The organism is Flavobacterium soyangense, from assembly GCF_015277675.1.
GTDB classification, from domain to species: domain Bacteria; phylum Bacteroidota; class Bacteroidia; order Flavobacteriales; family Flavobacteriaceae; genus Flavobacterium; species Flavobacterium soyangense.
Map to the genome: position 1 here is coordinate 1 of NZ_JADHEC010000005.1, position 57,671 is coordinate 57,671.

50 protein-coding genes, 1 tRNA gene and 1 pseudogene (1 of these 52 running past the window's edge) are annotated in these 57,671 nt (G+C 34.4%); 28 read left to right on the forward strand and 24 right to left on the reverse strand.

Features of this window, described 5'->3' with window-relative positions:
- The first annotated feature begins 5 nt into the window (after positions 1-5).
- The 5 genes from IR213_RS16610 to IR213_RS03525 all read left to right on the forward strand — a co-directional run bounded on the left by IR213_RS16610 (position 6) and on the right by IR213_RS03525 (position 3,766).
- The gene (locus IR213_RS16610; protein WP_394354901.1) at positions 6-95 is read left to right on the forward strand and encodes a DUF5777 family beta-barrel protein; all 90 of its coding nucleotides are present in this window, start codon (positions 6-8) and stop codon (positions 93-95) included.
- A 328-nt stretch (positions 96-423) separates the two neighbouring features.
- On the forward strand, positions 424-1,359 hold the full coding sequence (locus IR213_RS16545) for a 4Fe-4S dicluster domain-containing protein (RefSeq protein ID WP_194310926.1): 936 nt from the start codon (positions 424-426) through the stop codon (positions 1,357-1,359).
- An 18-nt stretch (positions 1,360-1,377) separates the two neighbouring features.
- Complete coding sequence (nrfD, locus tag IR213_RS03515) at positions 1,378-2,754, forward strand: NrfD/PsrC family molybdoenzyme membrane anchor subunit (protein ID WP_194310927.1); 1,377 nt, start codon at positions 1,378-1,380, stop codon at positions 2,752-2,754.
- A gap of 7 nt (positions 2,755-2,761) precedes the next feature.
- A complete protein-coding gene (locus IR213_RS03520) occupies positions 2,762-3,313 on the forward strand; it encodes a hypothetical protein (RefSeq protein ID WP_194310928.1) in 552 nt (183 codons plus the stop codon).
- Between the two features lie 48 nt (positions 3,314-3,361).
- Positions 3,362-3,766 carry a c-type cytochrome gene (locus IR213_RS03525; protein WP_194310929.1) on the forward strand — a complete coding sequence of 135 codons (405 nt, stop codon included), beginning with the start codon at positions 3,362-3,364 and terminating at the stop codon, positions 3,764-3,766.
- Between the two features lie 140 nt (positions 3,767-3,906).
- On the opposite strand, the gene IR213_RS03530 is transcribed toward IR213_RS03525, so the two are convergent.
- The 4 genes from IR213_RS03530 to IR213_RS03545 all read right to left on the reverse strand — a co-directional run bounded on the left by IR213_RS03530 (position 3,907) and on the right by IR213_RS03545 (position 6,793).
- Positions 3,907-4,749 (reverse strand): DUF2911 domain-containing protein, encoded by an 843-nt coding sequence (locus IR213_RS03530; RefSeq protein ID WP_194310930.1) that lies wholly within the window; start codon positions 4,747-4,749, stop codon positions 3,907-3,909.
- Positions 4,750-4,822: 73 nt separating this feature from the next.
- Complete coding sequence (locus IR213_RS03535) at positions 4,823-5,476, reverse strand: HAD family hydrolase (RefSeq protein WP_194310931.1); 654 nt, start codon at positions 5,474-5,476, stop codon at positions 4,823-4,825.
- 44 nt (positions 5,477-5,520) lie between these two features.
- Positions 5,521-6,048, reverse strand: coding sequence for a KdsC family phosphatase (locus IR213_RS03540; protein WP_194310932.1), 528 nt, complete (start codon positions 6,046-6,048; stop codon positions 5,521-5,523).
- Positions 6,032-6,793, reverse strand: a complete 762-nt coding sequence (locus IR213_RS03545; RefSeq protein ID WP_194310933.1) for a Rossmann-like and DUF2520 domain-containing protein — start codon at positions 6,791-6,793, stop codon at positions 6,032-6,034. The genes IR213_RS03540 and IR213_RS03545 overlap by 17 nt, the downstream gene beginning before the upstream one ends.
- 188 nt (positions 6,794-6,981) lie before the next feature.
- Here IR213_RS03545 and ccsA point away from each other — a divergent pair, with 188 nt between their 5' ends.
- A complete protein-coding gene (ccsA, locus tag IR213_RS03550; RefSeq protein ID WP_194310934.1) occupies positions 6,982-10,116 on the forward strand; it encodes a cytochrome c biogenesis protein in 3,135 nt (1,044 codons plus the stop codon).
- Positions 10,117-10,312: 196 nt separating this feature from the next.
- On the opposite strand, the gene IR213_RS16550 is transcribed toward ccsA, so the two are convergent.
- On the reverse strand, positions 10,313-11,152 hold the full coding sequence (locus IR213_RS16550; RefSeq protein WP_194310935.1) for a response regulator transcription factor: 840 nt from the start codon (positions 11,150-11,152) through the stop codon (positions 10,313-10,315).
- A gap of 270 nt (positions 11,153-11,422) precedes the next feature.
- On the opposite strand from IR213_RS16550, the gene IR213_RS03560 reads away from it, so the two are divergent.
- Together IR213_RS03560 and IR213_RS03565 are read left to right on the forward strand one after the other, a co-directional pair.
- Positions 11,423-12,043: an RNA polymerase sigma factor gene (locus IR213_RS03560; RefSeq protein ID WP_194310936.1), complete on the forward strand. Its 621-nt coding sequence runs from the start codon at positions 11,423-11,425 to the stop codon at positions 12,041-12,043.
- A 77-nt stretch (positions 12,044-12,120) separates the two neighbouring features.
- The gene (locus IR213_RS03565) at positions 12,121-12,363 is read left to right on the forward strand and encodes a hypothetical protein (protein ID WP_194310937.1); all 243 of its coding nucleotides are present in this window, start codon (positions 12,121-12,123) and stop codon (positions 12,361-12,363) included.
- A 55-nt stretch (positions 12,364-12,418) separates the two neighbouring features.
- Here the strand turns inward: IR213_RS03565 and IR213_RS03570 are convergent, their stop codons facing one another.
- A complete protein-coding gene (locus tag IR213_RS03570; RefSeq protein WP_194310938.1) occupies positions 12,419-13,207 on the reverse strand; it encodes an anti-sigma factor in 789 nt (262 codons plus the stop codon).
- Entirely contained in the window at positions 13,207-13,737 is a 531-nt protein-coding gene (locus tag IR213_RS03575) for an RNA polymerase sigma factor (protein WP_194310939.1), read from the reverse strand. Before IR213_RS03575 ends, IR213_RS03570 begins: the two co-directional genes overlap by 1 nt.
- A gap of 242 nt (positions 13,738-13,979) precedes the next feature.
- Between IR213_RS03575 and IR213_RS03580 the strand changes: the two genes are divergently transcribed.
- The 6 genes from IR213_RS03580 to IR213_RS03605 all read left to right on the forward strand — a co-directional run bounded on the left by IR213_RS03580 (position 13,980) and on the right by IR213_RS03605 (position 20,183).
- Positions 13,980-14,630: a DUF4331 family protein gene (locus IR213_RS03580; RefSeq protein WP_194310940.1), complete on the forward strand. Its 651-nt coding sequence runs from the start codon at positions 13,980-13,982 to the stop codon at positions 14,628-14,630.
- A gap of 23 nt (positions 14,631-14,653) precedes the next feature.
- Positions 14,654-15,229: a DUF4331 family protein gene (locus IR213_RS03585; protein WP_194310941.1), complete on the forward strand. Its 576-nt coding sequence runs from the start codon at positions 14,654-14,656 to the stop codon at positions 15,227-15,229.
- Between the two features lie 95 nt (positions 15,230-15,324).
- Positions 15,325-15,843 (forward strand): DUF4331 family protein, encoded by a 519-nt coding sequence (locus IR213_RS03590; RefSeq protein ID WP_228479077.1) that lies wholly within the window; start codon positions 15,325-15,327, stop codon positions 15,841-15,843.
- Between the two features lie 56 nt (positions 15,844-15,899).
- Positions 15,900-17,195 carry a tetratricopeptide repeat protein gene (locus IR213_RS03595; RefSeq protein WP_194310943.1) on the forward strand — a complete coding sequence of 432 codons (1,296 nt, stop codon included), beginning with the start codon at positions 15,900-15,902 and terminating at the stop codon, positions 17,193-17,195.
- Positions 17,195-19,426, forward strand: coding sequence for a TonB-dependent receptor (locus IR213_RS03600; RefSeq protein WP_194310944.1), 2,232 nt, complete (start codon positions 17,195-17,197; stop codon positions 19,424-19,426). Before IR213_RS03595 ends, IR213_RS03600 begins: the two co-directional genes overlap by 1 nt.
- A 184-nt stretch (positions 19,427-19,610) precedes the next feature.
- Positions 19,611-20,183, forward strand: a complete 573-nt coding sequence (locus IR213_RS03605) for a glutathione peroxidase (RefSeq protein ID WP_194310945.1) — start codon at positions 19,611-19,613, stop codon at positions 20,181-20,183.
- 49 nt (positions 20,184-20,232) lie between these two features.
- Here the strand turns inward: IR213_RS03605 and IR213_RS03610 are convergent, their stop codons facing one another.
- Both IR213_RS03610 and IR213_RS03615 read right to left on the reverse strand, forming a co-directional pair.
- Positions 20,233-21,180, reverse strand: a complete 948-nt coding sequence (locus IR213_RS03610; protein ID WP_194310946.1) for a tRNA dihydrouridine synthase — start codon at positions 21,178-21,180, stop codon at positions 20,233-20,235.
- Between the two features lie 84 nt (positions 21,181-21,264).
- Positions 21,265-21,762, reverse strand: coding sequence for a GNAT family N-acetyltransferase (locus IR213_RS03615; RefSeq protein ID WP_194310947.1), 498 nt, complete (start codon positions 21,760-21,762; stop codon positions 21,265-21,267).
- Positions 21,763-21,903: 141 nt separating this feature from the next.
- Here IR213_RS03615 and menD point away from each other — a divergent pair, with 141 nt between their 5' ends.
- The 10 genes from menD to IR213_RS03665 all read left to right on the forward strand — a co-directional run bounded on the left by menD (position 21,904) and on the right by IR213_RS03665 (position 33,186).
- Entirely contained in the window at positions 21,904-23,565 is a 1,662-nt protein-coding gene (gene menD / locus IR213_RS03620) for a 2-succinyl-5-enolpyruvyl-6-hydroxy-3-cyclohexene-1-carboxylic-acid synthase (RefSeq protein ID WP_194310948.1), read from the forward strand.
- 95 nt (positions 23,566-23,660) lie between these two features.
- A complete protein-coding gene (locus IR213_RS03625; protein WP_194310949.1) occupies positions 23,661-25,013 on the forward strand; it encodes a cytochrome ubiquinol oxidase subunit I in 1,353 nt (450 codons plus the stop codon).
- A 9-nt stretch (positions 25,014-25,022) separates the two neighbouring features.
- Positions 25,023-26,060, forward strand: coding sequence for a cytochrome d ubiquinol oxidase subunit II (cydB, locus tag IR213_RS03630; protein ID WP_194310950.1), 1,038 nt, complete (start codon positions 25,023-25,025; stop codon positions 26,058-26,060).
- A gap of 299 nt (positions 26,061-26,359) precedes the next feature.
- Positions 26,360-27,211: a CvfB family protein gene (locus IR213_RS03635; RefSeq protein ID WP_194310951.1), complete on the forward strand. Its 852-nt coding sequence runs from the start codon at positions 26,360-26,362 to the stop codon at positions 27,209-27,211.
- Between the two features lie 14 nt (positions 27,212-27,225).
- Positions 27,226-28,056, forward strand: coding sequence for a 1,4-dihydroxy-2-naphthoyl-CoA synthase (locus tag IR213_RS03640; protein ID WP_194311026.1), 831 nt, complete (start codon positions 27,226-27,228; stop codon positions 28,054-28,056).
- A 75-nt stretch (positions 28,057-28,131) separates the two neighbouring features.
- Complete coding sequence (gene menA, locus IR213_RS03645; protein WP_194310952.1) at positions 28,132-29,082, forward strand: 1,4-dihydroxy-2-naphthoate octaprenyltransferase; 951 nt, start codon at positions 28,132-28,134, stop codon at positions 29,080-29,082.
- A gap of 23 nt (positions 29,083-29,105) precedes the next feature.
- Complete coding sequence (locus tag IR213_RS03650) at positions 29,106-29,783, forward strand: metal-dependent hydrolase (protein WP_194310953.1); 678 nt, start codon at positions 29,106-29,108, stop codon at positions 29,781-29,783.
- 118 nt (positions 29,784-29,901) lie between these two features.
- Positions 29,902-31,110 (forward strand): tetratricopeptide repeat protein, encoded by a 1,209-nt coding sequence (locus tag IR213_RS03655; RefSeq protein WP_194310954.1) that lies wholly within the window; start codon positions 29,902-29,904, stop codon positions 31,108-31,110.
- 26 nt (positions 31,111-31,136) lie between these two features.
- A complete protein-coding gene (locus tag IR213_RS03660) occupies positions 31,137-32,183 on the forward strand; it encodes an o-succinylbenzoate synthase (protein ID WP_194310955.1) in 1,047 nt (348 codons plus the stop codon).
- A gap of 100 nt (positions 32,184-32,283) precedes the next feature.
- Positions 32,284-33,186 carry a S66 peptidase family protein gene (locus tag IR213_RS03665; RefSeq protein ID WP_194310956.1) on the forward strand — a complete coding sequence of 301 codons (903 nt, stop codon included), beginning with the start codon at positions 32,284-32,286 and terminating at the stop codon, positions 33,184-33,186.
- A gap of 38 nt (positions 33,187-33,224) precedes the next feature.
- Here the strand turns inward: IR213_RS03665 and IR213_RS03670 are convergent, their stop codons facing one another.
- From IR213_RS03670 to IR213_RS03715, 10 genes are all read right to left on the reverse strand, one after another.
- The gene (locus tag IR213_RS03670; RefSeq protein ID WP_194310957.1) at positions 33,225-34,289 is read right to left on the reverse strand and encodes an AI-2E family transporter; all 1,065 of its coding nucleotides are present in this window, start codon (positions 34,287-34,289) and stop codon (positions 33,225-33,227) included.
- Positions 34,290-34,421: 132 nt separating this feature from the next.
- Positions 34,422-39,320: a PAS domain S-box protein gene (locus IR213_RS03675; protein ID WP_194310958.1), complete on the reverse strand. Its 4,899-nt coding sequence runs from the start codon at positions 39,318-39,320 to the stop codon at positions 34,422-34,424.
- 48 nt (positions 39,321-39,368) lie between these two features.
- The gene (locus IR213_RS03680; protein WP_194310959.1) at positions 39,369-42,365 is read right to left on the reverse strand and encodes a chemotaxis protein CheB; all 2,997 of its coding nucleotides are present in this window, start codon (positions 42,363-42,365) and stop codon (positions 39,369-39,371) included.
- Positions 42,366-42,598: 233 nt separating this feature from the next.
- Positions 42,599-43,069 carry a nuclear transport factor 2 family protein gene (locus IR213_RS03685; protein ID WP_194310960.1) on the reverse strand — a complete coding sequence of 157 codons (471 nt, stop codon included), beginning with the start codon at positions 43,067-43,069 and terminating at the stop codon, positions 42,599-42,601.
- Positions 43,070-43,311: 242 nt separating this feature from the next.
- Positions 43,312-44,373 carry a class I fructose-bisphosphate aldolase gene (locus IR213_RS03690; RefSeq protein WP_194310961.1) on the reverse strand — a complete coding sequence of 354 codons (1,062 nt, stop codon included), beginning with the start codon at positions 44,371-44,373 and terminating at the stop codon, positions 43,312-43,314.
- Between the two features lie 64 nt (positions 44,374-44,437).
- Positions 44,438-45,112, reverse strand: coding sequence for a peptidoglycan DD-metalloendopeptidase family protein (locus IR213_RS03695; protein ID WP_194310962.1), 675 nt, complete (start codon positions 45,110-45,112; stop codon positions 44,438-44,440).
- Positions 45,113-45,136: 24 nt separating this feature from the next.
- Entirely contained in the window at positions 45,137-46,921 is a 1,785-nt protein-coding gene (locus IR213_RS03700; protein ID WP_194310963.1) for a chloride channel protein, read from the reverse strand.
- Between the two features lie 43 nt (positions 46,922-46,964).
- Positions 46,965-47,633, reverse strand: a complete 669-nt coding sequence (locus IR213_RS03705) for a DNA alkylation repair protein (protein ID WP_194310964.1) — start codon at positions 47,631-47,633, stop codon at positions 46,965-46,967.
- 19 nt (positions 47,634-47,652) lie between these two features.
- Positions 47,653-49,335, reverse strand: a complete 1,683-nt coding sequence (gene ggt, locus IR213_RS03710; protein WP_194310965.1) for a gamma-glutamyltransferase — start codon at positions 49,333-49,335, stop codon at positions 47,653-47,655.
- Positions 49,332-49,916, reverse strand: coding sequence for an acyl carrier protein phosphodiesterase (locus IR213_RS03715; RefSeq protein WP_194310966.1), 585 nt, complete (start codon positions 49,914-49,916; stop codon positions 49,332-49,334). Before IR213_RS03715 ends, ggt begins: the two co-directional genes overlap by 4 nt.
- A gap of 106 nt (positions 49,917-50,022) precedes the next feature.
- Here IR213_RS03715 and glmM point away from each other — a divergent pair, with 106 nt between their 5' ends.
- A complete protein-coding gene (glmM, locus tag IR213_RS03720; RefSeq protein WP_194310967.1) occupies positions 50,023-51,411 on the forward strand; it encodes a phosphoglucosamine mutase in 1,389 nt (462 codons plus the stop codon).
- A 64-nt stretch (positions 51,412-51,475) separates the two neighbouring features.
- On the opposite strand, the gene IR213_RS03725 is transcribed toward glmM, so the two are convergent.
- Positions 51,476-52,225 (reverse strand): COG4705 family protein, encoded by a 750-nt coding sequence (locus tag IR213_RS03725; RefSeq protein WP_228479079.1) that lies wholly within the window; start codon positions 52,223-52,225, stop codon positions 51,476-51,478.
- Positions 52,226-52,525, reverse strand: coding sequence for a hypothetical protein (locus tag IR213_RS03730; protein ID WP_194310968.1), 300 nt, complete (start codon positions 52,523-52,525; stop codon positions 52,226-52,228).
- Between the two features lie 138 nt (positions 52,526-52,663).
- Here IR213_RS03730 and IR213_RS03735 point away from each other — a divergent pair, with 138 nt between their 5' ends.
- On the forward strand, positions 52,664-54,151 hold the full coding sequence (locus IR213_RS03735) for an aminotransferase class V-fold PLP-dependent enzyme (RefSeq protein ID WP_194310969.1): 1,488 nt from the start codon (positions 52,664-52,666) through the stop codon (positions 54,149-54,151).
- A 53-nt stretch (positions 54,152-54,204) separates the two neighbouring features.
- Here IR213_RS03735 and IR213_RS03740 read toward each other — a convergent pair whose 3' ends face one another.
- Positions 54,205-55,074: a lysophospholipid acyltransferase family protein gene (locus tag IR213_RS03740; protein WP_194310970.1), complete on the reverse strand. Its 870-nt coding sequence runs from the start codon at positions 55,072-55,074 to the stop codon at positions 54,205-54,207.
- Positions 55,075-55,198: 124 nt separating this feature from the next.
- On the opposite strand from IR213_RS03740, the gene IR213_RS03745 reads away from it, so the two are divergent.
- The gene (locus IR213_RS03745; protein ID WP_194310971.1) at positions 55,199-55,840 is read left to right on the forward strand and encodes a rhomboid family intramembrane serine protease; all 642 of its coding nucleotides are present in this window, start codon (positions 55,199-55,201) and stop codon (positions 55,838-55,840) included.
- A 53-nt stretch (positions 55,841-55,893) separates the two neighbouring features.
- A complete protein-coding gene (locus IR213_RS03750) occupies positions 55,894-56,580 on the forward strand; it encodes an SIMPL domain-containing protein (protein ID WP_194310972.1) in 687 nt (228 codons plus the stop codon).
- A gap of 539 nt (positions 56,581-57,119) precedes the next feature.
- Here IR213_RS03750 and IR213_RS03755 read toward each other — a convergent pair.
- Together IR213_RS03755 and IR213_RS03760 are read right to left on the reverse strand one after the other, a co-directional pair.
- Positions 57,120-57,200 (reverse strand) — tRNA-Tyr (locus IR213_RS03755).
- A gap of 162 nt (positions 57,201-57,362) precedes the next feature.
- Positions 57,363-57,671: pseudogene (locus tag IR213_RS03760) on the reverse strand (peroxiredoxin family protein); its annotated part runs 78 nt beyond the window's last position; the annotation flags it as partial.

Consider the following 57,671-nt stretch of genomic DNA (forward strand, 5'->3'; position numbering starts at 1 on the left):
GAGGAATTGTTAACCAACAAAGCAATATGTTCAATCAAAATGATTTCTTCGAAGGCGATTTTGCCATTGGATTTAACATTTCAAGAACCTGGTAAGATTTTAAATAAATCGGTTGTAAATAAACATCAAGAAAATGGTGTGAATTGAATAAATAAAGAGGATTCTCACTCCATAAAATAGGATGTGTTAATCCTCTTTTTCTTTTTTGAGTTATAAATCTAAAATCCAAGACATTACTGGGTTGAATAATAATATAAAAAGACAAAAAAGCATTGAAAATATTTTCAAAGTATGATAAATATCATTGAAATTTGGAAATGAAATACAGAAATTTACATCACAATTTAAATGCAATTTGAACAAACCCATTATCTGGATGTATTTTTATATTGTGTTGAATTTATAAAAAGTAATATAAACAATATGGAAAAAGAAAACAATAATTCATCCCGAAGGAATTTTCTAAGACTAGGCGCTTTAGGGGGAATAGCCTTAGCGGGAACAGCAATTGCAAAAGCGGTTACTGATGAAAGTCCAAAAACTACAGGTAAAAAAGTAAAAGTTCTTACCGCTGACGGTAAATTAATTGAAGTAGATAGTTCTCTTGTTGATCACCATGCTTCAAATGATAAATTCAGCAAAGAAGAAGTTCGTCAAGGAATAGAAGGTAAAAAATTCATTAGAGTTATTGATTTGGCTAAATGTGCCAATGAAAGAAAATGTGTTGAGGGATGTCAAAAGGCACATAATTATTTAGCTCCAGTTGAATATATTAAGGTGAAAAAGATGCAAAATTCAGCACTTGAATCTCCTTATTGGTTTCCTACGATGTGTTACCATTGTGATAATCCTCCTTGTACAAAAGTTTGCCCTGTAGATGCTACATTCAAACGTTCTGACGGAATAGTAGCTATGGATTATGACCGTTGTATAGGCTGTAAATTCTGTATGGCAGCCTGTCCTTATTCTGCTCGAACTTTCAATTTTGGAAGACCGGAACAAATAAAATTTACAGAAGAACACGGAAAAGATACTTCAGATCCAAACCACTGCGCAACACCTTATGCGCAGGAGGGAACAGTAGCCAAATGTGATTTTTGTACAGATCGTTCCGCTAAAGGATTATTGCCAGCTTGCGTTGTTGAGTGTCCAAACGGTGCCATCCTTCACGGGGATGAATTAGAAGATGTCGTGACTAATGGGGAAGATACTTTTAGATTAAAAAAACTTTTGCAAGATAGAGGAGCTTACCGCCAATTTGAAGAATTAGGGACTAAACCACGTGTTTATTACTTACCTCCAGTGGCTCGAAATTTCCCGTTTGAAGATGCAACTGAAGCTCATAATACAAAAGAATAATCTTTAAAAAGTAAAATTATGTCTAAAGAAAAAAATATAGCAGAATCAACAAAATACGAAACCTTTACCCAGGAAGAATATATGGTTATGAAAGATGACCTGCTTCGTCCTATCGAAAAGACTGGAAAATGGGGTAAGATATGGATTGCATTTCTAACAGTAATATTTTTGGCTGGAGTAATTGCTTATTATTTACAGGAAAGTTTGGGTAAATCTGTTACTACAGGATTAAGTGATTATACCATGTGGGGTGTTTATATCTCCAACTTTTTGTTTTTAGTAGCCTTGAGTTTATCATCTGTATTTATGTCAGCAGTGCTAAAACTGACTCATTTTGAATGGTACAGACCGCTTTCAAGAATTGCTGATGTGATTTCCTTATCCAGTATTACTATGGCGGGAATATGTATCATGATTTCAATGGGACGTCCGGACAGATTGTATTTTTTGATCATTCATGGCCGTATACAATCTCCTATTGTTTGGGATATCATAGTTGTTGCTACTTATTTTGCAGCTTGCGTATTAGTGCTTTTTATTGCTTTAATTCCATCGCTGTCAACGTGCAAAAATCATTTGACAAACCTTCCGAAATGGCAATTAAAAATGTATGAAATTCTTTCTTTTGGATGGAAAGGAACTGCAGAGCAATGGAAAATATTAAAAAAGACCGTAAACATTTTAACTGTATTAGTAATACCATTGGGAATAGCTTTAAGAACAGTCAGCGCCTGGCTATTTTCAACAACTTTACGTCCAGAATGGGATAGTACTAATTTTGGTGCCTATTTTGTTTCAGGTTCTGCTTTATTGACTGTTGCTGTTATGATCATTGCCGTTTATGCATTTAGAAAAATATATGACTTAAAAAAATATTTGACAAATATGCATTTCGATAAAATGGGACAAGCCATGGTATTGTTTGGATTTGTATATGCCTATTTTAATATCAACGAATATCTTGTTCCTGCTTATAAAATGTCAAGTTTACACGCCAATCATTTATTGAACTTATTTGTTGGGGAAGATGCTCTTTTTTATTGGCTAGTAGTATTATTTGGTATTGCTGTGCCTTGTATTTTACCAATGTTTAAAAAATTGAGAAAACCATTTACTTTGACTCTTATTGCAGTCGCTGTTTTAATAGCTGGTTGGTTCAAATTTTATCTGATAGTAATTCCTGGTCTTTCACACCCTTTATTACCTATTCAAGATGTTCCACCTTCTTGGGCACATTATACTCCAAGTACTATTGAAATGACTATCGTTGCCGCAACAATTGCAGGAATTATGCTTTTAGTGACTGTGTTTTCAAAATATTTTCCTATCATATCCGTGTGGGAAGTTGCAGAAGGTAAATTAGAAGGAAAAGAAGAAATAATTAACTATAAATAATCCATAGATGGAAAAGTATAAATATTTTATCGCAACCTGCATCATGATTTTGTTTTCGATAGCAACTTCATATGCACAAGATAAAGAAGCAAAAATCGCACTGACTTTTGAAAAAGCTGATTCTCTCTTTGTTTGCAAGGCTTTAGTAACTTCTGAAGGCAAGCCAGTAATTGAAGTTCCAGTAAATTTATCTGTAAAACGATTGTTTAGTAACTTGGCAATAGGTGATGCCGTTTCTACGGATTCGACAGGTGTAGCTTCCTTTGAAGTTCCACAGGATATACCTTCCCATAATGGGAAATTGACTATATTTGCTAAGATAGTTGATGATGAAAACTATAAGAATACAGAAACAAGTGCTGAAGTAAATTGGGGCACAATAGTTGTTAGTGACAATGCAAATGTAGGCGAGCGTTCAATAGCTGCGGGAAGAAGTGGAGCTCCTATTTATTTTATAATTTCATCTCTTTTAGTTATTGGCCTCTTTTGGGGAATTTTAATATACGCAGTATTACAGGTAGTTAAAATTAAACGATTAGGAAGTTTAGATAAAATTTAAAGATTAAAACAATTATTAAAATTAAAAACAATTATTAAAATTAAAATTATGAAAAACATGAAAAAAATCATTTTTGGCTTAGCTATTTTAGCAGTCTTTACGTTCTCACAGACTACGAATGCTCAAGCAAAACCTAAAGGAAAAGAATGGAAAGTTCCTGCTGGTGATGCAAGCAAAAAAAGCCCAAAAGTAGATGCTGTAGCCGGTAAAGACATTTGGGGAACCAATTGTAAATCTTGTCATGGTATTAAAGGCCTAGGTGATGGAACTAAAGCAGAAAAAATTGATATCTCTTGTGGTGATTTTTCATCAAAAGAATTTCAATCTAAATCAGACGGTGAATTATTTTACTATACTAAAATTGGTAGAAAACCAATGCCTTCATTTAAAGAAAAATTAAGTGATACTGAAGTTTGGCAAGTAGTTGCTTACATGAGAACTTTTAAAAAATAGTCTTTAAGTTTATAATGAAGTGAGGGTTTGAGCAATCAAACCCTTTTTTATGCTCTGTTTTTTAATACTTACAACTTTTAAGCATAAAAAAATCCTGTTCATCTAAGAACAGGATTTATTATGTTATTTTGAATTAGTGATTACTTGCTCCACTCAGCAATACTGTCTTTATTCATTTTTACGTAATCTTGATTTTTTGCAATTTCTGCACCAGCAAGAGATATTTTGGCAGTTTCAATTGCTCCTTTTTTGTCACCTTGTTTGGCCTGAATCAATGATTTTAAACGGTAATAAAAATACGGTTTATCTTTACTCATATCCAAAGCTTTGTTTGCATAATTCAAGGCTTTTACCAAATCTCCATTGGACTGAAATAAATATTGTGCTGAGGAGAAATAATCACCGGCAGTTGGTCCCGCTAATGCTTTTTCAATACTTGCCATAGCAATTTTTGCTGTTGGTACTTCAAACTTAAGTGCGACTATCGTTTTCTCCCATGACAATTCTAAATGTGCAAAATTATTATCTAGATTATTGATTCCGATAGTAAAACTTTCGACAAATCTATCGATATGTTCTGATTTTACAGTTGTTTTCAAAGCCACTTTTGTTTCATCCCAAGTTTCTGGATTTCCCCAGTTATCAGTAGAAGTGTAGAAAACAATTTCCCAATTATCAGCTTTTGGAGTTGTATATAAAGCATATTTCCCTTTTGGCAAAGTTTTTCCATCGATAACAACATCGTCGCTAAATGATATTGTCGTGTTTTCATTAGCGCCAGTTCTCCATAATTTTCCAAAAGGAACTAAATTATTGAAAACGTCTCTACCTTTTGCACTAGGTCTGGAATACACAATTTCAACAGTTGTCAATCCAACAACCTGTGTTAATGTTGACTTCGGACTTGGTTGAGGTGTTTTTACCTGAGCTTCGATAGCATAATTCGCAATCATCATTGCCAATACAAAAATAATTTTTTTCATAGTATTTAATTTAAATTTGTTCAAAATTACAAATTCAAGTATTCAAAAATGTTAATTATTACTTAATTTGAAATTAGAATTTTGATATTTTTTCAAAGCTCAATTCATCAAAATGATTAATAATAATATCTGCCTTTGATAAATCCTGCAGTTTAGAATTTTCGCTGTTGTAACCAATACAAAAAATTCCAGCGGCTTTAGCGGCAATTATTCCATTAGTGCTATCTTCAATCACGATGCAGTTTTCTTTTGAAACGATTGATAAATCAGCCGCATATTCAAAGATTTCCGGATGCGGTTTTGAATTGGGAAAATCTTCTCCACTAACAATATGGGAAAAATACTGATGTAAATTAAATCGTTTAAAAACACGGTCAATCGTCACTTTCGCTGCCGATGAAGCCACAATTAATTGCATTCCGTTTTGATGTAAATCCTTGATTAATTTTTCGACGCCTTCTATTAAATATAAATCTTCTTTATTGTCGAAAGCATCATTAAAAATAGTGCGTTTCCTTTGAATTAAATCCTCCACTTCAAGGTCAATAGGGAATAGTTCTTTCAGTTTTTGGAAGGTGTTTCGGGTAGAATTCCCCATAAACGAAGTAAACATTTCTTTTGAAACATCAATATTTAATTCGGTAAAGTGTTGGAAATAAGCATAACTATGCACTGGTTCAGTGTCAACAATTACGCCATCCATATCAAAAATTACGGTTTGGATCATTTTTTAGGTATTGGGTTTTAGGTTGCAATTTTGAATGCTAATTTTTAATCTAGTTTTCCGTCAAAATGCATTGTCCATTTCCCCTGAACTTTCATCACTTGTTCGATGACTTCGCGAACGGCTCCTTTTCCGCCATTTTTATGTGAAATGTATTTGGATATTACTTTGATTTCCGGGCTTGCATCTTGAGGGCAAGTGGGTAATCCAACGAGTTGCATCACGTGGTAATCAGGAATATCGTCGCCCATATATAAAACCTGTTCCGATTTAATATTATAAAGTTCAATGTATTCTTTAAAAGTTTCGACTTTATCCGGTGTGCCTAGGTGAATGTCGGTTATTCCAAGATTTCTCAATCGCACCCGAACCCCTTCGTTACTTCCTCCCGAAATAATGCATACGTTATAACCACTTTCTACGGCTGCTTTCATCGCATAACCATCGCGAATATTCATTGTTCGAAGAATTTCACCTTCATTGGTCACAAAAACGGAACTGTCTGTAAGAACGCCATCTACATCGAAAACAAATGTGGTGATGTCGTTCATTATTTCTTTATAACTCTTTGCCATTATTTTGTATAGATTGGGTTAGTATTTTATAGATTGTTGCATGATTTTTATTGGATAAAAAATCCAAATGAGCTTCTATTGTTTGCATATCATTGCGTTTTGCGGGACCGGTTTGCGCTTCTTTTGGAGAAAGTGTCATCACTTTGTTTACGGTTTCTAAAATTAATGGTTTTAATATTTCAAAAGGAACTTTATTTTCTTCGCAGATTTCATTGCCAATTCGATACATTTCATTCACAAAATTATTGACGAAAACAGCTGAAATATGTAATGCTTTGCGTTGTTTTTCATTGCTCTTGAAAACATTATTTGAAATAGTTTTAGCCACTTTTTCCAATAAATCAAAATCAGAATCATTTTCGCTTTCTAAACAAATTGGAATTAGGCTAAAATCAACATCTTTGCCTTTAGTAAAAGTTTGGAGAGGATAAAAAATGCCTCTTTTGTTTTTATTATCCAAGGATTCTATTGGCACACTTCCCGAAGTATGCACAACGAGACGATTTTCGAAAGGCAATTGTGAAGAAACTTTTGAAATGGCATCATCTGAAACGGCAATAATATAGATGTCAGCTTCGATCAAATCATTAAAATTTGTAGTGATTTTGCTGGAATCGAGAAGGGGGATGATTGTTTCTTTTTGTCTTGAAAAGACTTGCGAAACCTTGATTTCTTTGCTTTTGGCAAAAGCCTGAATCAAATGCTGGGCGACATTTCCGGATCCAATTATTACGAGTTTAATCATTTGCCAAAATTAACAAAAAAACTCAAAACTAATGCATAGTAATTTAATTGGATTTTGAAAGGATATTTATCAATAAAACAAAATATTTTTTTCCTTAATTTTGGATTAATTTAACAAGAGAGCAATTATGCAAGTCGACTATTTTAAGTACTTTTGGCATAATTTTATAAAAACGTAAATTCTTACAGATGATTAATAAAATAACTTCCGTTTTATTTTCTACCCGATTGATGGCCATACTTTTTCTGACTTTTGCAACTGCAATGGCAACAGGGACTTTTATCGAAAGCAAATATAATACTGATACTGCTCGAATATGGGTTTATAATGCCTGGTGGTTTGAAGGAATTATGCTCGTTTTTATGATTAATTTCATTGGAAACATCAAGCGTTATAATTTATTGAGAAAAGAAAAATGGGCAACACTTATGCTGCATTTGGCTTTTGTTTTCATCATTGCTGGAGCTTTTATCACTCGTTATGTAAGTTTTGAAGGAATGATGCCTATTCGCGAAGGGAATACTGAAAATATATTTTATTCCGATAAAATGTACCTCACTCTTTTTGTGGACGGACAATATCAAGGCGAAATGAGACGCAGAACTTTCGAAAAACCTTTATTGCTTTCGCCGGTTACCAACAATGATTTCTGTATTTCGGACCAATTTGATAAAACCAAATTTAATGTAAAATACGAGAATTTTATTATGGGAGCCAAAGAAGTCATCAAACCCGATGCAAAAGGCAGTTTATATCTTAAAATTGTAGAAGCCGGTGATGAAGGACGAGTAGAACATTTTCTGAAGGAAGGTGTGGTTCAAAATATTCACAATGTATTATTTTCATTGAATAAATTTACAGTAGGTGCCATAAATATTACCATAAATGATAGTATTTCAACCATTCAAACTCCATTTGAAGGACAGTTTATGCGAATGGCAGACAAATTGCAAGGCAAAGTTGCCAAAGATATTGTGCAACCTTTAATGATGCGTTCTTTGTACAGCATTGGCGATATGAGAGTGGTTTTTCCAGAGCCCGCAGCGAAAGGAACTATTGGATATGACACCAAAAACGATTTTAGAGCCAAAGGCAATAATGATGCTTTGATAGTTAAATTATCTGCTGATGGACTAGAAAAAACAGTCACATTAATTGGAACGAAAGGAAGAACAGGAGAGTCTAAAACTGTGAAAATAGGAAATTTGGAATATACTTTTACTTACGGAAACAAAGTGTATACTTTGCCTTTCAGTATCAAATTGAATGACTTTATAGCTCAAAAATATCCTGGAACTGAGAAAAGTTTTTCTTCGTTTGAAAGTCAGGTTACTGTTCGAGATAAAGCAGATGTTTTTGATTATAAAATATATATGAATCATATTTTAGACCATAACGGGTATCGATTTTTTCAATCTTCATTCGATCCGGACGAAAAAGGAACAGTATTGTCTGTAAATCACGATTATTGGGGAACCTTAGTAACTTATATTGGTTATTTTATGTTGTTTTTTGCCTTGATGGCCATTATGTTTACCAAGCATTCTCGCTTTGCTGATTTAAAACGAAAACTAGAAGTAGTGAAAAATAAAAAGGCGAATTTATTGACAATTTTTGTTTTGTTTTTGAGTTTTGGTGCTTTCGCCCAAAATCACAACGGTCAGTTTTTTAGCGAAAAACAATTAGATTCTATTCTTGAAAAACGAAAAGTACCTGAAGCTCACGCAGCTAAATTTGCTAGATTAGTTGTTCAGGATGCTGGCGGAAGAATGAAGCCTATAAATACCTTCTCCTCTGAATTGTTGCGAAAAGTGAGTCACAAAGATACTTATAACGGAATGAATTCTGATCAGGTGTTTTTGTCAATGACACAAGGAGGGAATATTTGGGTTCAAATCCCAATGATTTACATAAAAGCAGGAAATGACAGTATTCGTAAGATAATTGGTATTGATGCTACAAAAAAATATGCTTCATTTATTGACTTTTTTGATAATACTGGTAATTATAAATTATCACCTTATTTAGATGCGGCATATAAAAATGCAAATCCTAACCAATTTGAAATGGATTTTATCGAAACCGATAAAAAAGTGAATTTAATGGAAGCCGCTTTGAGCGGAAGCATTTTGAAAATTTTCCCGATTCCTGATGATGCCAATAACAAATGGGTTTCCTTTCCAGAATTGCAAAACGCTGGTTTAAAAGGAATGGCAGCAACCTATACCCAAAACATTCTTCAATTGTATTTCAGTGCTTTAGAAAAAGCATCTGTCAGTAATGATTATAAACAAGCTGACCAATTATTAGAAAGCATCAACGGTTTTCAGAAAAAATATGGTGCCAAAGTAATGCCAAGCGAACAAAAAATAAATTCTGAAATACTATATAATAAATACGATGTTTTCCAGAAATTGCCTTATTGGTATCTATACGCATCAATGTTAATGTTGTTATTTACTATTCTTAAAATTTTTAAAGAAAGAAAAGTCTTTGATTATACAATAAACTCGATGCATATTGTTATCGGTTTACTTTTTGTTTTACACACCGTTGCTTTGATAGCTCGTTGGTATATTTCGGGACACGCGCCTTGGAGTAATGCCTACGAATCCATTATTTATATAGCTTGGGCAACCATGTTTTTTGGATTGGCTTTTGACCGAAAATCCAAATTGACTGTGGCTTCATCTGCCTTTGTAACTGCGATGATGTTAATGGTTGCTACATGGAATTGGGTTGATCCTGAAATTGGCAATCTGCAACCTGTTTTGAATTCCTATTGGTTGATGATTCACGTGTCAATAATCGTGGGGAGTTACGGACCGTTTGCCTTGGGAATGATTTTAGGAGTAGTTTCTTTGCTATTGATTTTGTTTACCAATGAAAAAAACAAAGAAAAAATGAAATTAAGTATAAAGGAAATATCATACATTAATGAGATGGCTTTGACCATTGGTTTGGTAATGCTGACTATCGGGAATTTCCTTGGAGGTCAATGGGCCAACGAAAGTTGGGGTCGTTATTGGGGTTGGGATCCAAAAGAAACTTGGGCATTGATTAGTATTATGGTTTATGCTTTTGTGATTCACTCTCGATTTGTTCCTTCTTTAAGAGGAAAATGGGCTTTTAACCTGATGAGTATTTTTGCTTTTGTATCGATTTTGTTTACTTATTATGGAGTTAATTTCCATTTGGTAGGATTGCATTCTTATGCCAGCGGCGAAGCTCATTCATTAGCTTGGATATGGGAATCATTAGGCGCAATCACATTTTTTGGAGCTATTACGTATCCAAAATACAGAAAATATTATAAAAAATAAACTCAATATATTTCTAATACAAAAGGTTCAACTTTGCGGTTGAACCTTTTTTTATTTGTTTAATTGTGGAAATATTTTTTGATAACGATTTTTATGAAGTTTTTTAAATTAATTCAATCAAATTGAATCGTTTAAAATCTAATAGCCAAAAATTTTTGTAAGTAGAAATCCTAGTTTAAAAACAAAGTAATTATTTTTAAATCATCCCTGCCATTTTTGCCATTTGTACCAATGCTGTTGTGTCTCGAACACCTAATTTATCAATCATTTTACTGCGGTGATTGCCAACGGTATTGACACTAATAAATAACTTTTTGGCTATTTCTTTGGTGTCAAAATCTTCCGCTATTAATTTTAAAATTTCTTTTTCTCTTGTTGACAATAAATCTTTATCAGAATACTGCTTGTCTAAAGAATGAAATGTATGAACATATTCGCTGTTTTCGCCATGAGAAATCCGTATCCAATACTCCCTAAAATTCTTTTTAAGAAGATGATTGATATTCTGCACATAATTGAAAGTATAATTAAATTTCCTGTCTTCATTGTAATGGATAGGGGAACCTTTAGAAAAAAGGCAGATAGGTTTACCATCCAAAAGCATATATCTGATGCCACAATGAAATATTTGTATATTCATTCTTTGCTTAAAAGGAATATTCTCTAAAACTTCAGTTAACCACTTCACTGAATCTGAAAAAAAAAGTAAATACTCTTTTTCAAGTAGGCTCATTATCTGGACCATTCGTTCCGCTTGAGGCACTTCTGGAAGTTCGCCCCAAAATTCTTTTTCTCCTACTTCTAGAACAGGGGTGTAGTTAAGGTGATCAAATATTCCAATAACGGCATCTGTGCCTTTTATTCCGTTAAGTAACAGATTTGCTTCTTCTCTAAATCGCTCTACTTCTCCAATGGTATCGTCTATGAAAAACGATGTCGACATAGCTACAATCTTTTTATACAGAAAATCTGCATCCTGCATCTTTCTCAAACTATTTTCCTGCATATCTAATTTTTGTAAGTTTTCTTCTTTCACAATGTTTATCTCAGCAAATATAATCCAATAATAGGACTGAATGCGCAAAAAAAATTTATGCTTTATGAAGACCAAATGCACTTTATAATAGAACATTGTGATTTATAAGGAACATATTTTTTTTTATAAAATGCTAATATAGTGGATTTTAGTTTCTATTTTTTAATAAAGTCTTAAAAAATGATGATTATCACTATTTCCAGAGCTAATGGCTAAACCTAGTTTTACACCATGAAACAAACCAACTAAAAACTAGCAAACACTCGCATTATGATAGCAACAACTACTTATTCAAAACGGCAAGTCATACCGGCATTTTTCATTAATAATGCTAAACTTGTTGACCCAAAAAACGATAGTGCTTTACTTGTAAAGTTGGTTCAATCAAAAAGTGAAAGAGGTTTCCACACCTTATACAACAAATATTGTGGTGCTCTTTATGGTGTAATTATAAAACTTGTTAAACGAACAGATGTTGCTGATGATTTATTGCAGGATACTTTTGTAAAAATATGGAAAAACATTGACACTTTTGACAGCTCAAAAGGAACAATATATACCTGGATGTTAAATATTGCCAGAAATCATGCTGTTGATTATCTACGTTCATCTACTTATCGAAAACAATTGCTTCAAGTAGAAATTGATTTGTTTTCTCATTGTACAGATAGTATAGGAAATACTGTTTCAAATAGTTGTCCAATAGAGTTTAAAGATTTCAAGAACAAGGCATTGCAATTAGATCCAAAATATACTGAGGTCATTGATTTGATTTACTTTTATGGCTGGACACAGGAGCAAACTGCCGAAATTCTCAAATTACCTTTGGGAACAATAAAAACAAGGGCAAGAAAAGGACTTAGTTTGTTAAAAATGCTTTATCAACAATAGAGTATAAAATAATATAACCATTCTTTTAATGCCGTTACTTGTAAAGTAATTCAACTATAAAAACATAAAATAAACAAATGAATATAGGGGATTATATCACAAGTGGGATTTTGCAAGATTATTGCCTCGGATTGCTTACAGTTGAAGAAGAAAGAAAAGTAGAAACCATGTGTCACGATTATCCAGTTGTTGCAAAAGAACTGCATTTATTGCTACAAACACTTGATAAATACGTGGAAAACGATACTATTTCAAGTCGAGATGAATTCCGAATGAAAGTATGGGAAGCTGTGAAAAAATTATGGAAAGAGAATCCTTAGTTATATTAAAACTTCCAGCCTTTTAAAGGCCAGAAGATTTAATTAAAAAAACAATTTACACTTTACCTAAAGCATATAATTGTTCCATTGTAGGCGTTTTACTTCCACCAGCAGGTTCAAGAGTAATCCCAAAAGCTTCTGCATCGCCAGTTTTCTCTACAGCAAATATTTTTTCTTTATTGGCACTAAAGTCAGACAATAATCCAATGCTTGTAGGCGTCAGTTGAGGAAGTAATTTTAAAGACCAAATTTGGTACACCATTCCTTTTGGTGGTTCAGGCAAACCGGCAGCATCTACATAAACCACTTCCGTCTCTTTATTCCAATAAATTTTGGCAGATGATTTAGGAGAAACAGCTTGACCACTAAGGTTGATTACCGCATTTTTTTCATCACGAATAACTGTCAAAGCGGTTAATGTTTGTTTGTTTTTTAGTTTTAAGCCCACAACAGTTTCTTGAAGATTTGTTTTTTCTTTTTGGGCAGTTAATACCTGATTTTGGGTATTATTCAATTGAGTATATTGATAACCAATACCAAGCAAAAGCGCCACAGCAGCTGCCCATCCCACATATTGAGACCAATTATTTTGTGGTTTAATTTCAATTACTTTTGAATATTTAAAATCTAATTTAGCTTTTATTTTTTCAAAATTATCGGCAGATAAAAACGGAGAAAAACTTGTCGATAAATTAACAATTGCTTTTTCAATTGAAATGATTTCGTTTTCAATTTCCCTGTGTTTTTTTGCCATTTGGCTTACTTCTATATTTTCGGCTTCAGAAAGCAAACCATAGACATAGAGTTCTAAAATTCCGCTTTCTATATATTGTTTTATATCCATTATACTTTTAAATAAGTTCTTAAATCATTGATGCAATTTCTGTTTTGTGTTTTGACGGTTCCTAGCGGAATGGCAAGTTCGTCAGATGCTTCCTGTTGTGTATAGCCTTGAAAGAATAGCAATTCGATAATTTCAATGCACTTTGGTTTTAATTTTTTTACAAATTCTAGAATACCAATGGTGTCGATTCTATTGGTTAGTTTATTACTGTCGTCCACTAGATGTACAAAATTATCAGCTGATAGATTTTTTTGGCTATTATTATATCCTTTAGATCTTAGTTTATCTATTGCAGTGTTTCTGGCAATATTCAACATCCAAGTGTAAAACCTTCCTTTACTCTCGGAATAACCGTCAATGCTTTTCCAGATTTTTACAAATACTTCCTGTAAAGTGTCTTCTGCATCTTCCGTTTCTTTTAAAAGATTGGATATTACCGAAAATAAACTTTTTGAATACATATCATACATGATAGTAAATGCCCTTTCATCCTTTTTGAGCATTAACGGAATTAATTCTTCTTGTGTCATTGTTTTTGTTTTTTGTTCTTATGAACATATACGTATGAATTCAATTTTTGGTTTTTATAAAGGTAATTTTTTTTAAAACTAATTAATTTCAATTCTAAAATAAAAATAAAGTTAAAAAATATATTTTATAAATACCTGTAAATCAATTAATTAAATTTATTTTTTATTTTTTTTGTCTTTTTTTAAATCCAAAACCAATCCGTTCTCGTAAATCTATTTTTAACCTTTTAAATTAAATAACAATGAAAAAAACAAAAATTGTATTAGGTCTGTCGCTGGTGGCGATTTCAGGTCTAGTTTTTATGGCAGCGGATCACGCAGATGCTCCAGCTGTAACAGGTAATGCTTCAGACATTACAGATGTATATGCTTTTCAAGGGCAAGATACAAACAATATGGTATTTGTAGTAAATACTCAAGGATTACTGACACCGGCTGCAACTGCAGGTGCAACGTTTAACGAAAATGTGTTGCAAGAGATTAACATTGACACTAATGGTGATAATGTAGAGGATCTAGTTATTCAAGCTATTAGAAAAAATGACAAAATGTATTTCTTTGGTCCAGTTGCTCCTGGAACTACAGGTGTTACGAGTACTGTAAAAACAGATGCTGTCGCTGGAAATGTTGAGATTTCTAAATACGGAAGTGCTCCAATTATTGGTACTTCAAACGGTATGAAGTTTTTTGCTGGCCCAAGAGATGATCCATTCTTTTTTGATTTAAATCAATTCAAGCATATTCTTGCTGGAGAAGCATCAGGTTTTAACAATCCTGGAACTGACACATTTGGTGGTACAAACGTACTTTCTACTATAATTGAAGTTCCGAAATCTTTATTGGGTTCTTCTTCTACTATAAACGTTTGGGCTGAAACTAAGAAAAAACAATAATTAATTATTTAAATCTTAAAATCATGAGAACAAATAAATTTAGAATAGTAGTATTGTCTCTCTTCAGTTTTTCTTTAGCGTTTGTAAGCTGCAGTAAAGACGAAAATAGCGCTAATGAAACTAGTGCTATTAGTGCAAATAAATTTGGAGTTAATTTTTCAGGAACTTTTGTACAGCAAGATCAAATGGCAAGACCAGCGATAAACACCGTCTTTATTAAATCTGGTGCTCCAAAAGATGCTTTTAATGCGGCGATTCCGTCTGAAATGGGTACAGCTTATCGATCTATTTTTGAATCTAGATTATTGGCTTTAAATCCTGGATATACCACAAACGCTTTAGGGTTAACGGCTTCGCAATTTACAGGTATTTTATCAACTGATGTATTAAATGTGAGTAAAACCGCTCCAACAACTTTCTTTGACGGAACGAATGTTCTTACAGGAAGAGCACTTGCCGATGATGTAATTGATACGGAATTGTTGTTGATTTTTGGTGGACCTACCGGTGCTTCAAATCCTACGTTAACATCGGATAATGTCAATGCAAATGATAAAGCATTTTCTAATAAATTCCCTTATTTGGCTTCGGCTTGGTAAAAAAAATAGAAATCAGGGCGTATGAATTATGCGCTCTGATTTAATTCTTTAAATATAATAAATATAAAATAATGCATAAATATAAAATAATAACAATGTCATTTGTTTTTGCGGCAACACTATTTGTAAGCTGCGACAAAAATGACAATACATCTTCACCACAACTTGATTTTGCGGGTAGTTATGTTCAACAAGATCAAATGGCTCGTCCTGCAATAAACACTGTTTTTATTGCTTCTGGCGCACCTAAAGACGCTTTCAACGCAGCTATTCCATCTGCAATGGGTGCTAATTATCAATCTATTTTTCAATCTAGATTATTGGCTTTGAATGCGGGTTACACTACAAATGCGTTAGGTCAAACTGCGGCACAATTTACAGGATTGTTGTCAACAGATGTTTTGAATGTTAAGAAAACCGGCAAAACTACTTTTTTTGACGGAACAAATGTATTAACAGGTCGTGCTCTTGCAGATGATGTTATTGATGTGGAATTGCTATTGATTTTTGGCGGACCAGCCGGGACTTCAAATGCTGGATTAACATCAGATCACGTTAATGCAAATGACAAAGCTTTTACAGCTTCCTTTCCTTACCTGGCAACAGCCTGGTAAAAATAAATTAGTCAGAGCGTGTAGTAATGCGCTCTGATTTTAATAAAAACAACAAAATGAAAACAATAAAAACACTATCAACTTTACTATTTACTGCTTTACTGATGTTAAGTTGTAATCAAAAATCAAACAAAATTATTGCTCAAAAAGATTACAATAAATATTTAGAAATTAAAGACAATAAATCGAGAGATTTTGCTCAAGGTGAAATTAATTTTTGGCAAAAAAAATACGATAAAGCACCCAATCAAACAAGTTATTTAAGCCTTATAGCATCCAATTATTCCAAACTTTTTGAAAACACTGGCAATATAAAATACTTGTACAAAGTCGAAGAATTGTTATTGCAAGTTAATAAAGAATATCACTATCAAGGTGTTGGAAGCATACGTTCACTAGGAAGAAATTATATTTCGCAACATCGTTTTAAAGAAGCTTTGGTGTTGGCAAACAAAGCATTGGCTATTGGCGAAGGAATGAAAGAAACGCAAAAATTGCTTTTTGATGTGAATATGGAATTAGGAAATTATACTGATGCCGAGAAAAATTTAAAATATCTAAACGACAGTCGCGATTTTGATTATCTCATTCGGGTTTCAAAATGGAATGATCATTTAGGAGATTTAAAAACGGCAATTTCATTAATGGAAAAAGCCCGTGATATTGCCGAAATAAACGATAATAATTCCTTAAAAATATGGACATATTCCAATCTTGGAGATTTAAACGGTCACGCCGGAAACATTCAAACTTCGTATGATTATTATCTAAAAACCCTGGCAGTAGAACCTAACAATAGTTATGCGCTAAAAGGAATTGCTTGGATTGCGTTTTCACACGAAAAAGATACCAAAGAGGCAAACCGAATTATTGACAACATTTCAAAAAGGCATCATACTCCCGATTTTTATTTGCTAAAAGCTCAAATTGCTGAATATGAGAATGATTTTTTGTCTAAAAAAACAAACTTGAACGACTATTTTACGATGTTGAATACGATCAATTATGGAGCTATGTATAACAAATACAATACTTTAATTTATGCTGATGATAAAAATACGGCTTCAAAAGCACTGGAAATTGCCAAAATAGAGATCGATCACAGACCCACGCCAGATTCTTATGATTTATTAGCCTGGTCGTATTATAATTTGGGCGATAGCAAAAAAGCATTGGCAATCGAAGAAGAATATGTGGTTGGAAAATCATTTGAACCAAAACTAAATTACCATTTGGCAACTATCTATAAAGCCAATAATTTGAATGAAAAAGTTACTCCAATAAAGAAAGAATTACTAAAAAGCACCTTTGAATTAGGGCCTAATTTGGAGAAAAAAATCATAAATCTGTAATGAAAAATTTTTATTCGCTGATAATGTTCCTTTTCTGTTTTTTGGCTCAAAGCCAAATTCAAAAAGGAATTATCAAAGATTCCATTGGTAATCCAATAGAAAACGCCTATGTTATCAATACCAATTCTCAAAGCCATTCACATACAAATGAGTTTGGAAGTTTTAGTATTGACAAAACCAATAAAGGTGACGTGCTAAAAATTTCGGCGATTGGTTTTAAAAAAGCTGATTTCATCTTTGAATCCAATGATTTTACCATTGTTTTGCAAGAGGATGTTTATAGTTTAGATCAAGTCATTATTCAGCCAAAATTGAATGCAATGAATGTGATTTCTAAAATAGATTTGCAAACAGCACCCGTAAATTCCTCGCAAGAAGTTTTACGAAAAGTACCTGGATTATTCATAGGGCAACACGCTGGTGGAGGCAAAGCGGAGCAACTTTTTTTGCGTGGGTTTGATATCGATCACGGAACTGATTTGGCAGTTTCAGTAGATGGAATGCCGGTAAATATGGTTTCTCACGCACATGGGCAAGGCTATGCTGATTTGCATTTTGTGATACCGGAAACCATCGAAAAAATCGATTTTGGCAAAGGGACTTATTATGCTAACAAAGGCGATTTTGCCACGGCTGGTTACGTTTCTTTTATCACAAAAGAAAAAATCAACAACAATTATATCAGTGTTGAAGCAGGACAATTCAATACTTTTAAAACCGTAGGGCTTTTCAATTTATTGGATAAACAAAAAAAACAAAACGCCTATTTTGCAACCGAATATATTATGACAAACGGGCCTTTTGACTCGCCACAAAATTTTAAACGCATCAATTTATTTGGGAAATACACGAGTGTTTTAGCTGATAACACAAAATTTTCGGTAAACGTTTCGCATTTTACAAGCAAATGGGATGCTTCGGGTCAAATACCGCAACGATTAATCGATGCGGGTTTAATTTCAAGATTTGGAGCCGTTGACAACACCGAAGGTGGAAAAACATCAAGGTCGAATATCAATATTTCATTGGTTAAACCAATAAGCGAATCCACTTTTTTGAAGGCAAACGCTTTTTATTCGAACTATAATTTTGAGTTGTATTCTAATTTTACCTTTTTTCTGGAAGACCCAATAAACGGTGATCAAATCCGTCAGAAAGAAAGCCGGAATATTTTTGGTTTAAACACAGAATTGAATAAAAAAGCAACAAATGCAAATTTTCAATTGGGTTTTGGTTTGCGAAATGACGCTACACAAAACACTGAATTATCGCATACAGCGCAGCGTTACACAACTTTGAATACTTTAAAATTAGGAAATATTGATCAAACTAACATTTTTTCATATGCAAATGCTGAATTCGATTTTGGAAAATTAAAAATTAATCCAGCCTTACGATTCGATTATTTTAAGTTTGAATACCAAGATAAATTAGCTGCAAATTACAGCACCAAAACCGTGGATAAAGTAAAATTTTCGCCAAAACTGAATTTTATTTTTACTCAAAATAACAATCTGCAATTCTATTTAAAATCAGGTTTTGGATTTCATTCAAATGATACAAGAGTTGTGGTTGCCAATGAAGGGAAAGACCCGAGAGCTTTGCTCGAACAGGCGAAGCAAATTTTACCAACCGCTTTTGGAACCGATTTAGGAATAATTGCCAAACCATTTCCAAAATTAATACTTAATGGTGCTCTTTGGATTTTGAATTTACAAGAAGAACTGGTTTATGTTGGCGATGCTGCAACAGTTGAGATTTCGGGAAGGACAAAACGTATGGGAGCTGATTTTGGTTTGCGGTATCAGTTCACAGATTATTTCTTTTTTGACACAGATGTAAATTATACTTACGCCAGAAGCATTGATGCGCCAAAGGGACAAAATTATATTCCGCTAGCACCAGATTTGACTGCAACTGCGGGTTTAAACAGTAGTAAATACAATGGATTCTCGGGAGGATTTCATTTTAGATATTTAAAATCGAGACCAGCAAACGAAGACAATTCTATAGTGGCTAAAGGATATATGGTTTCTGATGTGAATTTAAATTATGAGTATAAAAACGTGACATTTGGATTCACAGCCGAAAATGTTTTTAATGCAAAATGGAATGAAACGCAATTTGCTACAGAATCAAGACTAAAAAATGAATCGCAAAGTGTTGAAGAAATTCACTTTACACCTGGAACGCCATTTTTTTTGAAAGCAAAAATTGCGTATAGGTTTTAATTTAATTTGGTTGGTTTTTTGTTTGATAATAGAAACTTCATTTGATAGTTGTCGTATCTATTGTTTTTGTTTTGAAGCCCAATTGTTTATGATTGGGCTTCATTTTTTAATATTATTAAAACTTTAGGAATTGTTTTAGTGTTTGAAAATTCATTTTAACTAATTTTATAAAAAATTTAATCCAATGAAAAACGTATTTATTATTGCTTGCGGAATATTCCTTTTATGGACAATCCAAAGTCAAAGTCAAAATAACAAAACTATACCCACAATGCAAAAACAGACTATTTATCAGTTTCAAGTTGAAGATTTATCAGGAAAAAAATTCGATTTTGCTTCTTTGAAAGGAAAAAAAATAATGATTGTAAACACCGCTTCAAAATGTGGATTAACGCCACAATACAAAGAATTGGAAGCAATTTACAAACAATATAACGATAAAAATTTTGTTATTGTTGGCTTTCCAGCCAATAATTTTGCCTCACAAGAACCAGGAACCAATAAAGAAATTGCAGCTTTTTGTCAATTGAATTATGGAGTAACTTTTCCAATGATGGACAAGGTTTCAGTAAAAGGAAATGATATGTGTGCAGTTTATCAATTCCTTACGCAAAAATCCAAAAACGGATTACAAGACAGTGAAGTTGAGTGGAATTTCCAAAAATATCTTTTAAACGAACAAGGGGAATTGGTAAAAGTAATTTCTCCAAGAACATTACCTAATGATCCTGAAATACTGAATTGGATTAAAGGATAATATTCTATAAACAATAATTTGAAATGAGATTTTCGAGAAACTGGAAATCTCATTTTTCGTTTTTAAAAATAGCAGCAACAGCCGCCTCATAATTTCGGATACTCTGCGCTTTTTTTATTTGTTTCAACACTTTGTGAGGATTTAAAAATGTAGCCGAAAAGTATTCCCATAAATGGTACATTTTTAATAAAATATGGGTTTGTCCAGACAAGGATTCACTATAAATTGCATATAAAGTATCATGAAATTCACGGAACAGATCCATTTTGTTTTCAGGATATTCAAATGAATTACTTCGTATCATACTCGGCAAAAAAGGATCTGAAATCAATCCTCGCCCAATCATCCAGTGGTCAATACTTGGAAAACGTTGCTGCATTTCGTGAAATTTTGCCACCGAAGTAATGTCGCCATTGTAATATAATTTGTGGATCGTGTTGTCGATGCAGAGTTGAAACGCATCCAGATTAACGCCTCCTTTATACAATTGTTTACCAATGCGGGCGTGAATGGCAATATTCTTAATGGGATATTTATCTAAAATGGGCAAAACATCCAAAATTTCTTCGCTATTTTCATAACCCAGACGCATTTTCATAGATACGATAATGTCAGATTCAGAATGGGCTCTCTCCAAAATGTGATTTATTTTCTCTGGATTACTGATTAACCCCGAGCCCATTCCTGATTTGGTAACCATTGGATAAGGACAGCCTAAATTCCAATTTAATTCTTTATATCCCAATTCTTGAACATATTTTGCCACAAATAAAAATTCCTCGGCATCGTTTGTAATCACTTGCGGAATTACTTCTAAACCCATATTATTTTCAGGAAGCAGGTCACGTTCATACGAGGGTTTAATTTCCAGTTTTCCGTTCAAGCGAATATAAGGAGAATAATAGGTATCGATTCCACCAAAAAGCTTGTTTTGGGCATTTCGAAAACGAAAATCTGTAAATCCTTGTAAAGGCGATGAGAGTAGGGTAAAGTCCATGGTATTTGTAAAGGTGCGAATATAGGTTACTTTTAGAAGTTAAGGTTTACTTAAAAAGATTATGTTTTTTAGCAACATTTAATTTTACTCCAAAATCAATTGCATAAAAACCGAATCCAGCCAACGGTCAAATTTATAACCCGACTCCTTGATGATTCCCACAGTTTTAAAACCAAACTTCTCATGAAATTCCACACTGCTTTGATTTTCCGAATCGATAACGGCAATCATAGTATGAAGTTTTTGCTTTCGGGCTAAAAAAATTAATTCTTGAAGCAATAATTTTCCAATGCCTTTGCCATAAAAATTTTCGTTTACGTAAACGGAATGTTCTACCGTAAATTTATACGCTTCCCGAAATCGAAACTCGCTGTACATACCAAAACCTAACACTTGGCCATCCAATTCAGCAACAATTACGGGAAATTTTTTACTTATTTTTTCCTTTAATATAGCGAGTTGCTGTTCATAGCTTCTAATATTGTAATCATACAAAGCTGTCGAATATAAAATGTTATGATTGATGATGTCCAAAATAGCTTGGGTATCTTCAGTTTGGTAAGGTCTAATTTGGATTTCCATTCTTTAAAATATTTCTCTTCAAAAGTAAGAAAAAGTTGTTCAAATTGAATGAATCCGATTAGCAAGTTTGTAACTTTGCTTATATTGAAGTTTTCAACAATTTCGAAACTTCTAGACCTTAAAACTTTAAACTAAAATCTAATGATTTATCCCAAAATACCTTTAGCGCAAAGCATCATCCAAATTTGCCTTGACAAGGGAATAAAAAACATCGTAATTTCTCCCGGTTCCCGTAATGCCCCGTTGACCATAGGTTTTGTAAACAATCCTGAATTCAATTGTTACAGTATTGCTGATGAGCGTTGTGCGGGTTTTTTTGCACTGGGAATTGCCCAACAAACCCAGAAACCCGTTGCTGTGGTTTGCACATCGGGATCGGCATTATTGAATTATTATCCGGCTTTTGCAGAAGCGTTTTATAGTCAGATTCCGCTAATTGTAATCTCTGCTGACAGACCCCAAAGTAAAATTGATATTGGCGACGGACAAACTATTCGTCAGGAAAATGTATTTAAAAATCATTCGCTTTATAATGCCAATTTAATCGAAGAAGTTTCTGTTGAAAATGATTTGAAAATAAATCACGCCATCAATAAGGCTTTCGCCAAAAAAGGCCCGGTTCACATCAATGCGCCTTTTGAGGAACCTTTGTATCAAACGGTTTCCAAATTAGATGTCGATGTTACCATCTCAGCTTTTCCCAGAGAAAAAAAGAAAATATCTATAGATGATATTATTGAATATACCAATATTTGGAATGCTTCAAAAAAGAAATTGATATTGGTTGGAGAAAACAGACCTAATGAAATCGATGCTAAAATCATAGATTTATTGGCTAATGATGATTCGATTGTCGTAATGACCGAAACTACTTCGAATCTTCATCATCCATTATTTTTGAATAACATCGACACGATTATTACCCCTTTTTCGAAGAAAGATTTCAAGAATTTTCAGCCGGATATTCTGATTACTTTTGGAGGAATGGTGGTTTCTAAAAGAATTAAAGCCTTTTTGCGAGAATACAAACCAAAGCATCATTGGCACATTGACCAATTGAGAGGTTATGATACTTTTGGTGGTTTGACGAAACATTTTAAGGTGAAACCTAATCTTTTTTTCAATCAATTTTTGCATTTTACCATTCCTATTCGAAGCAATTATCGCTCTACTTTTGAGAAAATTGTAACTTTAAGAAAATCAAGGCATCGCGAATATTTTGACAAAATTCCATTTTCGGATTTCAAGGTTTTTGGAGAAGTTCTTCCTTCCTTGCCTGAGGATTGTATGTTGCATTTAGGAAACAGTTCGGCGATTAGATATACTCAATTATTCGATATAAACCCTTCGATTCAGGTGTTTTGCAACAGAGGAACCAGCGGAATCGATGGCAGTACATCAACAGCAATTGGTGCGGCTGTTGCCAATAAAAAACAGACGGTTTTAATCACTGGCGATATTGGTTTTCTGTATGACAGTAATGCTTTGTGGAACGAATATACTCCAAAGAATTTCAAGATTATTCTAATCAATAATGGAGGAGGCGGAATCTTTAGAATTTTGCCTGGTCACGAAGAAACACCGGTTTTTAATAAATTTTTCGAAACTTCGCATTGCTTAACTGCTGAACCATTGGCAAAAATGTATGGTTTTGAATATAAAATTGCCAGTGACGAAGCGAGTTTAACTAAAAACTTGAAGGCTTTTTATGCACATAACGATAAACCGGGTATTTTGGAAATTTTTACACCAACCAGAGAAAACAACAAAATTTTGTTGCAGTATTTCCAGCAGTTATCGTAACCTTTTTTTAAAATTTTTAATTAATAGTTATTTAACAAATGTTCCAATTTCATTGTTATTTTTGTTAACTAAATTTGTTGTAAAATTAATCGATTATGAATGTTGAAATATTGGCTCGGATTCAGTTTGCTTTCACGATTGCCTTCCATTATATTTATCCGCCTTTAAGCATCGGGATTGGGTTGATAATGGTCATTTTTGAAGGACTTTACATCAAAACAGGAAACAAGGATTACGAAATTCTGACCCGGTTTTGGATTAAGATATTTGCATTGACTTTTGGAATTGGTGTTGCCACCGGAATTATAATGGAATTTGAATTTGGAACTAATTGGGCGGTATATTCCCGTTATGTTGGAGATATTTTCGGAAGCGCATTGGCAGCCGAGGGATTGTTTGCTTTTGGTTTAGAAAGCACTTTTCTGGGAATACTCCTTTTTGGATGGAATCGAGTAAAACCTTGGGTGCATTTTGTATCTACTTTGGGCGTATTTCTGGGTTCAATGTTTTCTGCAGTTTGGATTGTGGTGGCTAATTCTTGGCAACAAACCCCCGCAGGCTATCATATTGTCGGTACTGGATTAAACGCTCGTGCCGAAGTAACCGATTTTTGGGCTATGGTCTTTAATCCTTCGAGCATCGATCGAATTATTCACACTTGGCAAGGGGCTATTTTGGCGGGAACTTTCTTGGTGTTGAGTGTGCACGCTTATTACATCAGAAAAGGACGTTACGTCGAAATATCTAAGAAAGCATTCAAAATTACTTTGGTCGTAGCTACCATTTTTTCACTCACTCAATTGCTTTCGGGACATAGTTCCGCCGATGGAGTTGCAGTAAATCAGCCGGCAAAACTGGCCACTATGGAAGGACATTTTAAGAAAGATTCGCCAGCCGATTTATATCTCTTGGGCTGGGTGGATAAAAAAAAACAAACCGTTACCGGAATAGGTGTTACAGGTGGACTATCGTTCTTAGTGCATCAAGATTTTCAAGCGCCTATAAAAGGGTTGAATGACTTTCCAGTCGAGGACAGGCCTAGTCAAATTAATGCCGTTTTTCAGTTTTATCATATTATGGTTGCTATCGGAATGGCATTAATTGGGTTGACGCTTTACGCCAGTTTTCTTTGGTGGCGCGGAAAATTATTTGAAACCAAATGGCTCATGTGGATTTTTTCCTTCTCGGTGATTTTACCTCAAATCGCGAATCAGGTCGGCTGGTTTACTGCCGAAATGGGAAGACAACCTTGGGTAGTTTATGGACTATTACGAACTAGTAAAGCATTTTCTCAAGAAGTTAGTTCCAATCAAATCGTGTTTTCACTGGTTTTGTTTACTGTAGTTTATTCGCTCTTGTTGGTGTTGTTTTTGTACTCAGTGAATAAAAAAATAAAACACGGTCTGTTTGATGAATTAGAAAAGGCATCAAATGTAAATTTTTTATAATCTAGGCTTATGGAAACTTTTTTAGGAATAGATTATCCAACCTTGTGGTATTTAGTAATCGGATTATTATTTTCGGGTTATGCAATTTTAGAAGGCTTTGATTTTGGAGCTGGAGCCTGGCATTTGTTTTTCAGAAAAGACTTGAGCCGTAGAATTGCCATCAATGCCATTGGCCCGGTTTGGGATGCTAATCAGGTTTGGTTGGTCATTGGAGGTGGCGCATTATTTGCAGGATTTCCGGTGATGTATGCCACAATGTTGTCAGCGATGTATATTCCGTTTATTTTGTTTTTAATGTTCAATGTGCTCCGTGCCTTGGCAATAAAATTCAGAAGTGCCGAAGAAATGACTTGGTGGCGATCCAGTTGGGATATTATTTATAGTGTTTCGTGTATTATGATTTCCTTTTTGTTGGGTGTCGTTTTGGGAAACATATTGCAAGGTTTTGCCTTGGGGCCTAATTTTACGTATCATGGAGGAATCTTTTTTTCATTCCTTAATCCTTACGCCATTATGGTTGGGTTTACTACACTTTCCATTTTCATGACTCAAGGAGCCATTTTTCTGCTGTTAAAAACAGAAGGTAGACTCCATGCTCGATTGACTTTTTTACTAAAAAATGGAATGATATTTTTTATAATCAGTTTCGGAATTACAACACTTTATACCTTGGTTTTTATTCCCGAAGTAACAGCCAATTTCAGGGAAAATCCGGTCTATTTCGTGGTTCCGGTATTGTCTTTTTTGGCTGTGGCCAATGTGCCTCGGTTGGTTTCCAAAAAGCAATATATGATGGCTTTAGTGTTCTCGTCTTTGACAATGTCTTTTTTGCTGATTCTCGTAGCTTTACAATTGTACCCAACACTTTTAATTTCCACTATCGATCCCAAATATAGCGTAACGATTTATAATGCGGCATCTTCACAAAAATCATTGGGGATTATGCTGAACATTGTAATAATTGGAGCACCGCTATTGGCAACCTATTTTTTCTTTTTGTACAGAACCTTTAACGGAAAAGTAACATTGGACGATACTAGTTATTAGGTTTTTTTGGGATGGAATAATGTTGGGGTTTTTTTGGTTCTAATATGCTTGAAACAAACCAATAGATTTTTATAACGTGTTTGGTCTAATCCTGTTTTTTCAGTACGCCATATGTCCCTGATGCGAGTTAATAATTTTTCAAAATGATTGCCTTTGCTGATGTTTTATGAAAGAGTGAAGTAATTCGTGATAATTTGTGTAATTCATAGTTAATTTTTTTTAATAATCAATGCCATAACTAGGGCAATAAACTTCCTCATAATCTTCGTACCTTTGCACTTTAGAAAACATAAGAAATAATGATTCAAATAGGAAAATACAATACACTTACCATATTACGTGATACTAAAGTCGGATTGTTTTTAGGAAATCCAACTGAAGACCCCGAAGGAATTCATGATATCCTGTTACCCAATAAATACGTTCCCAACGAATGGGAAATAGGGGAGGAAATCATCGTTTTTGTCTATTTAGACCACGAAGAACGCCCGGTTGCCACAACACTGGAACCTTATATTTTATTGAATGAATTTGCACTTTTGCGTGTGAATTATATCAATCAAATAGGGGCTTTTATGGACTGGGGAATGGAAAAAGATATTTTGGTTCCGTTCAAAGAACAAGCACGCCCAATGGAAAAAGGGAAACGCTATTTGGTTTACCTTTATATGGACGAAAAAACGAATCGTTTGGTGGCTTCCAGCAAAACAAATCAGTTTTTAAAGAATGATAATTTAACGGTCGAAAAAGGCGAAGAAGTTGACCTAATCGTTTCCCACATCACCGAATTGGGAATCAACGTTATCATCAACGAGCAACACAAAGGCTTGTTGTATAAAGATGAGGTTTATGATGATGCCATTCGAACCGGCGACCGATTGAGAGGTTACATCAAAACCATTCGTCCCGACAATAAAATTGATGTTGCTCTTCAAATACAAGGTTATCAAAGCATAGAACCCAATGCAGACAAAATATTGGACGAATTACGAGCCAGTCGTGGTTTCTTGCGTTTGACGGATAATTCCCATCCGGAAGACATTAAAACAGTATTGAAAATGAGCAAGAAAACCTTCAAGAAAGCCATTGGTGCTTTGTATAAAGAAAAGCTAATTGAGATTAAAGAAGACGGAATATATTTAGTAAAATAAATTTAGAAAAAATGATTGATTGGAAAACCGCAAAAGAATACGAAGACATAACCTATAAAAAATGCGATGGCGTTGCCAGAATAGCATTCAACAGGCCTGAGGTTCGGAATGCTTTTCGTCCCAAAACTACATCAGAATTGTATCAGGCTTTTTATGATGCTCAGGAAGACACTTCTATAGGAGTAGTTTTGCTTTCAGCCGAAGGACCTTCGTCTAAAGATGGAATTTATTCCTTCTGTTCTGGCGGAGATCAAAATGCGCGTGGTCACCAAGGTTATGTGGGAGATGATGGTCAGCATCGTTTGAATATTCTCGAAGTACAACGTCTTATTCGTTTTATGCCAAAGGTTGTCATAGCTGTAGTTCCAGGATGGGCTGTAGGTGGAGGACACAGTTTACATGTAGTTTGTGATTTGACTTTAGCGAGTAAAGAACATGCTATTTTTAAGCAAACTGATGCTGATGTGACCAGTTTTGACGGTGGGTATGGTTCGGCTTATTTGGCCAAAATGGTAGGGCAGAAAAAAGCACGCGAAATTTTCTTTCTGGGAAGAAATTATTCCGCTCAAGACGCCCTGGATATGGGAATGGTCAATGCTGTGATTCCTCATGCTGAGTTAGAAGATACTGCTTTTGAATGGGCTCAGGAAATATTACAAAAATCGCCAACTTCTATCAAAATGTTGAAATTCGCAATGAATTTAACTGATGACGGAATGGTGGGACAACAAGTTTTTGCAGGTGAAGCCACTCGATTAGCTTATATGACTGAAGAAGCAAAAGAAGGCAGAAATGCTTTCCTCGAAAAAAGGAAGCCAAATTTTGAAAAAAAATGGTTACCTTAACAAAGGTTAAACGCTTAATTGGTTAACTGTTTAACCGATTAATGAATTAACCAAATAATCAATTAAACAAAAATAATGAAACATTGGATTCAAGCCGCAAGATTAAGAACCTTGCCATTATCAGTTTCCGGAATAATAGTGGGAAGCATGTATGCTTTGGCGTATCCAACGGATAGCGTTTTAACTCCAACAGAAGTTTTCAACTGGAGAATATTTAGCTTTGCTATTCTGACCACACTTGGTTTACAAATCCTGTCTAATTTTGCCAATGATTTTGGAGACGGAATAAAAGGAACCGATAATGCCGACAGAGTAGGGCCAAAACGTGCTATTCAAAGCGGTGTAATTTCTCCTGAAGCTATGAAACGCGCCATAATTATTACTTCTGTACTAACGTTATTTTCTGCCATATTATTGATTTATTTTGCATTTAAGGAAACAAATTGGGGCTATTCCTTATTTTATTTAGTGTTGGGTATTTTAGCAATTGTATCAGCGATTCGATATACTGTGGGTAACACTGCTTATGGATATCGTGGTTATGGCGACTTATTTGTGTTTGTATTTTTTGGTTTGGTGAGTACTTTGGGAGTGAATTTTTTATATTCCAAACAGTTGAATTTCGATCTTTTTTTACCGGCAACCGCTATCGGATTATTGAGTGTTGGGGTTTTGAATCTAAATAATATGCGGGATGAAGCCTCGGACAGAAAGTCGAATAAGAATACTGTTGTTGTGAAAATTGGCGCTGCAAAAGCAAAAAAATACCACTATTTTCTCATCGTTTCTGCAATGGTTTTAGTTTTGGTTTTTGCAATTATTAATAATTTTCATTGGGATCAATACCTGTTTTTATTGGCTTATATGCCTTTAGCCAAACATTTAATTAGAGTTTATAAAAACAAGGAAACAAAGGCTTTAGATCCTGAATTAAAAAAATTAGCACTCAGTACTTTTGCACTTTCAATTTTATTGGCGTTGTGTATGATTTTTTTTCTTTCGGATTTGTTTGTCAATAATTATTAAATGAATCTTTAAATTTATTTAAAATGAAAATAACATTTTACGGTCATGCCTCATTGGGAATTGAAGTTGGCGGAAAACATATTTTGGTTGACCCATATATTTCAGCAAATCCAAATGCATCGCATATTAATATCAATGAATTAAAAGCCGATTATATTCTTTTGACACACGCTCACAGCGATCATATTCTCGATGTCGAATATATTGCCGGGAAAACGAATGCAGTTGTCGTTTCTAATTACGAAGTGGCGTCCCATTTTGGAGAAAAAGGATTTAAATACCATCCAATGAATCATGGGGGTAGCTGGAAATTTGACTTCGGAAAGGTGAAATATGTAAATGCAGTTCACTCCAGTTCTTTTCCAGATGGCAGTTATGGTGGCAATCCTGGTGGTTTTGTCATCGAAAGCGAGCATAAAAATATCTATATTACTGGCGATACGGCACTTACGATGGACATGAAGCTCATTCCGATGCGAACCAAACTTGATTTGGCGATTCTCCCAATAGGAAACAATTTTACGATGGACATTGATGATGCCATAATTGCTTCAGATTTTGTGGAATGCGATAAAATACTGGGCGTTCACTATGATACTTTTGGCTATATTAAAATCAATCACGAAGAATCCATTCGTAAATTTTTCGATAAAGGAAAAGATTTAATGCTATTGGAAATTGGCGAAAGCATTGAATTGTAGTTTTTTAGGAGCTACTTCCGGCTATCCGTTTCAATCCACGCCAGATTGCTTCGTACCTCGCAATGACAGCGTGGGATTTCCACTTTTATCCGGGCTAGGGCAATCAATATATAAAAATATGAATAGTAGAAAATTATTTTTGGTGCTATTAATTGGCATTTCGTTCGAATCTGTTTTCGCACAACAAGACGGTTATTGGGACAAAGAAAGAGCTACCACAAAAGAAATCATCGTTTCGGCAAGAGACAGAATCGTAATAAAGACCGAAGATTTGCCAACAGGAACTACCGAAGTGGTTTATAGAATCACGCTTCTTGATGAAAATCAACAGATGGCCAATAGCTTGGTTTCAGTATTAAAATCCATTCCTGACCCAACAGGAATCAGTCAGGGTTCGGCTGGAGCCGTTTTTCTTCTGTCTAAAATTTCAGGAGATGACAAATGCAAATATGCCATTTTTAATAATGATGCTTTGGCTTCTGAATATAAAAAAAGCGGAGAAACTGCAAAAGCTTGTTATATTCAAAACGTTCCTGTCAACAAAGACGCCAAGGGATTATCGATCGATAGGTCTTTATGCATCCTTCCTAATTCTAACGCAATGTGGTTTGGTTTCGAAAGCAAGAATTGGATAATGAAACAAAAAATTATTCTGGAAGTGGTGCCTTGGGTGAATAAAAGACTTAGCAGGGGATGGACTTTAGAAAACCGAAAATTGATTATTAATCAATGTAAAGCTTCTGAAACAGCAAAATCACTACGCGACTCAGATGACTTTTGTGTTTGCGTACTCGATAAAGTGCAAAAAGAATACAAGTTTCAGGAATTTCAGAAACTGCTTTCCATCGAAAAATCAAAAGCTTACAAAGACTTTGAAAATGCTTGTTTAAAAGAAACGGGCGCTTCTAACACGATTTATTTGGATTTGCGTAACCAATCAAGGGACTTGGTTATACAAGGGCAATATGGCAGTGCAATTGATAAAACACTAGTCATTGTAGTCAATGGTCAGGCAAATGCCGCTGATTATAATACTCTTGGCTATGCTTATATTATGACCAAACAATACGGAAAAGCCATTAAATTTCTGAAAGAAGGCGAGATACTTGATAGTTCTGAATTGCTGATACAAATGAATCTGGCGCATGCCTATTTGTTTAATAAAGATTTCAAATCAGCTAAATCTATTTATAAAAAATACCAATTCCAGAATGTGAACAATAGTTTGAGCTGGACTCAAAAAGTAAAACTGGACTTTGAAACCTTCAAAAAAGTAGGATTACCAAGTGGTGATTTTGACCGGGTTTTGAGATTGTTTGAAAATTAAATAAACCAGAAAGCCTAAATTCTATTTTGAAAGCAACCTACCACAAATACATTCTCAACTTTAAACGACCATCAGGAACTTCTCGTGGTGTTATGACTGAGAAAGAAACCTGGTTTATTATTCTTGAAAAGGACGGTAAAAAAGGAATAGGGGAGTGCGGAATTCTTCGTGGTTTGAGTATTGACGACAGACCAGATTATGAAGAAAAATTACAATGGACTTGCGCTAATATTCATCTTGACGAAAACCAACTTTGGGAAGCGTTAATTGAGTTTCCTTCGATTCAATTTGGAGTTGAAATGGCGTTCCGGTCATTGGCAAGTGATAACCCTTTTTTGTTGTTTCCATCGCAGTTTACCAATGGTGAAAAAAGCATCCCGATAAACGGTTTGGTTTGGATGGGCGAGGAGTCGTTTATGAAGCAACAAATCGAGGAAAAATTGGCGGACGGTTTCCGTTGTGTCAAACTCAAAATTGGAGCTATAGATTTCGATAAGGAACTGCAATTATTGAGCTATATTCGGCAACATTTTACACCGGAACAAGTTGAAATAAGGGTGGATGCCAATGGTGCTTTTGATAAAACTTTGGCTTTAGATAAAATTACTCAACTATCTGGTTTTAAATTACATAGTATTGAACAACCAATACAAAAAAATAATACTGACAGTATGTCAGAGCTATGTAAAATTACTCCAATTCCCATTGCCTTGGACGAAGAGCTGATTGGCGTGTTTTTATTGGAAGAAAAAGAAGCTTTATTGCAAAAAATCAAGCCGCAATACATCATTTTAAAACCTAGTTTTATAGGTGGTTTTCGAGGGTCAAAAGAGTGGATTTTATTAGCCGAAAAATATCATATAGGTTGGTGGATTACATCAGCCTTGGAGTCAAATATTGGTTTAAATGCGATTGCACAATGGACATTTTTGCAAGATAATTTGATGCCACAAGGTCTTGGGACTGGAGCATTATACACTAATAATTTTGATTGTCCTTTGGCAGTTTCTGAAGGTCAATTATGGTACAAAAAAGAAAATGATTGGAAGTTTACTTTTCAAGATTTTTTATAATTTTAAAGTTTAAATATTGTTTTTTTGTGCAATGTAAATCCATCATCAATCTATGAAACACAATATGGTACTTCGTCAGGATCAGAATAACCCAAAAACAATGAAGTACAAAAAACCTCCTTATTTAAAAAAAGGTGATACGATTATGATTGTTGCTCCGGCTGGATTTGTATCTGATGCTACTGAGATTGCTCCGGGTATTGCCTTAGCCAAAAGTTGGGGACTGGAAGTAATCGTGGGAGAAAATGTATTTAAAAAACACAATCATTTTGCAGGAACGGATGAAGAACGTCAAAGCGATTTGCAATTGGCTCTCAATAATACAATTATAAAGGCTATTTGGTGTTCCAGAGGCGGTTATGGAACCATTCGTATCATTGACCAAATTGATTTTACTGCTTTCGAAAAGAATCCAAAATGGGTTGTCGGTTTTTCTGATATTACTACTTTGCACACAACTATTCACAATCTTGGTTTTGCCAGCATTCACGCTACAATGCCTGGAGGAATTAAAAATGCTTCGGATGAAACGCAACAAACGCTTTATAAAGCATTATTTGGCTATAGTTATGGATTCGAAATTCCGACAAATCCTTTAAATAAAAAGGGAAGCACTTCAGGAATCTTAATTGGCGGGAATTTATCAATAATCAATTCGATGATTGGAAGTAATTCTGAAGTCAATACTTATGGTAAAATCCTGTTTATTGAAGATGTTGGCGAGGATTTGTATCGTGTGGATCGAATGATGCACACTTTAAAAAGAACTGGTGCACTAAAAAATCTTAATGGACTAATTGTAGGTGATTTTAATTATGACGTGAAAAAAGACACTTTATTTGGAGGAACACATCGTGAAATTATTCTAAATACGGTAAAAGAATATCATTTTCCTGTACTATTTGATTTTCCAGCGGGACACGTCAGAGATAATCGAACTCTAATTTTTGGTAAAGAAATCAATATAGAAGTGAATGACACTGAATCAAAAATTAGCTATTAATTTTCGTTCCAAGATTAATTTTTCTTAATTTACTCCGTCTATTTGCTATCGCTCGAGTCTCCGTCTCCTAACAGCATAGACAATGTCTTTAAACCTTCGGTTCTTTCAGCTATTAATTTTGCAATACTAACAAATGGTATAAACAAAATCATTCCGGCTGCTCCCCAAATCATCCCGCCAAGAATTACAACCAAAATAATAATAAGCGTGTTTATTTTTAAACGGCTTCCTACTGCAAAAGGAAAAATAACATAAGCTTCCAGAATCTGAACAATGCTAAAAACCAAGATAACGCCTATTGGATACCAAATGGAATTAAACGTAATCCAAGAAACGGTAATTGGTAAAAGTGACGAAATTATTATTCCTACATAAGGAATAAAAGTTAGGATGGAAGCAATAAATCCAAACAAAAACGAATGTGGAATGCCAATAATGGCCAACCCAACGCTGTTTAGAATTCCAACTATTAAATAGACCAAAAGCATTCCTTTGATAAAGTTATAATAAGCGTGAATAGTTTCTAGAAGGATTTCCCGAATGATTTCTTTCTTCTCTGAAGGGAAAATATGATAAAGCACATTGACCAATAAATGACGATAATAAAGAATGAGTATGGAATAAACTGGGATTATCAGAAGGTAAAAAAAGGATTCCGAAAGAGAATATATAGTTATTTTGAGCAACGAAATAGCTTGTGTTCCGGAGTTGCTGATTACATTATTTATAAAATCCATTTGTTTTTCAGAACTTACATCAAATCGCTCAGCAATAAAACCACTCAGTTGGTTCGCAGTTTCCAATAGTTTTACCCTGAATATTTGCCATTCATTTGAAAACTCCACTATTTGTGTAAAAAGTAAATAAACCACTGCTCCAAAAAAGAGAAATACTCCAAAAATGGATATGAATATGGCGATGCCTTTATTGATTCTTTTTTTCTCCATCCACTTGCATACTGGATAAAGAATAAAACTAATGAGCATTGAAAAACTCAGCGGAATGAATAACGTTTTGCCAAAATAAAGCAAAACCGAAATTAATACCGTATATTGAAGAATTTCAAGTGCCGAAAACTTCTTGTTTGATGTAATTGGTATCATAATAATTCAGAATTTATGACTTTATACTTTTGTAATAGACGTTAATTCTTCTTAATTACTTAACTTTATTTGCCATTGCTTTACCCGTTCGAGCTATGCTCTCAGGTTAGACGAAGCAATGACAAAACAAGTTTATTTTTTGAAATACTTTTGTATTAACTCACCCAATGAGGTAATATTTATAGGTTTCGAAATATAATCAGTACATCCTGCAGCTATTGCATTGTCACGGTCACTCTGCATTCCGTTAGCGGTTTGGGCAATAATTACCAAGTCTTTGTTGAATTCTCTAATAAGATTCGTGGCTTCATAACCACCCATTTCCGGCATATTAATATCCATCATTACAAGATCTATATCAGGGTTGTTGCGACAAGCTTCAATAGCTTCAATGCCAGTGCTTACTTTTATGATTTCTTTGCTATATGGTTTTACGGCTATTGTAATGAGTAATTTTGATATCGCATCGTCTTCGACAATCAATACTTTCAGGTCTTTAATTTTATTTTCCTCTTTTCCTGCTGAACCTGCTTTTTCGATAAAATTCTTTTCTTCGGTTTTATTTTCAGAATGGAATGGAATAGTAAAATAAAAAGTGCTTCCTTTTCCTTCTTTGCTTTCGACCCAAATTTTTCCGCCCAGCATTTCAACATAGGCTTTTGATATAGCCAATCCTAAACCCGATCCTTCATGTGAACGGCTTATGCTATCACTGACTTGCCTGAATCTTTCGAAAATTATTTTTTTCTGGGATTTTGAGATTCCTAAACCGGTATCTTTTATATGAAATTCCAAGTATCCTCCTTTTTTTTCACAACCAAATTCTATTGAACCTTCATTGGTAAATTTGATGGCATTTTTTACAAGATTTGTTAAGACAGCATAGACTTTCTCACGATCAGTATTTATGATAGTATCTTTTGATGCTAATTGTTTTGAAACCAAAAGTTCTATTCCTTTTTGTTTTGCTTCAGGTTTAAAGAAGGTATAAATGTATTCAATCTGTTCGTTTACATTTGTTTCTGACAAGGAAACTTCTATTTGTCCAGATTCTACTTTTGAAATACTGATGATGTCATTAATGATATTAAGCATCCGTTTTCCACTTTTTTCTATAATATTAATGTATTCCTGCTGTTCTTCACCTGATAGTTTTGGTTCTTTCAAAAGTTCGGTAAAACCCAGAATACCATTCATAGGTGTGCGGATTTCGTGACTCATATTAGCAAGAAAAGCTAATTTTAAACGATCACTTTCTTCGGCACGTTCTTTTGATTTAACCAATTCTTTTTCTGCTTTTTTTCGATCTGTAATGTCTTCTTTGATGGCGATAAAATGTGTCGTTTTGCCCTCGTCATTTAAAATGGGCGAAATCGTGGCCGATTCCCAGAAAAGTGTTCCATCTTTTCTCTTGTTATGAAATTCGCCATGCCATTCTTTTCCTTCAGTTATTGTTTCCCACATTTGCTTATATTCCTCGGACGAGATATACTCTGATTTTAAAACCAGTGGATTTTGACTCATTACTTCCTCAACGGTATATCCTGTTGTTTCGATAAATTTTGGATTCGCATATTCGATTTCGCCATTTATATTTGTAATGACAATTGTAACGGGACTTTGCTCTACAGCTTGCGATAGTTGACGAATTTTTTCTTCGGTACGTTTGCGATCCTCATCAATTTGAATTTTTTCAAGGGCAAATGAAATGTTTAGAATAATTTTTTCGAGTAATGAAATTTCTTCCTCCGAAGAAAAAAAGTTGACTTCTTCAGAATATAAGTTAAAAGCCCCAATAATTTTGTTGCGAACGATTATAGGAATCGATATTGATGAAGAATACCCTCGTTCCATAGCCTCTTTGCGCCATGGTTTCATTATGGGGTCATTTGCAATATCGTTACAAATCACAGTTTTAACTTCACGCATGACGATTCCTGTTGGGCCTCTTCCTTCAAGTATGTCAGCTACTGTTGTAATATTACTTTTTGTGAAATAACCATTTTCAAATCCGGCAAATGCTTCTGTAATAACTCTTTGATTATCATCTATCAATCCTATCCAACTCATGCGGAATTTGCCAAATGCAACTGAGATATTGCATATTTCCTGAAACAATTCTTTCTGGTTGTGTGTTCTAATAATCAAATTATTGATTTGACTAATCAGAGCATACATTCGATTAATTTTAGTTAACTCAAGAGCCGATTGCTTACGCTCAGTAATATCGTGAACAATAACCTGAACTGCAGTTTCATGATTATAAATGGTTGGGATTGCTTTTATCTCCACGTCAAAAGGAGTGCCATCTAAACGGATAAATTTTTCTTCTACAGTAGCAGATGCATTATTATCACGAACTACTTCTTTCATTCTTTGAATAACATCAGCAAGACTATCAGGATGGATAAATTGTAAAACGGGTTTGCCAATTATTTCCTCTTCGTTTTTTGCTCCCAGCATCCTGAGACCTTCATCATTCATAAAAGCAATTCTATCATCTTTATAGATTACAATTGCATCTGGAGAATTTTCTACCAGGCCACGGTATTTTTCTTCACTTTCGCGTAACGATTCTTCAACTTGTTTCTGCTTGGTAATATCGAACATGACACCTTGCAAAAGTATTGGCTTTTCATCTTCAGTAATTACCTTTACAAGATCTCTAAGCCAGACTATTTTCCCATTATTAGCAATGAAACGGTAGGTAAAATCGTGAGATTCCATTAGTTTTGTGCGAGAAATACAATATTTAATAGTTTGCTCTCTATCGTCGGGATGTATGTGATTTTTCCAAAACCCATTACTATACCATTCCTGAATTGGAAATCCTAGTAATCGTTCTGCTTGTTTGCTAACGAAAGTGAAATTGAAAGTCAGGGCATCGGCTTCCCATATAATACCATCACTTGAATCTAATAAATTTCGGATTTTTTCTTCGCTTTTGCGCAAAGAATTTTCAATAATTTTTTTTTCAGTGACATCAGAAATAAAGCCATGCCAAAGCACTGATCCATCATCTTGCTTTTGTGGTTTTGCATTACCGGAAAGAAAACGAACAATACCATCATTAAATTTAACCCGATATTCATGTTTCCAAGGTGTCAAGGATTTTGCTGATTCCTGAATCGAAGTGGTTACAGCGGTAAGGTCATCCGGATGAATTTTTTCTAATACTATGGAGGCATCTTTACGCACTTCTTCTGGGCTAACACCGTAAATTTCTCTGATTCCTTCGCTGGCATAAGGAAAACAAGAGCTGCCGTCAGGACGCAAAAGGTATTGGTAAACGACTCCTGGTACACGGCTTGCAATATTATGAATAAGATTTAGTGCATCTTCCTTAGTTTTTTCTGCTTTTTTACGATCTGTAATATCGTAAAAAGAACCCACCAGTGACTTGTTTCCTGATTCATCTATAAAGCGAGTTTTACTTATAATGACTGTGTGTACAATACCTTTCACGATGAGTTTTTCTTCACGAATGTCTTGAATACCGGTATCAAGAACATTTCTATCAATCTTTAGAAAATGTATTTTCTCATTTTTTGGAAAGTTTTGGGCTAAGGTTTTACCGATTACACTTTTTTCATTTAGGCCAAAGAAATTGCAAAAAGCACTATTTGCATAGGTTACTTTATAGTTATTATCCTTGAGGAATATGGGGCTTCCAACCATTTCAAGAATAGCCCGAATGCGTTCTTTTTCAGATCTCAATTTATGTTCTGTTATCTTGCGAACTGTAATATCACGGGCGAGAACAATAAAATGTTTATTTATATTGCTGCGTTCTTTTATTGGTGATACTGAAAGTTCAAACCAGTGTTTGCCTTGCGGTAAATCGAGAGCATATTGTTTTCCTGAAGACCAACCTATAGCATCAGCTTCCTGAATTGCCTCCATACACGTTTTTACTACGTCGGGGGGAAGAATTTCTTGAATTAATTTGCCCATAAAAATAGCTGGAGGAACAGCAAGCAAATCTTCACGGTGCGCTTGATAATGATGAATTCTGCCATCAAACCCAACTTCAAAAAGAATGTCTGGGATTGCTTCAAGAATGGTTGCCAGATTTTCTTGTGCTTTTCTACTGTTTTCTTCGGTTTGTTTGCGCTCCGTAATGTCTCTGGCAATATTCATTACCGCAGGTTCATTAAGGTAGTTAATTATTATACTTTCAATATCAACATTTCTCAGATTTCCCTTTTTGTTTTTGATAATAGTTTCAAAATCTATCTTTCCTTTAGAGATTAAAGCGTCTACTTTTGACTTTCTTTTTTTATCGGATATTGTTTCAATGTCTAAGACACTCATTGCTAAAAGTTCTTTTTTTGTATAGCCAAAAAGGGTTGTTGTAGCTGGATTTACTTCAATAAAATTGCCAGGTTTACCATCTTCATCTATTCTAAATATAGTGATGCTATCCCTGTTCGTTTCAAAAAGAGTGCGGTATTTTTCCTCACTGATTTTTGTTTCTTTTTCCGCTTTTTTCCGTTGACTAATATCAACCATCGTCAAAAGGCATTGTTCGCGATCTTCACTAACAATTCCTGAAAGATAAACATAAGTAGGAAATTCCGACACTTTGGTCAATTTTAGTTCACAGGTTTGTCTTGTGTTACTATCAAATAGTTCTTCAAGAAATAAATTAAATTTTGGTCTGGTTTGATCAGTGACAAAAAGTGCAAAACGATTATTTAACAATAGCGAACGTTCTTTTCCCAAAAGATCGGCTCCTCTAAAATTAAGCTCCATAATTTCGCCTTCTTTCGAAAGTGTGAAATAGCCGGAAGGTGCAAAATCATATAAATTAGTATATTTTTCAGCATCATTTTCAGCTTTCTTTTTAGCTAAAAGCAGTTCCTCGTTTTGCATTTCGAGTTCTATCTGGTGTACATCAAGCTCATGCACGAGTTTTAGAATTTCTATATCAGAATAGTGTATATCATTATTTATTGATTTTTTCTTAAGAATTTCTTCGGCTTTTTGACGAAGAAAAGTTGCTTTTAATGGGTTTGTTTTATCTTTCATAAATATATTCTATTTTTGAAATAGTACTTTTGGCTAATTTTTTCGATTTTATTTGTTTTTAAGAAGAATTTCTTCAGCCAGTTTTTTCTCGGTGATATCACGAATAAAACACTGAATAACTTTATGATCCGCTACTGTATATTTGTTGCTGATGAACTCTACATAGATCTTTTTTCCTTTTAAGGATTCAAGCGGCAAATTATCGTAGTGTATGATTCTTTTCTTCTGCAATTCCAAGAATTTTTCTTTATTTGCAACGATATCTTTAAGAAATCCAATTTCCCAGATTGCTTTTTCAAGAAACTCTTCTTTTGAATAGCCCAGAAGATCAATCAAAAAAGGATTTACATCGGTAATTTTTCCGGTTTCTGCATCTAGCATAAGAATACCATCTTTGGCTGACTCAAAAAGGTGACGGTAATGGGTTTCCCTATTTAATTGTAGAGATACGTTGGCTTCTTTTAATTCTATTTCCAGTTTTTTGGCTTTGGTAATATTGGTAAATGTTAACACTAATCCATCAATATGATCGTCAATGGTGCGATAAGGCATAATTTTTATGCTGAACCATCTTCCGTCATTCGTTTCGGTTTCGGTTTCTATGGATGTTAGGTTTTTGATGACCAACTTGGCATTAGTTCCTATTTCCGGGTATTTCAGATCAGAAACCAAATCTGTAAAAGGTCGGCCAATATCTGAGGCACGCACTTTGAATATTTCGGCAATCGGGTCAGTAAATCGGCGAATGTTTAGCTCTTTGTCCAGAAATAGTGTGGCAATTTCGGTACTGTTGAGCAGGTTCTTCATATCGTTATTTGCCCTCGAAAAATCGGCTACCTTATTTTGAAGCTCGCTGTTTACGGTTTGCAATTCTTCGTTTAAACTTTGCATTTCTTCCTTTGAAGTAGTTAATTCCTCATTAGTGGATTGTAATTCTTCGTTTGTGGATTGTAATTCCTCATTAGTTGATTTTAGTTCTTCCTGTGAAGTTTGCATTTCTTCACGTACAGTCTGCAAATCTTCATAACACTGATTGAGTTCTAATTCGAGTTCTTTTTGTTGTACATTGTAACTTTCTTTATTTGTTTTTAGATTCGTCACTTTAGATTCTACAATTTCAGCCACGTCATTGAAAACGATCAGAATCATATCTTTTATGGTTTCTGGTTTTTCTAACCGTTGAATGGTAATATTTACAAAACAGACTTTGCCATTTTCTACTTTCACATTTTGAAGTTTTACGGCATCATACGTTTTTAAAGCTTTTTGAAAAGCAGCCGGAAATACTATTCGTAAACCTTCACGAAGCATTGCATAAATATTCCAGTTTGCTTTTCCTGCAACGGGTTCCAGATATTTTCCGGTACGACCGGTAATGTAAATAATATCGCCTTTTTCGTTTACCAGCACACTGGCAGGAGTAAACTGCTGAAGCAAAATTTGATCAGCAAGAGTTTGTATGTTTTCAACAACTTTTTGAGGCTGCTTCATTTCTGGTTTTGTTTTGTTAGTTATAGAAAAGGAACTGGGAAAATCAAGTAGTCTTGATTCTTGCGGTATTAAAGAACGTTTAAAAATTTTTAATTTGTTGTCAAGCACTTCAAAACCTTCGTTATCTGAACCGAGAGTTTCGGCAGAGCCAAGAATCATGATTCCTCCTGGTTTAAGACTGTAATTGAATAGTGCCATTAGTTTTTTTTGCAATTCAGGTTCCATATAAATCAGCATGTTACGACAAGTAAGAATATCGAGTTTTGTAAAAGGCGGATCTTTAATTACGTTTTGTGGAGCAAAAACCACCATTTCGCGTATGACAGCATTTACCCGATAGCCTTCGCTATCCCCATTAAAAAACTGGGAAAGACGTTCTGGCGATACATCGGCAACAATATTTGGAGGAAAAACACCTTTTCGGGCTTTTTCTATGGCTTCAATATCAAGATCAGTGGCAAAAATTTGTAAACTCAGGTTTCGGTAGTTATTATTTTTTGCCAATGCTTCTTTAAAAACAATGGCTAGCGTATAAGCTTCTTCTCCGGTTGAGCATCCGGTTACCCATGCTCTTAATGTATAGCCATTAGGTAATTTTTCGAGCATTTCAGGAAGAATTTGTTGCCCTAGTTTTTTCCAGACTTCAGGATCACGAAAAAAATTTGTTACTCCTATCAGTAATTCTTTAAAAAGGATTTCGGTTTCTTTAGGGTTTTCCTGCATAAACCTGACATAATTTTGAATCTTGTCAATTTTGTGAATGCCTTTGCGTCTTTCGATACGACGAAACAAGGTGCTTTTTTTGTACATCGAAAAATCGTGACCGGTTTGTTCGCGGAGCAAAATTATAATTTTATCAAGATTGCTTTTGTTTTTACTGTCTATTTCTAAATCTATTTTGTGTTTTGGCATAAATTGGAGCAATTCGATTAATCTGGCTGGTAATTCTTCGACAGGAGCAATGACGTCAGGTATTATAGCATCGATAGCACTTCTGGGCATTCCGTCAAATTTTGCTGTTGATGGTTCCTGAACGAGTACAAAACCATTTTTTTCCTTGATTGCTTTTACACCTAAACTGCCATCAGAACCCATTCCTGAAAGAATAATTCCAATGCTTTTTTCCTGTCTGTCATTAGCCATAGAACGGAAAAATATATCTATTGGCAGCCTGATTCCGTGAGTTTCTATCGTAGCAAAAAGGTACAGTGTGTTATTTAGTATCGACATACTCTTGTTAGGCGGAATCACATAAACGCAGTTAGGTCTTACTTTTATTGCATCAGTAGCCTGAAAAACGGCCATAGTAGTCATACGTTGCAACAATTCGGGCATCATACCTACGTGGTTTGGGTCAAGATGTTGAACGTTTACGAAAGCCATTCCGTTATCCTCTGGCATATTCTTAAAGAACAATTCCAATGTTTCCAGTCCTCCGGCTGAAGATCCGATGGCAACAACAGGGAAATCATTATTTTCGGTACTATCAGGCATTAAGTTTTCGGATGTTTTTATAACCGAAAGTTCTTCCACTTTCTTTTTAGTTGCTTTCATCTTAGAAATACTATTCTTTAATTCAGGGTAATATTTGAGCTTGATTTGAATTTGTTGTTCAAAACACACTGTATATACTATACCAAATTTAAGTAAATTTCACCAAAATTACAACGATTTTTATGACATTTTTTGATTAATTAGTGGAATTTTTCAAAAAATACCCGTGAATTTAAAAAATTTTTATGGGAGTTTGTGATTGGTCTTTCAATATTTGGATCATTGATTTAGATTTATTTTCCTTCGCAGTACACTTTTAGGGACTTTTGCGCTTGTTCCTGAATCTTTTTCTGCATAAAACCAGTCCAGCCTAAAAGTAATCCTTTGATTCCTAAAGCTTGTTTAGACCATTTCCAAATATCAAAATCATCGGTATGTTTGATAATCAAACCATCCTGAAAATGGAATTTTGCTGCAATAGTATTTACCACTTTTCTGTTGGTTTTACTAAAACGGTAGCTTGCAATCCATAGGGCAGACCCCATATATTCATTTGCTTCCACTTCGGAGAATTCTATTTTCAAACTTCCTTTGCTTCTTTTGATTAGCATTTCCCACATTTGACAAACCTCATTCCCTTTTAATAGTCCAAAAGCCGGATCACGAAATTTAACGTTGGGATGGTAACATTCACACATTTGTTTAGCATTACCATTGGCAAATGCGGTATAGAATTTAACAATTGTGTTTTCGTTTTGGGTCATTTCAAAAAAAGTTGGAAGTAAAAATAATGTTTTTTTTCAAATGAATACTTTTTTTTAAATTTATTTGCAGGAAATGCATATTTTTGAAATTATAATTAAATGAAAATAAAGTATAAATTATTGTGTTTTTATAAATTTTAGCCGGATTAATTGAGCTATTTATAAATTGAGGTTATTTCCTGAGGTATTGTATAATTATTGATTTTAGCATCGTTAATTTTAAAAGAAACTGCAAAAATGGTTTAAGCGATAGTAATTTCTTTTGATAAATAAATTTCCTGCACTGCATTTATGATTTTTACGCCTTCACTAAAAGGACGTTGAAAAGCTTTTCGACCCATAATCATTCCCGTTCCGCCAGCTCGTTTGTTTATTACAGCAGTTTTTAAGGCTTCTGCAAAATCAGTTTCGCCTTTTGATTCGCCTCCTGAATTAATTAACCCAATGCGCCCTGAGTAACAATTCATCACCTGATATCGACATAAATCTACGGGATGGTCACTGCTTAATTTGGTGTACATTTCAGGATTGCTTTTGGCAAATTTGATTGTTTTGAAACCACCGTTATTAGTTGGTAATTTTTGTTTAATAATATCCGCTTGGAGGGAAACTCCCAAATAATTGGCTTGTCCGGTAATATCAGCTGCCGTATTGTAATCGATTCCGTCTTTTACAAATGCGTCATTTCTGGAATAACACCAAAGAATGGTAGCCATACCTAAATTATGTGCCTCTTCAAAAGCCCTTGCCACTTCTATTATTTGCCGATTAGATTCGGCTGAGCCAAAATAAACTGTCGCACCTACTGCCACAGCACCCATATTCCAAGCATCGCGGACATTTGCAAACATAATTTGATCGTATTTATTGGGAAAAGTCAGTATTTCGTTGTGATTAATCTTAACCACAAACGGAATTTTATGCGCATATTTTCTGGAGAGCATCGCCAAAACTCCCATTGAGGAAGCGACTGCATTACAACCCGCTTCTAGGGCTAATTTTATAATATTTTCAGGATCAAAATAAATGGGATTCGTAGAAAATGAACTTCCGGCAGTATGCTCAATCCCTTGATCTACAGGTAAAATGGAAAGATAACCAGTGCCCGAAAGTCTCCCATTTTCGTAAAGTTGGGTTAAACTCCGAATCGTTTGTCCATTCCGATTACTATTCAGGAAATGAGTATCGATATGCAAAGGACTGGGTAAATAAATTTGATCTTTTGTAATCGTTTTACAAACGTGATTCAACAAAAAATCTTTTTCATCTCCCAATAAAGTCAGCAATTGGTTTATATCTTTCATAGTAAATTTGATTTGGGTATAGGTATTACTAAATCAAAATTTTAATCGAATGATATAAAGATAGTTATATTTTTAACAATAAATTCGGGTCGGGACAATTTTCTAAATAATAAACCAAGTTTTTTTTGCTGCAAACACCAGGATAATCACTGAAATTATCTTCTATATTTTTTATTATTTGGAAATGTAAATGTGGGGAATAGCCACCATTTACAGACGAATCTCCCAAAGTTGCCAGAGTTTGTCCTTTTTTAAAAACGGTTCCAATTTCTATATGCTCAATACTTTTGACAGATAAATGACCATATAAAGTATAAAAGCATTGGTTTTCAATCGTGTGTTTCAGGATAATTGTTGGACCATAATTTCCTTTTCCCGCATTGAAATCAAAGCCATACACTGTTCCGTCAAGCGCTGCTAAAACTGGCGTTCCTGCTTTAATCCATAAATCCATCCCAATGTGAATATTTCTCTCATCAGATTGCTCATCATTAAAAAGATGGGTTTGATTGTAAAGATTTCGTACTTCATTGTAGCCTCCATAAGCGATTTTGGCATTGTTTTTTTGAAGGAGATCTTCGATATAATCTTCAAATATATCCGGATTTTTTATATCATTTTTAAATAAATCTGTGTTTGTAACTGACAATTCTATAGGAGTATATTCTGAATAAGGAATCGTACTATCAATGACTTTTATATTTTCGAGTTTTAAAAAACTATTTTCTAATGTTGGCATAATGAGTGTTTAATAATTGCGGAATTACTCTATCGTCATTGATTTTAACTTGGTTCGATAAGCTTCGAGTGCTAGGGATTTCGAAATAAATCCATAATATTTACCATCTTTTAGTACAGGTAGAAATTGAACTTTAGTTTTTTCAAACTTGTTCATTACGGTTTCCATACTGTCTGATGGATAAATGATATCTACCGTTTTAATCATAACTTCTTTTACCAAAGTAAATTTTACACGATATTCATTAAAAATTATTTCTCGAATATCATTGAAGTGAACTACTCCAAGTAATTGTTTTTCAGTATCTACAACAGCAAAAATTACCTGATTGGAATGCGAAATCAAGTCAACTAATTTTTCCAGACTTTCATCAGGAGAAACAGTCAAATAATCAGTTTGAATTATAGAATTGGTATCTAATGTCGAAAGGATATTTGTGTCTTTATTGCTGGTAAAAGCCTGGCCTTTTCGTGCTAAATTTTTCACATCCAATGAATGTTTTTCGAAACGTTTTGAAATAGCAAAACTAATGGAAGCCACCATCATAAGTGGAATCATCAAATTATAACCTCCTGTTATTTCTGCAATAAGGAAAATAGCAGTTAAAGGTGCGTGAAATAATCCGCTTAGAATTCCTGCCATTCCCACCATTGTAAAATTACTTATAGGCAATTTAGTAAGTCCGGTTAGGTTTAAAAATTTAGAAAAAAAGAAACCAACATAAGATCCCAGAAATAGGGAAGGAGCAAAATTACCTCCATTTCCGCCACTTCCCAACGTAATTCCAGTAGCAAAAACTTTGAGCATCATGGTTAAACCAATAAATGCCAAAAGAGCCCAACTGTTATTCCTAAAACTGCTGAAAAGCGTATTTTCTAATAATTGCCCTGGATCACTTTCTGATAAGGTTTTTATACTTTCATATCCTTCTCCAAAAAGTGTTGGAAAAATAAAAATTAATAATGCCAAAATAGAAGCACCAAAAAGTGCTTTTTTGTATGGTTTAAATCGTAAACGAGTAAAAAAATGTTCTACCCTTTGAAAATTCCTGGAATAGTAAACAGAAATTAACCCAGTGAATATTCCAAGAAAAATATAGTAAGGAATATTATGATAATTGAAGGTTTGTTGCTGTTTAAAAGATAACAATACTGTTTCATCCAAGACAATTTCTGAAATCAATGCACCAGTTGCTGCGGCAATCATAATGGGTGTAAATGCTGAAATGCTTACGTCTACCAATAAAACTTCTATAGCAAACAAAACCCCTGCAATGGGAGCGTTAAATGCTGCCGCTATTCCGGCTGCAACTCCACAACCTATTAAAAGTGTTCTGTCTTTGTACCTTAATTTAAATCTTTGGGCGTAATTTGAACCAAAAGCTGCCCCCGTAATAACTATTGGACTTTCTAATCCTGCGGAACCTCCTAAACCCACAGTTAGCGAACTTGTTATAATTTGAGCGTACATTTGTCTTCTGGGAATAATACTTGCTTTTTTTGCTACAGCATATAAAATTTGTGAAGTTCCCTTTTCGATAGTTCCGCCTAAGACTCTTTTGACCACAAAAACCGTCAGTAAAATCCCGATTATGGGCAAAATACTGTTGATAAAACTTAATTTTAAAATCCCGTTGATATAAGTCGCAAATTGGAAAACCCAATGCGCAAAAGTTTTCAAAACGATTACGGCAAAAGCCGACAAAATCCCAACCAAAACACTGGACAAGAAAATAAACTGTTTATTGCTGAGTTTATTTTGAGCAAAAGCAGTCAGGTTCTCAAGCTTCTGAATATATTTTTTGAACATTTTGTGTTTTTAAAAGAATGCTAATTTACCATTATTTTTGCTTTTAGCCAATATTTTTCAGGGCTTCTTTTTTACTTAAGGGCTTTAAATGGATTTGACTTATAAAATTTCGAACCGCTTCGGGATTTGTTTTTCCGTATTCTCGCAATGCCCAACCAATAGCTTTTTGAATGAAGAATTCGTTGGAATTTTTATGTTTTTCACATTCTGATTTTAGTAAATCAAAATTGGTTTCCCCTTTGTAACCCAATTGAAAAAGAATTGCGCTTCGGTTGAGCCACATATTCTCGGAATTTGAAAAATGCTCGATAACTTTTTCGGTTTCCAATGGATATTCAAGAAGATATTCACCCAGAATATTCTTGGCAATCGTGTCAACACTATCCCACCAAGAATTTGTGATTATTAGTTTTTCAATAAGTTGAATATCGTCTTTTTTATATTTTCCTTTAAGTTGTTTTATTAAAATTTCTATGGCGCAATACTGAAATTCCCGTTGTGGTTTTGAATAAAGTTTTCGAGCAATTTCTCTTGGATTTTCTGCAATTTCATCCCTATTTTCCTTCCAAATATCCTTTAAAATTTTTCTTCTTTCTTCCGTTTTTATTCCAAAAAAGGAAAAATGATTCCGCATATATTTGGCCATTGCATTGGCATTTTCGGGATTGCTGTTTTCTTCAAAAGCAGTTTCTAAAGCATTGATAAAATTCATAATATCTAATTTCTAAAACCTAAAACCCCACCGCTTTATCATCTCCTCTTTTATCAGCACCGCCTTCGAGTTTTTTATTTGGTAAAACCAGAATAGCATCTACTTTTCCAATTATGGGAGTTGTTTTCTCGTTGATGAGGTATCCTTTTTGTTTTAAATTTTCTAAAGTTTTTGTATCGAAAGTATCTGGTTCAAAAGTAATTACGTCCGGCAACCATTGGTGGTGAAAACGAGGCGCATTTACGGCATCTTGCATACTCATTTTGAATTCGTAAACATTCAAAATCGTTTGTAAAACCGATGTAATAATTGTAGAACCTCCCGGAGTTCCAACAACCATAAATAATTTACTGTTTTTCTCGACTATTGTTGGCGTCATAGAGCTTAACATTCGTTTTTCTGGGGCAATGCTATTGGCTTTGGCACCAATCAAACCATATGAATTTGGAACTCCCGGCTTGGCGCTGAAATCGTCCATTTCGTTATTAAAAAAGAAGCCCAATTCATCTGAATATAATTTTGAACCATATGCGCCATTAAGTGTTGTAGTTACTGAAACGGCATTTCCTTCAGGATCAATAATCGAATAATGGGTGGTTTCATTACTTTCAGTAGTGGCGATTTCTCCATGAGAAATTTCAGAGGATAAAGTAGCTTTGTTCCAATCGAAAGTTTTCATTCTGTTTTTTAAATAAGTATTGTTGAGCAACTCACTTTCAGGAATTTTCACAAAATCAGGATCTCCAAGAAAATAATTCCTGTCGGCATAAGCTCTCCGTTCCGCTTCAGTCATTAGTTGTATGGCTTTTTCGCTGTTATGACCATATTTTGAAATTGGATAAAGTTCAATCATTTTCATCATTTGTTGCAAAGTAATTCCTCCGCTTGAAGGCGGTGACATCGAAATAATTTTCAAATCCTTGTAATTAAAAATAATTGGGTTTCGCCATCTAACTTCATATTTGGATAAGTCCTCAAGTGAAATTATTCCGCCATTTTTTTTAATAAAACCGACTATTTTCTGGGCTGTTTCCCCTTTGTAGAATTCAGCCGCGCCATTTTTCATTATTCGGGTTAATGTTTCAGCAAGTGCTTGATATTTTATAGTGTCGCCAGTTTTATAATTTTGTGCAAGCAAGGTTTGCGCACCGCTTACTTTTATGATGGCATCACGATAATTTTGTTGCATTTTTTCCTGTTTTTGAGTAACTACGACTCCATTCTTTGCTAAAGCTATTACAGGTTTCATAATTTCCTCCATCGAAAGTTTGCCCAGTTTTTCGTGAACGGCAAATATTCCTGCGATGGTGCCGGGAACACCAATTACCAATGCTCCATTGACACTCAGGTTAGGAACCACATTTCCGTCTTTGTCAAGATACATAGCTGTCGTAGCTGCCAAAGGTGCTTTTTCACGATAATCAAGTGCTCCAGTTTCGCCATTTGCTTTTCTGAAAACCATAAAACCGCCTCCGCCAATATTGCCGGCATAAGGATAAGCAACAGCAAGGGCCAATTCTGTAGCGACCATCGCATCAAAGGCATTGCCGCCTTTTTTCATGATTTCGATACCAATTTTTGAAGCTTCTTCACGTGCTGAAACTACCATTGCTTTTGAAGTTACTAAACCCGTCTGAGCAATTGTTTTTATTGGAAGTAAATAGAAAATGGTTATTGCAATTAGCGGTATTATTTTTTTCATAAGGTTTGTATTTTCAAGTTCGAATGTACTATTAATGCTGCAAAAAAAGCCGTGAATTCTGATTCAAATTCGGAATAATATGTTCTCAATTCCACAACGGAAAATCGCATATTCGAATCGCGTTTCATACGGGTATCCATTTTTGCCAAAACGCTTTCGATACCTTCTATGGTTTGATAACTCAGCAGCCAATTGTAATCTATCATATAAGGCATCATTTTTTGGGTTTTTGGAGTCAAATCATCATAATTGTCTCTCAAAGATTGGTAAAAACGTTCTGAAAAATCTTCCAATTTTTCATCAGAATAATTACTCCAGTTTTTTGCCAAAAAGTGGTCGTAAAAAATATCCACGATGATACCGGAATAATGATGGTAATTGGCGTGCAGTCTTTTGGTACTTTGTCGGAATATGGGATGGGCATCTGTAAAAGTATCGATGGAGCGGTGCAGAATGATTCCTTTTTGAATTTCCATCGGAAAAATATCAAAGTGCTTTCCGTGAATACCATCAGCCATAAAATTGCCTATTTTTATCAAATCATTGTCTCCGGAAAGGTATATGTGTGCTAGAAAATTCATTCGCCTAATCTATGGATTTTAAATTATTAAATGACTTTTTTAAACCGTCAATTATTATATTTGTGAGCAATTTAAAATTTATAATTCAAAATCTAAAATAATACCAATGACTTTAATAAAATCTATATCAGGAATTCGCGGAACTATTGGCGGTAAAGTGGGCGATAACCTGACTCCGGTCGATGCGGTAAAATTTGCTTCGGCATATGGAACTTGGTTAAAAAATGGCAATAATAACAAGAAATTCAAGGTTGTTGTGGGTCGTGACGCTCGGATTTCTGGACCAATGATCCATAATTTAGTGGTAAATACGTTGGTTGGTTTGGGAATTGACGTGGTTGATTTGGGACTTTCTACAACGCCAACGGTTGAAGTTGCTGTTCCTTTGGAAAATGCAGATGGTGGAATTATTCTTACCGCTTCGCACAATCCAAAGCAGTGGAATGCACTGAAGTTACTCAACGGAAAAGGGGAATTCTTGAACGGTATCGAAGGAGAAAAAATCCTGCAAATTGCAGAAGCCGAAGCATTCGACTTTTCGGATGTGGACAATTTGGGAGAAATTACCGAGAATGATGCTTATATGGATATTCATATCGATGAAGTTTTGAATTTGCCTTTGGTTGATGTTGAAGCCGTAAAAGCAGCCAAATTTAAGGTTGTTGTTGATGGTGTAAATTCCTCGGGAGGAATTATTATTCCAAAATTATTGGAGTTAATGGGCGTTGAAGTCGTAAAATTATATTGCGAACCCAACGGACATTTCCCTCACAATCCGGAACCGTTGAAAGAACATTTAACGGATATTTCGGAATTGGTGGTCAAAGAAAAAGCCGATTTAGGTGTTGTCGTTGATCCTGATGTTGACAGACTTGCATTTATTTGCGAAGATGGCGAAATGTTTGGCGAAGAATATACTTTGGTGGCTTGCGCCGATTTTGTTTTGGGTAAAACACCGGGAAATACAGTTTCGAATATGTCGTCTTCCCGTGCTTTGCGTGATGTGACGAACGCCCACAAAGGAAATTACGAAGCTAGCGCAGTAGGCGAGGTGAATGTTGTAGATTTAATGAAGAAAAACAACGCCATTATCGGAGGAGAAGGAAACGGAGGAATTATTTATCCTGAATTGCATTATGGCCGCGATAGTTTAGTGGGAGTGGCGCTGTTTTTGACCCATTTGGCCAATAAAAAAATAACCGTTTCTGCTTTGCGTGCTTCGTATCCAGAATATTATATGAGCAAAAACAAAATCGAATTGACACCACAAATCGATGTTGATGCGATTCTTATTGCAATGACCGAGAAATACAAAAATGAAGATATTACCACTATCGACGGTGTAAAAATTGACTTTGCAAACGAATGGGTTCATTTAAGAAAATCGAATACCGAACCCATTATTCGTATTTATACCGAAGCGCCTTCACAAAATCAAGCTGATGCTTTAGCATTAAGAATTATTGACGAAATCAAGGCTGTGGCAGGGATTTAGGACTTCTTTTTATAAATTAAAGCCCTTTTTAAAAAATATTTTTTGAAGAGGAGGGGTTTGTTTTTTAAGGACTTAGATTATTGTGTTCGGTTCGCACCATTAGAACAAACACTAAAATAGCGAGTATCATAAAAAGTAGGGCTGATGAACCAACGGTTCCAAAATTCAATCCCCCTTTTTCCAATGGTTTGGTAAGTAAATCTCCGAAGGTCGCACCAAAGGGTCTTGTCAATACAAATACCAACCAGAATAAGACAATGTGAGATATTCCGGTAAATTTATATGCTAAGACAATCAACACCAATAAACTTCCAATGAGTATGGCACCACCTGCAAATCCAAGACCTGAATTGTCTGCCAGAAAATCTCCCAATGCCGTTCCCAGCGTATTCGAAAGCAAAATAGCAGTCCAATAAAAAAGTTCGCCACGAGTGGAAGTAATGTTGGTTACTGCCAAAGTTTTCTCGCTAATTTTCCAAATAACAAGTGTTACGACCAGTAATGTTGCTAAAATTAAAGAACCTGTTGCATAGCCCAAACCAAGTGTTCTATCCATAAAATCGGAAATGGTTGTTCCCGCGGTACTCGTGGCAAGAATCACAGCCCAATAAATTATAGGATGGTATTTTTTGATTGAAAGTTGGATAAAAAGCGTGACAAAAAAGAAACTCAACAACAACATCGAACTTAAAGCATAACCAATATTTAAAGTCATTGACAACAAATCACCCGCAGTTTCGCCCAAAGTTGTGGCACAAATTTTTATAATCCAAAACGAAAGGGTGATGACTGGAAGTTTATTGATGGAGTTCATTTATTTGACAAAATTCATTGTTATCAGCAATATAATTACCAAAATTCCCACTAGACCGGTTATGAATAAGTAATCAGCAATTGATTCAAATTTTTTTTCTCGTTCTGAACTTTTAGTTTTTATAGATATGAAGGAGAATATACACGAGCAAGTAAGCAAAATAGCAATAACCGAGGTGAAGCCATCAATCACATGAGTTTCAATCCGGTTCGAAATATGTAATGAGGTAATCACGAAAAGGCAAAATCCCAAAAGGTTTGCCGCAGTATTTAACACGTGTGGAGAAGTATTGTTAGCCATTTCACAAAAGTAAAATTTATTGAATCAATTTTTAGAAAGTAATCCTTTTATTTTTTTTTAAATGGCTCTCTCAAAACCTATTTACTATTTATCCTAATAACTAAAAATAGGTATCTTTGAATCAAAATAAAGAATACAATGACCATCAAAGAAATACCAACTCAATCAGAACAATACTTCCAAGAGTTTCGCAGGAATATTATAGGAATCGATCAGGAATTTGTTTCGCCTTATGGTACGCAAAAAATCATTTACACGGATTGGACAGCGAGTGGTCGTTTGTATCGTCCTATTGAGAAAAAAATGATCAACGACTTTGGACCTTTTGTAGCCAATACTCATACGGAAACTACGGTTTCAGGAACGGCAATGACAATGGCGTATAACAAGGCGCGTAATATCATAAAAACTCACGTAAATGCAAGCATAGATGATGTTCTCATTACTGATGGAACCGGAATGACGGGAGTCGTCAATAAATTTCAACGTATTTTGGGCTTAAAAATTCCCGAAAACCTGAAGGATTACATCAGCATTCCCGCTGACAAAAAACCAGTTGTTTTTATTTCACACATGGAACATCATTCCAATCAAACTTCCTGGCTCGAAACCATTGCCGATGTTGAGGTGATTCCTTCCTGCGAAGAAGGATTGTTCAGTCTTGAAAATTTGGCAAAATTATTGGAAAAATACAAAGACAGAAGCTTCAAAATTGCTTCCATAACTTCTTGTTCTAATGTTACCGGAATCAAAACGCCTTTTCATGCAGCGGCAAAATTAATGCACCAAAACAATGGCCTTTGTTTTGTGGACTTCGCATGTTCCGGGCCATATGTTGCAATTGATATGCATCCGGAAGATCCGGAAAGTTTTCTGGACGCGATTTTCTTTTCGCCACACAAGTTTCTTGGAGGGCCAGGAACTTCGGGTGTATTAGTTTTTAATAAAAAATTATATCAAAATTTAATCCCTGATAATCCGGGCGGAGGAACCGTTTCCTGGACAAATCCTTGGGGCGAGCACAAATATATTGACAACATCGAAGATAGGGAAGATGGTGGAACTCCAGGTTTCTTGCAGGTGATAAAAACGGCTTTAGTTATCCAATTAAAGGAAAAAATGGGTGTCGAAAACATTCTGAAACGCGAACACGAAATCGTGGATTCTATTTTTTCGAGCCTTGGAAATATTTCAAAGATTAAGATTCTTGCAGCACAACATCAAGATCGATTAGGAGTGATTTCATTTTATATTGACAACTTACATTTTAATTTGGGAGTGAAATTACTCAACGACAAATTCGGAATTCAGACCCGTGGTGGTTGCAGTTGCGCAGGAACTTATGGCCATTATTTGTTGAATGTAAACGAAGAAACCTCTCATAATTTAGTTTGCCAAATCGATTCTGGCGACTTAACTTTAAAACCCGGTTGGATAAGAATGTCGATTCATCCCACTACTACAAATGAAGAAATTAAATTTGTTTGTGAAAGCATAAAAGCATTGGCAGAAAATCACGAAGCTTGGTCAAAAGATTATAATTATGATAAAAACTCCAATGAATTTATCCATAAAAATGCAAAACCATTTGAGAAAGAATTGGTTGAAAAATGGTTTAAAGTATAAAGAGATAGCGTTTCTGCCTTCAGCTAACTGCTACCTGAAACCTGCAATCTGTTTTACCTCTTGTGTTTCCATCGTTTATGTGTCCATAAATAATATTCAGGAGCTTCATAAATTTGTTGTTCCACTAATTTCAGGAATTTATCCGTGATTTCATAGTTGGGCACTTCTTTTACATTTTCCGAAATGACTTCAAAACTGGCTTGATAATACCCACGTTTTACTTTTTTCACTTTCAGGAAAATGACATTCATATCATACTTTTTTGACAACATTTCGGCTCCGGTATGAACGGGAACTTCAATTCCCATAAATTTTTGCCAATGAAAAGAAGAAGAGAGTCTGGGTGATTGATCGCTTGCAAATCCATAAATAGACAATAATTTGTTTTTATTATTTGAAATGATAGTTGGAATAGTTTCTTTAGTTGTTATAAGAAAGGCTTTAAATCTTGATCGAATAGTACGCACTAATTTGTCAAAATAGGGATTGGCTATTTTTTTATAAATGGCAAAAGCACTAAAAGTTACATAGGCATTCATTGAAATTACCCATTCATAGCTTGCATAATGTGCCAGCATCATGGCTATGCTTTTTTCTTGTTCTTCCAGTTTTTTATATACTTCCAGATTGGTAAATACAAATCGTTTGCTTATTTCTTTTTTTGAAATCGTCATCGTTTTTATCATTTCAAGAAACATATCACACAAATGATGAAAAGATTTTTTTTCGATGACTAATCTTTCCTGAGCGGATAAATGGGGTAATGCCAATGCTAAATTTTCTCGAACCGTTTCTTTACGATAACCTATTACATAATAAACCATTACATATACAAAATCAGAAAACAGATATAATAATGGAAACGGCAACATCGAGATGCACCATAAAATAGGATAAAATAGGAGATAAAGGATAAAGCGCATTAAATAAATATTTCGACAAATATAATTCAAAAAATCCTTTCGGTTATTAGTTTAGAACTCTTGTTCTGTTTTTATAACCATAATTATTAATTAGATTTACACTCAAAAAATATTTAAGTTATTTATGAGCACTATTTTAATTGTAATTATTGCCGCCACAATTTTATTCAGTTTAAAAGGATTTAACGATGTGGCTTTTTTCAGGAAATACGAATTTCACATTGGAAGCATCCGTGCGGGAGACCAAGTCAGGATGATTACTTCTGGTTTTTTGCACGCCGATATGGGGCATTTGTTTTTCAATATGTTTACGCTTTATATGTTTGCTCCAGTGGTAATTAACTATTTTGGGAGCGCTTCTTTTTTATTGATTTATATGGGAAGCCTTATTTTTGGCAGCTTACTGACCTTGTTGATGCATAAAAATGAATATAGCTACAGAGCAATCGGCGCATCTGGAGCAGTGACAGGAATTTTATATTCGGCGATTTTGATTGAGCCCAGTATGAATTTGTATCTATTTTTTATTCCAATTCCCATTCCGGCTTATCTTTTTGGAATAGGCTATTTGTTGTATTCTATTTATGGAATGAAAGCCAAGAGAGACAACATTGGTCACACAGCTCATTTTGGAGGTGCAATTGGAGGCTATTTAATTACATTGATAAAAGAACCAGCTATGCTTGTAGATAATACTGCTATGGTAGTGCTTTTGGCAATTCCTATCGTGATACTTTTTGTAATGTCCAAAGCCGGAAAATTATAGTTGGCACAAGTTTTGATTAGAGATTTTAATAACAAACCTAAATTTAAAAAAAAATGAAAAAAGCATTATTGATTTTTGCCTTATTTTTTATGGCAATGTCCTACGCACAGGAGCAAAAACTAGTTCCAATGATCAGTGTGTCTGGTGAAGGAAAAGTAAAAATAGCTCCAGATCAGGCTTCGATTTCGATTTCGATTGAAACAAAAGGAACAAAGGCAGACGATGTTAAAAAGGAAAATGACAAAAAAATGGACGCCATTTTAAAATTCATCAAAAAATCTAATATTGCAAAAGAAGATTTCCAGACACAGCGAGTTTCTTTAAATTCAAATTATGATTATGAAAAAAAGAAACACAATTATATTGCCACTCAATCTGTCCAAATTTTATTGAAAGATTTGTCAAAGTATGACGAATTGATGGAAGGCTTAGTTGATGAAGGAATTAATCGAATTGACAATGTAGAGTTTAAGTCTTCAAAAATGAAAGATTTGCAGTCTGATGCGAGAAAGTTAGCTATAAAAGAAGCCAAAGGGAAAGCCGAAGATTTTGTTTCTGTATTGGGACAAAAGGTGGGCAAAGCACTATTGATATCCGATAATTCACAAAATTACAATCCACACCCTGTTATGTATGCCATGAAGTCTATGGCAATGGACGAATCAGCTCCAAGAGAAACATTGGCAGTTGGCGAAATAGAGATCACGGCAAATGTCAGTGTGAGTTTTATTTTGGAATAAAATAAAAATTACATTGTGTTAAAGTAAAAAGTCCTGAAAATCTCAGGACTTTTATTTTTGTGGATAATATGCTTAATTTTTTGCTTCTCCACAGGTTTTAGGATTAATCCGTTCTTCCTGCAAACTACGCTTTGAAAATATATCAAGCAAAAAAAAAGCTCAAGTGAACTTGGCGTTTTCTTTATTTATATGTTTATTCGTGGGGAGAGCAGGATTGACTTTGTCCTTCCTGCAAAGCTACGCTTTGAAAATAAATCAAACAAAAAAACGCTCAAGTGAACTTGGCGTTTTTCTTTATTGATATATTTATTCGTGGGGAGAGCAGGATTGACTTTGTCCTTCCTGCAAAGCTTCGCTTTGAAAATAAATCAAACAAAAAAACGCTCAAGTGAACTTGGCGTTTTTCTTTATTGATATATTTATTCGTGGGGAGAGCAGGATTGACTTTGTCCTTCCTGCAAAGCTACGCTTTGAAAATAAATCAAACAAAAAAACGCTCAAGTGAACTTGGCGTTTTTCTTTATTGATATATTTATTCGTGGGGAGAGCAGGATTCGAACCTGCGAAGTTCACACAGCAGATTTACAGTCTGCCCTCGTTGGCCGCTTGAGTATCTCCCCATAGTCTTATTTGCCCTAAGCGGTTGCAAATATAAAAACTGTTTTCAGGTTTCCAAAGGATATTTACACTTAATTTTAGTATAATTTGCAACACATTGGAATTGAATATACTAATAAAAAATCTCCCCAAGGGAGATTTTTTATTAGTATAAATTTAGTGTATTATTTAGATAAAAGTTCCATTATTTTTGCTTGAAGTTCGACTCCTCTTAAATTTTGTGCAACAATTTTACCTGTTGCATCAAGTATAAAAGTAGAAGGAATTTGCTGAACTCCATATTGAGCAGCAATTGGTTCGTCCCAAAATTTTAAATGAGAAACCTGAATCCAAGTTAGTTTATCTTTTGCAATGGCTTCTTTCCATTTTGCAGCATCTCTGTCTAAGGAGACTCCAACAATATTCAATCCTTTAGAATGAAATTCTTTGTAGAGAGCAACAACATTTGGATTTTCGGCTCTGCAAGGAGCGCA

Excerpts from the sequence above, each read along its gene's own strand:
- IR213_RS03625 (WP_194310949.1), top strand. The coding sequence starts at position 23,661 with ATGAATGTTGAAATATTGGCTCGGATTCAGTTTGCTTTCACGATTGCC.
- IR213_RS03705 (WP_194310964.1), bottom strand. The coding sequence starts at position 47,633 with ATGAATTTTATCAATGCTTTAGAAACTGCTTTTGAAGAAAACAGCAAT.
- IR213_RS03605 (WP_194310945.1), top strand. The coding sequence starts at position 19,611 with ATGAAAAACGTATTTATTATTGCTTGCGGAATATTCCTTTTATGGACA.
- cydB (WP_194310950.1), top strand. The coding sequence starts at position 25,023 with ATGGAAACTTTTTTAGGAATAGATTATCCAACCTTGTGGTATTTAGTA.
- IR213_RS03670 (WP_194310957.1), bottom strand. The coding sequence starts at position 34,289 with ATGATACCAATTACATCAAACAAGAAGTTTTCGGCACTTGAAATTCTT.
- menD (WP_194310948.1), top strand. The coding sequence starts at position 21,904 with ATGATTTATCCCAAAATACCTTTAGCGCAAAGCATCATCCAAATTTGC.
- IR213_RS03655 (WP_194310954.1), top strand. The coding sequence starts at position 29,902 with ATGAATAGTAGAAAATTATTTTTGGTGCTATTAATTGGCATTTCGTTC.
- IR213_RS03570 (WP_194310938.1), bottom strand. The coding sequence starts at position 13,207 with ATGGATATAAAACAATATATAGAAAGCGGAATTTTAGAACTCTATGTC.
- IR213_RS03520 (WP_194310928.1), top strand. The coding sequence starts at position 2,762 with ATGGAAAAGTATAAATATTTTATCGCAACCTGCATCATGATTTTGTTT.
- menA (WP_194310952.1), top strand. The coding sequence starts at position 28,132 with ATGAAACATTGGATTCAAGCCGCAAGATTAAGAACCTTGCCATTATCA.
- IR213_RS03585 (WP_194310941.1), top strand. The coding sequence starts at position 14,654 with ATGAGAACAAATAAATTTAGAATAGTAGTATTGTCTCTCTTCAGTTTT.
- IR213_RS03540 (WP_194310932.1), bottom strand. The coding sequence starts at position 6,048 with ATGGCAAAGAGTTATAAAGAAATAATGAACGACATCACCACATTTGTT.
- IR213_RS03735 (WP_194310969.1), top strand. The coding sequence starts at position 52,664 with ATGACCATCAAAGAAATACCAACTCAATCAGAACAATACTTCCAAGAG.
- IR213_RS03595 (WP_194310943.1), top strand. The coding sequence starts at position 15,900 with ATGAAAACAATAAAAACACTATCAACTTTACTATTTACTGCTTTACTG.
- IR213_RS03695 (WP_194310962.1), bottom strand. The coding sequence starts at position 45,112 with ATGCCAACATTAGAAAATAGTTTTTTAAAACTCGAAAATATAAAAGTC.
- IR213_RS03635 (WP_194310951.1), top strand. The coding sequence starts at position 26,360 with ATGATTCAAATAGGAAAATACAATACACTTACCATATTACGTGATACT.
- nrfD (WP_194310927.1), top strand. The coding sequence starts at position 1,378 with ATGTCTAAAGAAAAAAATATAGCAGAATCAACAAAATACGAAACCTTT.
- IR213_RS03700 (WP_194310963.1), bottom strand. The coding sequence starts at position 46,921 with ATGTTCAAAAAATATATTCAGAAGCTTGAGAACCTGACTGCTTTTGCT.
- IR213_RS16545 (WP_194310926.1), top strand. The coding sequence starts at position 424 with ATGGAAAAAGAAAACAATAATTCATCCCGAAGGAATTTTCTAAGACTA.
- IR213_RS03560 (WP_194310936.1), top strand. The coding sequence starts at position 11,423 with ATGATAGCAACAACTACTTATTCAAAACGGCAAGTCATACCGGCATTT.
- IR213_RS03715 (WP_194310966.1), bottom strand. The coding sequence starts at position 49,916 with ATGAATTTTCTAGCACACATATACCTTTCCGGAGACAATGATTTGATA.
- IR213_RS03690 (WP_194310961.1), bottom strand. The coding sequence starts at position 44,373 with ATGAAAGATATAAACCAATTGCTGACTTTATTGGGAGATGAAAAAGAT.
- IR213_RS03650 (WP_194310953.1), top strand. The coding sequence starts at position 29,106 with ATGAAAATAACATTTTACGGTCATGCCTCATTGGGAATTGAAGTTGGC.
- IR213_RS03580 (WP_194310940.1), top strand. The coding sequence starts at position 13,980 with ATGAAAAAAACAAAAATTGTATTAGGTCTGTCGCTGGTGGCGATTTCA.
- ccsA (WP_194310934.1), top strand. The coding sequence starts at position 6,982 with ATGATTAATAAAATAACTTCCGTTTTATTTTCTACCCGATTGATGGCC.
- IR213_RS03530 (WP_194310930.1), bottom strand. The coding sequence starts at position 4,749 with ATGAAAAAAATTATTTTTGTATTGGCAATGATGATTGCGAATTATGCT.
- IR213_RS03745 (WP_194310971.1), top strand. The coding sequence starts at position 55,199 with ATGAGCACTATTTTAATTGTAATTATTGCCGCCACAATTTTATTCAGT.
- IR213_RS03750 (WP_194310972.1), top strand. The coding sequence starts at position 55,894 with ATGAAAAAAGCATTATTGATTTTTGCCTTATTTTTTATGGCAATGTCC.
- IR213_RS03615 (WP_194310947.1), bottom strand. The coding sequence starts at position 21,762 with ATGGAAATCCAAATTAGACCTTACCAAACTGAAGATACCCAAGCTATT.
- IR213_RS03665 (WP_194310956.1), top strand. The coding sequence starts at position 32,284 with ATGAAGTACAAAAAACCTCCTTATTTAAAAAAAGGTGATACGATTATG.
- IR213_RS03740 (WP_194310970.1), bottom strand. The coding sequence starts at position 55,074 with ATGCGCTTTATCCTTTATCTCCTATTTTATCCTATTTTATGGTGCATC.
- IR213_RS03565 (WP_194310937.1), top strand. The coding sequence starts at position 12,121 with ATGAATATAGGGGATTATATCACAAGTGGGATTTTGCAAGATTATTGC.
- IR213_RS03590 (WP_228479077.1), top strand. The coding sequence starts at position 15,325 with ATGTCATTTGTTTTTGCGGCAACACTATTTGTAAGCTGCGACAAAAAT.
- IR213_RS03575 (WP_194310939.1), bottom strand. The coding sequence starts at position 13,737 with ATGACACAAGAAGAATTAATTCCGTTAATGCTCAAAAAGGATGAAAGG.
- IR213_RS03725 (WP_228479079.1), bottom strand. The coding sequence starts at position 52,225 with ATGAACTCCATCAATAAACTTCCAGTCATCACCCTTTCGTTTTGGATT.
- IR213_RS03730 (WP_194310968.1), bottom strand. The coding sequence starts at position 52,525 with ATGGCTAACAATACTTCTCCACACGTGTTAAATACTGCGGCAAACCTT.
- IR213_RS03680 (WP_194310959.1), bottom strand. The coding sequence starts at position 42,365 with ATGAAAGCAACTAAAAAGAAAGTGGAAGAACTTTCGGTTATAAAAACA.
- IR213_RS03675 (WP_194310958.1), bottom strand. The coding sequence starts at position 39,320 with ATGAAAGATAAAACAAACCCATTAAAAGCAACTTTTCTTCGTCAAAAA.
- ggt (WP_194310965.1), bottom strand. The coding sequence starts at position 49,335 with ATGAAAAAAATAATACCGCTAATTGCAATAACCATTTTCTATTTACTT.
- IR213_RS03525 (WP_194310929.1), top strand. The coding sequence starts at position 3,362 with ATGAAAAACATGAAAAAAATCATTTTTGGCTTAGCTATTTTAGCAGTC.
- IR213_RS03545 (WP_194310933.1), bottom strand. The coding sequence starts at position 6,793 with ATGATTAAACTCGTAATAATTGGATCCGGAAATGTCGCCCAGCATTTG.
- IR213_RS03685 (WP_194310960.1), bottom strand. The coding sequence starts at position 43,069 with ATGACCCAAAACGAAAACACAATTGTTAAATTCTATACCGCATTTGCC.
- IR213_RS03610 (WP_194310946.1), bottom strand. The coding sequence starts at position 21,180 with ATGGACTTTACCCTACTCTCATCGCCTTTACAAGGATTTACAGATTTT.
- IR213_RS03535 (WP_194310931.1), bottom strand. The coding sequence starts at position 5,476 with ATGATCCAAACCGTAATTTTTGATATGGATGGCGTAATTGTTGACACT.
- glmM (WP_194310967.1), top strand. The coding sequence starts at position 50,023 with ATGACTTTAATAAAATCTATATCAGGAATTCGCGGAACTATTGGCGGT.
- IR213_RS03600 (WP_194310944.1), top strand. The coding sequence starts at position 17,195 with ATGAAAAATTTTTATTCGCTGATAATGTTCCTTTTCTGTTTTTTGGCT.